Here is a 57,671-nt window from a genome sequence, read left to right on the forward strand (position 1 = left end):
AACTCAATTGGACGGCTTTTTCTTTGAAAGCTTTGTCATAAACTTTGCGGAATTGTTTCATAGGTTAAAATTAAGATTATTTCTTAACTTTCTGTGATGGCTAAGTTAGCATGTCCAAAAAGAAAAAGGTATTATACAAAGTATGTCAAGAAAAGGAAATTGTTTAGACAATGCTATTATCGAAAACTTCTTTGGAATATTAAAATCTGAAATGTTTTATACTCAAAAATTCAAATCTATAAAACAATTAAAACAAGAAATCAATAAGTACATTATTTATTTATAACAACGAAAGAATTAAATCAAATTTAAACAAAATGAGCCCGATAAAATATCGAGCTCATTATTATCAAAATTAATTATAAATTTGTCTAAACTTTTGGGTGCAGTCTATTTTTCAAGAAGGCTTTCACATTTTTATAATAATAATTTAGAATATATATCTAATTCCAAATTGCGCTTGCCATCTTGAAGCTAAACTAGCATCATAGTTGAAAGTTTTTGTTTGGGTACCATTAAATGTATAGGTTGGTATATTTGTAGTTTGATTTACTGAAACACCTATTGGTTGTACACTTGTAGGAACTTGAACCAATCCCCAATCAGAATTTAATAAATTCCCTACGTTCAATACATCAACACTAAATTGAATAGTATTCTTTTTATCTGAAGCGGAAGAGATTTTAAAGTTATAATCTTGCATTAATTTAAGATCCCATTTTCCTCTCCAAGGCGATAACGCTCCATAACGCTCTGCATACTGTCCCCTTCTACCATTTAAGTAATCATCCTGACTGATGAATTTATCAAAAGCGACACCTTGTCCAGCTCCAGAAAAAATCATAGTATTGATTTGAGCAGTTGTAGGAATAAAAATTAAATCATTGGCGCGAGAACCATCATTGTTAATGTCACCTCCATACGTATAATTAAAACGAGCACCCTGCGCATATTCAAAGAAAGTAGAAACAGTAGTTGCCCACTTATCGTTTGAACCATATTTCCATTTTTTAGAACCCACACCGATAAAACGATGTGTATCCCCATATTTCGAATTTGAAAGAACATCGTTGTTTACATTCCCTAACGCAGGATTGAAATTAAAAGCATCACCCGTAATCTCTGCCTCTATAGAATTGACGTCTTTAGATATCAAATAATTATAGGCCAAACTAGCATATAAACCATTGTCAAAAGTCTTTTGCACTTTTATAGAACCATTGAATGCACTACCTTTCTTTGAATTAGTCAATACATAAGCGTGTGCTCTTGCAGGAAAACCGTATTCATTCCAAGTACCGTAGTCATTAGATCCATAAATTGGCCTATTGTCTGCCCCTACTAATTGGCTTGTTGGTTTTTTAAGTCCCCAATCTTGAACATGAACAGCATTTAAATCCTTATTGTAAGACATATCTACTGTAAATATGTAATTGTTTTCGAATTTATGATCGATACCTAAACTTGTTCTCCAAACTTGAGGAAATTTAAAATCATTATTAACCACTTCATAGAAAAATGGATCTGTACCTCCTACTTGATTTCCAACCCAAACAAACGGAAGTTTTCCTGTAAAAATACCAGAACCTCCACGTAATTGTGTCACCTTATTTCCGTTTACATCCCAGTTGAAACCAACTCTAGGCGACCATAGTAATGCGTTTCCAGGTAATTTTGTAGAATCAAAATTTACAACACTGCCATCTTTTGGATTATAATAATTAATTGTAGGAACGTATCCTTCAGAATTATCTGTGTCAATAAATTTCTGAATTAACTCAGAAGTATTGAAATACAAAGGCTTATCAGCTCTTAATCCATATATTAATTTAAAATTATCATTGATATTCCACTCGTCCTGAGCATAAAATGCTAATTGACCCACAGTAGTTTCAGCTAAATTCCAACCACCATCAGTACCATCTTTTAATTTATTTTTTGCATCAAAAGTAGTTTGTGCTGCGGCAATTGCTGAAGCATAATACCCATTTGCGATATTTGCATCGAAGCCGGCCATATCTACACTACCAAAAACATCAAAACCATATCCTTTTAAATTAAATGAATTTTTGAAAATGAATTTTTCAAAAGAGAAGCCTGCTGTGTAAGTATGATTTCCTTTTACAAAATTTAAGTTGTCTGTTATTTGAATTACTTTTTGATCTAACTTATTGTTAATTGAAAATGGCTCATGACCTGCAATAATATAAGGAGAACCATCTTTTGTTATCGTAATAACTGGAGCTGGTGCAGAAAATGGTTTTCTAAAATCATTAAAATGTGTGTATCCTGCCTGCAATTTATTTGTTACCGTTTCACTAAATTTAGAGTTCAATTCAACTAAAAAAGATTGAATTTGGTTATTAATTTGGTAGCCTGATTTTTCGAACTGCATTGTATTTACGTCAGGCCCTCTGCGGAAAATTGCGGTAGGATGCGCTGGCTTATCTTTTGAAGCATCGAGAAAATTATAAATAACAGCTAACTTATTATTATCATTTATATTCCAATCAAATTTGATAATTCCTTTATTCGAATCTGAGTTATGAGTAAAACCTTGATAAGCACCAGTATTATATCCTAACTTACCTAATTCTGTAGAAACATGCATTAAATCAGTAGCTGAAACTCTCGACTCATTTACCCCGGTTGTACTGTTCCCATCATTAGCAACAACACTTGATCCTAAATCACTTCTTTTATCAATTTCATAATTGGCAAAAAAGAATAATTTATCTTTCACAATTGGACCTCCTATACTGAAACCGGCTTGCGTTTGTTCTAATGAAGGAACAAATATTTTTTCTCCTTTAACTTTACTTCCGGTTAAATCCTGGTTTCTGTAAAACGAGTAAGCTGTTCCGTGAAACTCATTAGTTCCAGATTTTGTAACTGCATTAACAGAAGCTCCTGTAAACCCAGATAAAGTTACATCATAAGGAGCAGTAGCAACCTGAATTTGATCAATAGCGTCTAATGAAATAGGTTGTGAATTTGTTTGCCCTCCAGGAGTAGCTGCATCTAATCCGAAAGGATTATTAAATACCGCACCATTCAAAGAATAACTGTTATATTGGTCATTTCTACCACCAAACGAACCCCCACTTGCTGACGGTTCTAAACGTGTAAAATCCTCAGCAGATCTTGAGATAGATGGCAAAGCTGCTAATTCTCTTCGACCAATTGTAGTTTCAGCACCTGTTCTTCCACTTGCAAAAACTTTATTTTTAGCACTAATAACTTTTACTTCCTCAAGCTTTTGACTTTCATCTTGCAAGACGATATCCATACTAAATGCTTTACCTAATTCAAGATATACATCACTAAATTCTTGATTTTGAAATCCTACATAAGTAACTGTAATTTTATACGGTCCGCCAATTCTCATATTCAACAAGTTGAACCTTCCGTCTGCGTTTGACAATGCAGAGTATTTAGATCCTGAAGGGGTGTGAATCGCTAAAATTGTTGTCCCTGGGAGTAATTCAGCAGCTGCACTTCTTACCGTTCCCTTAATACTAGATGTAGTCGTTTGCGCAATCATCGAATGAAGAGAAAGCACAAAAACTAATAAACTAATAACTTTTTTCATATTTTTTGCTTGATTTATTTTCTGCAAAATTAGGCAAAAAAAAACCACTCTTAAGAGTGGTTTTTATAATTTATTAACAAATTATTAACTAAATGTTATTTTTCAGCAACAATTTCATAAGGTAATTCAACTATTACATCTCTGTGTAACCTAACGTTAGCAGCATATTTTCCTGTACGTTTAACAATTCCACTAGTAATAAATTTTCTGTCAATTACTTGACCACCTTTTGCTAATGCTTCAGCGATATCAATATTCGTGATTGAACCGAATAATTTCTCACCACCTGCTTTTGCGAAAATTTTAATCTCAATAGCTTTCAAAGCCTCAGCCAATGCTTTTGCATCGTTTACTACTTTTTCTTCTTTATGAGCTCTTTGCTTTAGGTTTTCAGCTAACACCTTCTTTGCAGAAGAAGTTGCTAAATGCGCGTGACCTTGTGGAATTAAAAAGTTACGACCGTAACCATTTTTTACCGTTACAATATCATCTTTAAAGCCTAAATTTTGAACGTCTTGTCTTAATATAAGTTCCATGTTGTTGTCCTTTGTTATAGAAGTTAGGTTTCATGTTTCAGAAAACCAACAACTGAGTTAATTTATTATTTTAGTAAATCAGCCACATATGGCATTAATGCTATGTGACGTGCTCTTTTTACAGCTACCGACACTTTTCTTTGGTACTTTAATGAAGTTCCAGTTAAACGACGAGGAAGAATTTTTCCTTGTTCGTTTACGAATTTTAATAAGAAATCAGCATCTTTGTAATCAATATATTTGATACCTGATTTTTTGAAACGACAATATTTTTTTTGTTTGTTTGTTTCTATGTTCAAAGGCGTAAGATATCTGATATCTCCGTCTTTTTTTCCTGAAGCCGATTGTTGTAATGTTGCCATGATAATTAAGCTTTTGTAGATTTTAATTTAGTTCTTCTTCTTTCAGCCCAAGAAATAGCGTGTTTGTCTAAACTTACAGTTAAGAAACGCATTACTCTTTCGTCACGTCTAAATTCAGTTTCAAAAGCAATTAGAACTTCTCCTGCTATTTTAAATTCAAACAGATGGTAGAAACCACTTTTTTTGTTTTGAATTTCGTACGCCATCTTTTTAAGACCCCAGTCTTCTTTCGATACCATTTCAGCTCCACGACTAGTAAGAAAATCTTCAAATTTGCTTACTGTTTCCTTTACCTGAACTTCAGATAAAACGGGATTTAAAATGAAAACAGTTTCATAATGATTCATAAATATGTATTTATTTGTTAAATTGGGTGCAAAAGTAGCGAATTAATTGATATAAACAAGTACTTTTTTGCTTTATTCGTTAAACGACAAAAATAAAAACATTGTCGGTAGTTCTTTTAATAATTTAATGTTAAATTTACTAATCCAAATCTAAAATAAAAAATTATGAAACTTAATTGCGTAGTAGTTGATGATAGCTCCATTCAAAGAATGATTATTGCAAAGTTAGTAAATAATCACACGAACTTACATTTAATTGGGGATTTTTCGAATGCGATTGAAGCTAGAAGCTGTATGTCTGTGCACAATGTAGATTTAATATTTCTAGATATTGAAATGCCTGTAATTAGCGGTTTTGATTTTTTAGACGGTCTAAAAATTAAGCCTCAAATTATTTTCATTACTTCTAAAGCAGAGTATGCAATGAAAGCATTTGATTATGACGCCACTGACTATTTACAAAAACCAATTGCCATCGATCGATTCAATGCATCGGTGAGAAGGGCAATAGATCTACATTCACTCAAAAAAGAAAATAAAGAAGAAGAAGGCGATCACATTTTCATTAAAAGCAATCTAAAAAAACTAAAAATTTATACTTCAAAAATAAAGTGGATTGAAGCTTTTGGCGATTACGTTAGGGTGGTTACTGAGGAAGATAGTAATTTGGTTCTTTCTACCATGAAATCTTTTGAAAACGATTTGTCTAAAGAAAAATTCATCAGAGTACATAAATCATATATTATAAATATTGACAAAGTAGAGCGCTTTAACAGCAAGTTTGCCGAGATTGGAATTACAAAAATACCTTTAAGCAGAAACAAAAAAGAAGATTTAATTAAAGCCTTATCATTTGCATAAAAAATTACTTTCTAATAAAAATCGACGTTTAAGGCAACCTTTATAGCTCTGTATTGAGCAACAGCTTCAAAACTATTCAATATCTTTTGAATTGTCTTTTTAGTGCTTATCATTGACGACTCTTGTGGAATTTTGATAATTATCGTTCGAATAAACTCATTCCTGATTCTGCTTATTGCCGGTTCTTCAGGACCAAATACAGGTATGTTCAAATTTTGTTTCATAACGTGATACAACCACATTGACCCTTCCTTCAATTTATCGAAATCACGCTGTTTTAAAGTTAGTTTAATGATTTTAAAGTAAGGAGGGTATTTATAAATTTGCCTGTCATACAACTGCTCCTTGTACATTCCCAAATAGTCGTTATTTGTAACTTGTTGTATTGTATTGTGATTGGGATTATAGGTTTGTATAATTACTTTGCCTTGTTTCTCAGAACGTCCTGCGCGGCCCGCTACTTGCGTCATCATTTGAAAACTCCTCTCAAAAGCTCTAAAATCAGGATGATACAACATATTATCCGCATTCATGATTCCTACCAAACTCACATTATCAAAATCCAATCCTTTGGCAAGCATTTGTGTTCCTACTAGAATATCAATTTCTCTATTCTTGAAACTATCGATAATTTTTTCGAATCCAAATTTCCCTCGTGTAGTATCCTGATCCATTCTTCCCGTTTTTGCATTTGGAAAAATGGAGATTAACTCGTGTTCAATTTGTTCTGTACCAAAACCTTTCGTAGCCAAATCAACACTGGAGCAGGAATGACAATGCGTAGGCTTCGCCATCGCATAACCGCAATAATGGCATCGCAATTGGTTTTTATGTTTATGATAGGTCAAACTTACATCACATTGTTGACATTGCGGAACATTACCACACGTTATACATTCTATTATGGGAGAGTAACCTCTTCGATTTTGAAATAAAATTACTTGTTCTCCTAAGGCTAAGGCATTGGTAATTTCCTCAATTAAAACATCGCTAAAATGTCCTGTCATTTTCTTGCGAAAATATTTATCCTTTAAATCGACCAACTTAATATTGGGCATCATCACATTTCCAAATCGTTCCGAAATTTCGACCAGCCCAAATTTTCCAGACTTGGCATTGTAATACGTTTCTAAGCTTGGAGTTGCAGAACCTAATAAAACCTTTGATTTATGCGAACTTGCCAAAACTATGGCTGCATCTCGTGCATGATATCGCGGCGCCGGATCTACTTGCTTGAATGTTTGTTCATGTTCCTCGTCTACAATTATAAATCCAAGATTACAAAACGGCAAAAATAGGGCTGACCTCGCTCCTATCACGACTTGGGCTTTTTCGGAATTTTGTAAAACCTGATTCCAAACTTCGACACGCTCATTATTATTATATTTCGAATGAAAAACAGCTACTTTATTTCCAAAATAAGTTCTCAACCTTCCCACTAATTGAGTCGTCAAAGCAATTTCAGGAAGTAAATATAGTATTTGCTGTCCAGAATCGAGATATTCTTCGATGAGTTTGATGTAAATCTCCGTTTTACCGCTGGAAGTTACCCCGTGTAAAAGACAAACGTCTTTTTGAGTAAAATTTTCTTTTATTCCATCAAATGCTTTTTTTTGCGCAGTGCTTAATTGAAGTAGTTCATCCGTTATTTTACCTTTGAAATTTACGCGGTCTTCTTGAATAAAATAATCCTCAAATATTTCCTTCTCAATTAATGCCTTAACAATCGTAGCCGAAGATTTAGTAGCTTCGACCAGTCTTTTTACCGTTAATGGCTTCTTTTCAGTAGCACTCAATTGAAAATAGCTCAAAACAATTTCCTTTTGTTTATTGGCGTTTTTAAGTGTTTCAAGCAATTCACTTAATCCGGCATTGGAATCGTATTTCGAATGCAAGCGCACGTACCGAACTAATTTGGGCTTATAGCTTTCCAGTAGTTCTTCCTGAAGCACCAATATGTTTTTATCTATCAATTTTTGAATAACAGGAAAGATATTTTTCTTGTTTAAAATTGATATAATATCTTGAACTTTTAGTGAATTTTGTTGTTGCAAGGCTTGGTACACCAGATATTCATCATCAGAAAGGAGGCTTTCATCAACAAATAAATCTTGCTTTTGAGAAATTACAGTTTCACTTTCCAGCAAAAGCGCACTTGGCATTGCACCACGATAGACATCACCAATGGCACACATATAATAGGATGCAATCCATTGCCAATGTCCAATTTGGATTTCAGTCACAATGGGCTTTTCGTCAAGAATCTGGTGAATTTCTTTAGCGTCGTATAATTCGGGTTTGTTTTGGTGAATTTCGATAACTAAAGCTGTGTAGATTTTACTTTTTCCAAAAGGTACCGCAACACGCATTCCTTTTTTTATAAAATGGAATTCCGCTTTAGAGATGCTATAAGTAAAGGTTTTGGCAAGGTAAAGCGGTAAAATTACTTCTACGAAATACATGTTTTTTAGTTTAATAGTTTAAAGTTTCAGGTTTAAAGATTCCGATTACTAAACCTGAAACTTTAAATAAACAATACTAATTTTTAACTCTGTACCAGTATTGTGTTCGTCCAAATAATGAAATCCCAATGAATCCGCGCACTTTAAGTTTGTCTTTTGATTCTAAAGTGATGAAACATTTATACGTTTTTCCATTTTTAGGGTCCAAGATTTTTCCATTCGTATATTCATCCCCTTCTTTTGTCAAACCTTTTATGACAATCATCCCAAGAATAGGTTTATTTTTATCGCTTCCCGAACATTCGCTACACACGTTATTTTTGTGTTCCAAATCTAGAATTTCAACCACTTTTCCATAGATTTTTCCAGATTTCTCGTAGATCTCTACTATTGATTTTGCTTTACCCGTTTCGTCATCGATGGTTTTCCATTTTCCGATAACGGTTTGATTTTGAGCATAAAAAACCGTAGTGAAAAATAATGCTGCAATAATTAAAATGTTGTTTTTCATAATGTTGTTTTTTTTAGCCCTGATGGAAGCGGAAATCCTTTTTATTCGCCTTTTTTGGCGAATAATAAAGATTGAAGCGAACAGCAGGAAATAGCTCCTAAAAACTATTCTTCTTTTTTAATTTTTAATTTGTTTACTGTAGCGTTTAATTCGAAACCCAGAAGTAATATCATACAGTTGATCCAAATGTAAAACATTAGGATTAATAATGTACCTATTGACCCGTACAATTCATTATATTTTGAAAATCGTATTACCCAAATTCCAAAAATATAGGAATCCAAAAGAATCAGAATCGTTGTAAAAACCGAACCAATTGAGATAAAAGCTCTGTTTTTGTCATGTTTTGTACCAAATTTAAACAGTATGGAGGTGGTGGCCAGTATCATGAGAATTACGAATGCATATCTCCCTAAAATAATCAATTGATTGACATCGCTAAAAACCGTTTTTTGAATAAATACCTCGAAAACTACAATTGTTGAAATGGTTACTATCAGCAACAATGACAATAATAAGGACATGCCTAAAGCGACTATGTATTGATGTATAAATCCTCTTTTGACAAGGACATGTCGAGAGGATTCAAAGCCTCCAAGAATTCCATTCAATCCATTTGCCATCAAGAAAATAGATAATATAAAACCAGACGATAATAAACCCGAATGACTGTTGTGAAGAATATCATTGATGATTTTATAAATGGCATCATAGGTATTTGGCGGAACTCCTTGCCGCACAAATTGAAGAAAGTCATTTTGAAAACCTTCGATGGGAATGTATGGAATTAGATTTAATATGAACAAAGCAAAGGGAAATAATGCCATAAAAAAACTAAATGCAATGGCACTCGCGTGATAGGTCAAGGCACTTTCTACGATTCCCAATCCGTACAATTCTAATAAATCATATAATGACAATCCTTGCAGCCAGGGGAGTTTTATCTTTTTTAACCCTTGGGCAAGATTCCGTATTACGGGAATTTTCTGCAATCTATTTTCTATTTCTGCTGACATAAACTAAATTGCTTTTAAACTCAAATCCATGTTATATACAGAATGTGTTAATGCTCCGGATGAAATATAATTCACACCACATTCCGCGTAATGACGGATCGTTTCTTCATTGATATTTCCTGAAGATTCCGTTAAGCATCGATCTCCGATTAAGGCCACTGCTTTTTTAGTATCTTCATAATTAAAATTGTCTATCAAGATTCTATAAACACCTTCACTTTCCAAAATCTCTTTGATTTCTTTCAGGTTTCTGGCTTCGACAATGATTTTTAAATCTAAATTATTCTCTTTGAGATACCCTTTGGTTTTGGCTATTGCCAAAGTAATTCCACCTGCAAAATCATTGTGATTATCTTTCAACATTACCATGTCATACAAAGCAAAACGGTGGTTTTCGCCTCCGCCAATTTTCACTGCCCATTTCTCACAAGCTCGGAAACCAGGTGTCGTTTTGCGTGTATCAAGAATTTTAGTTTGTGTTCCTTCCAAAAGCTTTACATATGTTTTCGTTTTAGTAGCGATAGCAGACATTCTTTGCATCGAATTGAGAACTACCCGTTCCGATTTCAAAATGGATTGTGAACTTCCCGAAACATAAAAAACAATGTCACCTTTTTTTACTGGCATCCCATCCTCAATGAAAGTTTCTATTTGCAAATTCGGATCCACAAATTGAAAAACCATTTTGGCAAAAGCCACACCTGCAATTATACCATCCTCTTTTACAAGCAACTTGGCTTTCCCTGTTGCTATCGCTGGAATACAAGCCAAAGAGCTATAATCGCCAGGACCAATATCTTCCCGAATGGCATTCTTTATTAGTATTTGTAACTCGTTTTCGAACTGTGCTTCGCTAATCATTTTATAAGAAATTTATTGGAAGGCTAAAGTAAGATATATTTTGTGGATTTGAAAATATGTGCGCTTGGTTCTTAACAAAAGAAACAAATAAATCTATTTTTAACAAAGCATCGTCCAGTGCGAAAGATGAATCTGAAACGGAATATTGAATTAGCGATTCTGCATATCAACATTCCACATAAAATAAATAGATTAAAACGAATTAATCAGAGCTATTACTTTGGAATAAATTTTTAAAATCTTATATTTGAGTTGTAAATATCAAAAAAAAACTGACTATGAAATCTTTTTTAATCCTCCTTTTTGTATCCACACTACTATTAATTTCTTGCAAAAAAGAAATCGAACCACAAAATAGCACTACTCCAACAAATATGGTTCCATTTACGGAGGTTGGTAAACAGATGCGAAATGAAGCAGCAATGACGTCCCAGGCCAAGCAAAACTCAAATGTAGTCAATCAAAATCAAGCAGTAACAGCTCCGATTTCTGTTGCCAAAGGGATGAATCCTGCGCATGGTCAACCTTTACATCGTTGCGATATAGCCGTTGGAGCACCATTAAGTTCTCCTGTATCCACTGCTAAAAACACTGCTGTAACGCAGCAAATATCGCCCCAAAAAAGTCAATCGGCTGCAACTGACCCGGCAAATACTACTATAAATCCAGTAGTTACAACACCCACTGCTGAGGGAATGAACCCACCACATGGTCAAACAAACCACCGATGTGATATTGCCGTTGGTGCACCATTGCCAAAATCTTAAAGCGCCAGAGAAATTTTAAAATTTATATTCACTACAATTGATTTCAGACAAAATAAAACTGGAGCTTTCGCTTAAAGCATAATTTTAAAAAATAACCACGATGGAACCTCTTTTGATTTTCGAATTTAATTTAAATAATGACATCAGTAGTTGGAAAATTGTAAATGACGTAGTAATGGGTGGTAAATCAGAAAGTAAATTCTACCTTAATCAATACGGAAATGGAACTTTTGAAGGCAAAGTAACCTTAGATAATAACGGGGGATTTTGTTCTGTGAAATATAATTTTGAACCAATTACCCTAAACAAAAACAAACGTATTTGTATCCGTCATAAAGGAGATGGCAAAAAGTACCAATTTAGAGTAAAGACCAATCTTGGTGATTCCCAATCTTATGTATATTCGTTCCAAACTTCGACCGAATGGCAAACCACTGATATATCGATTTCTGAATTGCATCCCACTTTTAGAGGTCGTAAATTAGATCTGCCGAATTACGATGGCTCAAATTTAGAAGAAATTGCTTTTTTGATTGGAAATAAAAAAGAAGAGAATTTTCAATTACTTATTGATAGAATTGAGGTCTTATAATTTAAAAACTTCAAGAGATCCAATTGATCCTCTGTAAAAGTTAAATCACCATTCAGAATATTAAAAAAAATTAAGAAATCTATTATTTAAATGTTCCTTCCAGAGATACTATTTATAAAACCTCATAATTCTCTATCTTTGCGGCTTAGAAATTCCACAAAATGAACATTAAATTAATTGCTATTGGTAAAACCGATAACAAAGCTTTACAGTCCTTAATAGACGATTATACCAAGCGTTTGTCGTTTTATATTAAGTTTGATTTGGATATTATTCCTGATATCAAGAACGTAAAAAACTTATCTGAAAGTCAACAGAAAGAAAAAGAAGGTGAACTGATTTTGGCAAAAATAACGCCGACAGATCAACTTATTTTATTGGACGAAAACGGAAAAAACTTTTCCAGCGTTGGATTTTCAGAGGAATTACAAAAAAAAATGAACTCCGGCGTAAAGACTTTAGTTTTTGTAATTGGCGGTCCATATGGATTTTCGGAAACGGTATATGCCAAAGCTCAAGGAAAAATATCGTTGTCTTTAATGACTTTTTCACACCAAATGGTTCGATTGTTTTTTATTGAACAGTTGTATCGCGGATTTACAATTGTGAGAAACGAACCGTATCATCATCAGTAATAAGTATTCAGTCCCGTTTTAAGTTAATTTAGTTTAAAAATAAATCACAGTTCTTTCAACATTTAAAAAGTGGAAGGTCTAAAAACCAAAACAAATGCAATGTTTTGCATTGTTGTAAAAATTGAGATTTAAACAAACTCAAAATTTACAATAAAAATGTATTGAATTTTAGAAATAAAAGACTAAATTTATGTGATTAAAAATCAGCACTATACGTTAAGAAAAATATGTAAATTATATATTAAAAACTTTCTAGCAGAGGTGATAATTATTATTTTTTTAATTTTTAAAAAACTTTATCATGAAACACTTATTTAGATTTTTAGCTATTTTAATTATTTTTTTTGGCATTACCTCGTGCAGTAATGATTACAACAAGCCAAATCCAAACCCAACTCCAAGCATTACAACTTTTAATGCGACATTAGATGGAGCTAGTGAGGCGCCTGCTAATAGTTCAACAGCGACTGGGACGGCTACACTTTCATTTAATAATACTACCAAAACATTTTCAATTTCTGTAATCCACTCTATTGCTTCTCCTACTGGCGGACATATACACATGGGTGCGATAGGAGTAAGCGGAGGTGTTGTATTTCCATTTACAACTTTAGTTTCTCCAATTAACTTCACAAGCCCTGCTTTAACTGCCGCACAAGAAGCAGACCTTAAAGCAAATCTTTACTATGTAAACATTCATACTGCAGCATTTCCAAACGGAGAAATAAGAGGTCAACTTATTAAAGGCACCACCTCAGGAGGTGGATATTAAACAATATTTTTAACAAATAAAGCCTTTTTTTCAAAAAGAAAGGCATATAAAAACATAATACTTATAGAGAATTATAATTAAAGAATTAATTTTTAATAAATGAATTCCTGGTTTTCAAAATTTATTTTTGATGCTGATAGTTTAAGTTCTTGTATAAAAATTTCATATTGCAAATACCCTCCATAACTCAATTCTTTATCAAAGCAAAGTACATATTTTTTAGGTACTTTGCTCGGTAATCTATTTAAATACTCCTGCAACTCATCTTTTTTTACGGTCACATTATTAGCTAAAATCTCATTGTTTTTGTTAACAAAGACAACTATCCCCGACTTTGGTTTTTCCAGTTTATAAAACACATTCGTAAAAGTAACAAAGGCTAAATTTTTGCCAATCGTATCGGCATACGAATAATAATTTTTGGCTTTTTCATTTTTATGCGCTTTTTCTTCACGCTTTTTATTTTGCAATTTCATTACTTCAGGAATTACCAATCGCAACGGCAAACGCTTGTCAATATTAAAAATCCAATTGGTTGAAATAATTTCGTTTTTCCTATTTACTTCTGCCAAAGTATCCTTTTCTTTTGTTCTAAAAAAAATATAGATTGGCGAATGATCTTCTACATTTTTGACAATAGTTGTATTCGATTTCGGCAATAGAATATCTTCTTTCTTTCCACAAGAAAAAAATATAAAAAGTACAATCAGAGTAAGGTATTTCATATTTATGAATTGATTTTATTAAATAAAGTAACGCATTCCATTGCTTCTTTTACATCGTGAACACGAAGGATTTTTGCTCCTTTTGATAATGCTAAAGTATTTAATATTGTTGTTCCGTTTAAAGCTTGTTCGATACTGGTATTTAACGCTTTATAAATCATTGATTTTCTGGAAATTCCAACTAAAAGTGGCAACTCAAGCATGTTAAACAATTGCATTTTTTGAAACACTTCATAATTTTGGTCCAGTTTTTTGGCAAAGCCAAAACCAGGATCGATAATTAAATCATTAATTCCAAAACTCCTTGCTTTTGCAATTCGTTCCGAAAAATAGAACAACATTTCTTTTATAATATCATCGTAAACAGTTAACGTTTGCATGGTTTGAGGTGTTCCTCTCATATGCATCATAATGTAAGGAACACTACATTTTCCAATTACCTCCAACATTTTATCATCTAAATGTCCTGCCGAAATATCGTTAATGATTGCAGCACCATTTTCTATACTTGCTTTCGCCACTTCGCTCCTAAAAGTGTCAATAGACAGGATCGTTTCTGGAAAATGTTTCAGAATTAAATTAATAGCTGGAACAATTCTTGAAATTTCTTCCACCTCAGATACAAACTCGGCATTTGGTTTACTGGAATAGGCGCCAATATCGATAAAGGTAGCACCATCGGTTACCATCTTTTCGACTTGAGATAGCATTTCATTATCATTTTTATACTTTCCGCCGTCAAAAAAGGAGTTGGGAGTTACATTCAAAATCCCCATTACTTTGGGAGTAGATAAGTCGATAAGTTGTCCTTTGCAATTAATAGTCATTATTTTAGTGTTCAGTTGCAGTAATCCGTTATAAAAAATTCAAGCCCCAAAAATCATTAATCCTCATTCAACATTATTTCTCGTTCATTCTTAATTTAAAAAAAATATGCTATTTTTGAGGAAATTTTAGACAAATATACATCAATAATGAAGAATACTTCAAAGGAATACGATAACGTAATTGCGATTTGTCGTTCACTATTTATCAATAAAATGAAAGATTACGGATGTGCTTGGCGTATTTTAAGATTACCTTCATTGACCGATCAAATTTATATAAAAGCACAAAGAATCAGAAGTTTACAAGAAAATGAGGTTCGTAAAATTGATGAAGATGAAACAGGCGAATTCATCGGAATCATCAACTATTCCATTATGGCTTTAATTCAATTGGAATTAGGCGTTGTTGATCAGCCTGATTTAGATGTTGAAAAAGCAACTGAATTGTACAATGCAAAAGTAAAATCAACTAAAAATTTAATGGAAGACAAAAATCATGATTATGGTGAAGCTTGGCGTGACATGCGTGTCAGTTCGCTCACTGATCTGATTTTGCAAAAACTACTTCGTGTCAAACAAATTGAAGATAATAAAGGAAAAACGCTGGTCTCAGAAGGAATTGATGCCAATTATCAGGATATGATTAATTATGCTGTTTTTGCACTTATTCTAATGGGATTTGGAAATAAAAATTAAAATAAAACTATGAAAAATATAATTACTCAGTTCTCGCGGATTTTCGTTGGATTATTATTTATTATTTCAGGATTAATAAAACTGAATGATCCTATTGGTTTTTCTTATAAACTGGCAGAGTATTTTGGCGAACCAGTTTTCAACTTACCTTTCTTAGTGCCATTTTCATTAGCAATAGCTTTGTTTTTAGTTATCCTTGAAGTGGTTTTGGGCTTCCTGTTACTCATAGGCCACAAATCAAAATTTACGATCAACAGTTTGTTATTATTGATTGTGTTTTTTACATTCTTAACTTTTTATTCTGCTTATTATGATGTCGTAAAAGATTGCGGCTGTTTTGGTGATGCACTGCATTTAACACCTTGGCAATCCTTTACTAAAGATGTGGTTTTATTATTTTTTATATTGATTCTATTTTTTAATAAAAAATTGGTTAAACCATTATTTGGGAATACCGTTCTAAATACTTTGGCTTTCACGAGTATTGCTTTATGTGCATTTATGGGATATTGGGTTATAAACCATTTGCCATTGAAAGATTTTCGTCCGTATAAAGTGGGAATCAATATCCAAAAAGGAATGAGAATTCCAGACGACGCCCCAAAAAGCGTAGTCGAAATGGTGTTTGTCTATAAAGTAAATGGTGTTGACACCGAATTTACCGAAAAGGATTTAATGAAGATTCCAGCTGGAGCAACATTTGTAGATAGAAAAGACAAAGTAATTACAGAAGGTTACGTTCCTCCTATTCATGATTTTGTAATGGAAAAAGACGGATCTGACTACAAAGATGAATTTTTACAAGAACCAAAATTAGTTATGATTGTGTCATACGATTTACTTCATGCTGATAAAACTGGTTTGATGAAACTCGAAAAATTAAACTTGGAGGCAAAAGCAAAAGGCTATAAAGTAATAGGTATGACAGCTTCAACTCAGGAGGATATCGAAAAGGTAAAAAAACAATTCGGATTCACTTTTGATTTTTATTTCTGTGATGCAATCGCTTTGAAAACTATCGAAAGAGCGAATCCAAGCATTGTAGTTCTAGAGCACGGAACTATTCTTCAAAAAGTACATTATAATGACATTTCGGATTTGAAATTATAATATTATTTAAAGTTTAAAGCTTTACACTTTTTCTTGTTTAGATACAAAAAATAAATTATGGAATAATTGCTTTTTGAGTTTTAAATAAAAAAGATATTTACAAATTACATTTTAAATTGATAGAAGTCAAATTTTTATTAACTATAACGATATTATATTTAGATTTTTGAATTCTGCTTTCAAAAATTGTAATTCTATATATCTCTTTCCATTTCTTTGTTTAACTTTACTAAAATTATAAAAAAATGAAAAAAATATTCGCTTTATTAATAGCTTTCGTTGCAATTTCTTGCACAAACGCACAACAAAAAACAACATTTTCAAAAGAAGCTTTATCGGAAACATTATTATCAACTAATGATAGCCAAGTTGCATTTAAGGATATCTTAAAAAAATACAAAGGCAAAACTTTGGTAGTGGAAGTTTGGGCTTCTTGGTGTGGCGACTGTGTAAAAGCAATGCCGAAAATTAAAGAATTACAGGCTAATAATCCTGATGTTGCTTATGTGTTTATTTCGATGGACAAAGCTGCAGATAAATGGAAGACAGGTATTGAAAAACACGAATTAAAAGGAGAACATTTCATGGCGAATGATCAAATGAAAGGTGTTTTTGGAAAAGCTATTGATTTAGATTGGATTCCTAGATATATAATTATTGACAAAACAGGTAAAATTGTTCTGTATCGTGCGATCGAAACTGATTTTGACAAAATAAATGAAACTTTAAAAAAATTAAAATAAAAGTAATTAGGATTTCGTGAATCTAAATTTAAGGTATAAATAAACTAAATAAAAAACACTAACTAAAATGAGAAAGAAGATTGTAGCAGGAAACTGGAAAATGCATAAAAATGCAGAACAAACTGAAGATCTATTGAATGAGCTAATCGCTAAAATACCAACCGATACAAACGCACAAGTTATAGTAGCCCCTACTTTTGTGAATTTAGCTTCTGCAGTTGATCATTTAGAATTTACAAATATTAAAGTTGCTGCACAAAATATGCATGAAGCAGAAAGTGGCGCTTTTACAGGTGAGATTTCTGCAGATATGTTACAAAGTGTAGGTGTAAAAACAGTTATTCTTGGACATTCTGAACGCAGAGCCATTTTTAATGAAACTGATGCTTTAATCGCAGGTAAAGTAAATACAGCTTTGGAGCATGATATGACTGTTATTTTCTGTTTTGGAGAAGAATTGAAAGACCGTCAATCTAAAAATCATTTTAATATTGTTGAGAATCAATTGAAAGATGGTTTATTCAATATTGAAGCTTCAAATTGGAAAAATATTGTTTTAGCATATGAACCAGTATGGGCAATTGGAACAGGTGAAACTGCTTCACCGGAGCAAGCGCAGGAAATGCACGAATTCATCAGAGAAACAGTTCGTAAAGCTTTTGGAAGTGATATTGCAGAAGATGTATCTATTCTTTATGGAGGAAGCGTAAAACCTGAAAATGCAAAAGAAATTTTCTCTAAACCAGATGTTGATGGGGGTCTTATTGGTGGAGCTGCACTAAAAGCCGATGATTTCGTTTCGATAATAAATGCCATTTAAAAAAAAACTACAACGTTAAAAAAAGAGGTTCGAAAGCATTGAGGGGACTGAAAAACATCGCTTATTTGGATTAGAGTTCTTTTTAGACAATAAAAAAACGCTTATAGCAGGATTTTTAAAGATCCGTTATAAGCGTTTTCGTTTTATAACTGTTTTTTATTTGAAGCTGCATAAGTCTATTTTAGAATTCTATAGGTTCATTTTGCATAAAGCTCATTTAGGTTCTGATTTCCTATATTAATTTCAGTATTCCTTTTAAGTTGACCGCGAAAATTGCTATTGCACCTTGCATTTACATATTGGTAATACCATTCGATATCGCTCTATCATAACCATATACATTTTTTAACTCACTATTTTTCACTTCTATTTTATATCGGTGTTTTGCTTTTTCTTTGTAATAGCCAGTTTCTTGAAAGCTGATTTGTTCTTGATGTAAGTCCGATTTTATCGACACCGAATATGTTTTTGTCTTGGTTCTTTCATTATAACAACCTTCTTTTAAAGGGCAAGACTTACACTTTTCTACATCAAAATAGTAGGTTTGTACTTGATTTTTTCCAACATTTTTTTTACCCTGAACAACCTTGCGTATAGCCATAAGACCTGCAGGACAAACAAATCTATCGGCATCTTTATTGTAATCAAATTTATCTTCGTCTTTTCTAGCCCCTTGTGCTATTGTAACATTTAGCCTGGCTACCACTTTAATATTTTGCTCTCTTATGAGTTTGAGATTTTCTTTTCCTGCATAAGCTCCATCGCCAATGATAATATCAACATCGATTCCGTTTTCCTGACTAATTTCTAAGAGTTTAGGCAATTCTGGTCCATCTCTTTTTTCGCCTGATGTGACTTCAGCCGCTGTAATGATGCACTCTTGGGTCATCGCTAAATGAGTCTTATATCCAAAGAAGGAACTATCAGCGGATTTATGACCTGTTTTGGCATCTGTATCTTTTGATAACGTAAAATTTTCCTGAGTATCTTCTATTGTTTATTTAAGCAAGTTTAATTTTTCCTTTACAGCAGGTATAGCGCTTAAAGATTGCTCTTTTTCAATTACTCTCTCCAACTCTTTACAATAGGTCAATTCCTTTTCCAATTCATCGGTATTGTTCTTCTTTGGCATGCGTTCTTTCCATTGGTCATCAAATAAATAAACCGTTTTTCGTAGTAGTTTGGAACGCTCTCTCAATACTTCAATCGCCGAAAATGGATTCGATCTTGATGAAGTATGTGTGGCGTCAACTATAATAGACTTGGAGCGGATGATACCCTTTTCAACGGCTATAGATACTGTTTTGCCAATCAATAGATTTAATAAGTCGGTGTCCTTCAAACGTAATTTTCGGAATTTCGTCAATGAACTAGGATTTAAAACATCTACCTCTGGTGCCATTTCCAAAAAATACTTAAACGACATATCGAAACGAGAGCGCTCCACTACATCAACATCTGACACGGTATAAATTGTTTTCACAAGTAAACATTTGAACATACGCACTGGACTTTCTGCTGTGCGACCATTATTTATACAATATTTATTTAGCAACTCATCGTAGATAAATGAAAAATCGATCAAGTCATTTATTTTCCTTAGCAAATTATCCTAGGGAACGATTAAATCATATAACGAAGAATACGGACTGAATTGAATTTTTTGTTGCTGAACTAACATCTAAAAGGTCTTATGATTACATTTAATCCTTAAAAAAGACTTTTTCAGTGGCCTCAAAGCATTCAAACCTCTTTTTTTTTAGTTTTCATTATTCAATGGAATTAGATAATACTACCTTTGCAAAAAAAATAAACATGTCAAACATTTATATAGGCTATCATTTCGCTATAGAGCCAAAAGAATTAGGTTCGGAAATATTAATTGCAGAACTGGGAGAAAAAGCATTTGAAAGTTTTACAGAAACTGAAACAGGAATATCTGCTTTTGTTCAAAAGGATTTATGGGATGAAAATATTCTAGATAATATCTATATTTTGCAATCGGAAGAATTTAAAATCGAATATACTTTTGAAGAAATCGAACAAGTAAATTGGAATGAGGAATGGGAAAAGAATTTTGAAGCAATTGATGTGCAAGGAAACTGTCACATCCGTGCGCCTTTTCATCCAAAAACGGATGCTGAATTTGATATTGTAATTGAACCAAAAATGAGTTTTGGAACGGGTCATCACGAGACCACTCATATGATGGTCCAACATTTATTAGAAATCGATGTAACGGGAATGAAAACACTTGATATGGGCTGTGGAACGGCAATTTTGGCTATTCTTGCTGAAATGAAAGGAGCACAACCAATTGATGCAATCGATATTGACAACTGGTGTTATTTGAATTCAATCGAAAATGCAGAACGCAATAAATGTAAACATATTACAGTTTATGAAGGAGATGCTTCATTATTGAAAGGTAAAAAATACGATTTGATTATCGCCAATATCAATCGAAATATTTTGTTGAATGACATGCAAAGCTATGTGGATTGTTTAAATGATAAAGGAACCTTGCTTTTAAGCGGTTTCTACGTTGAAGACATCCCATTTATCGATGCTTCTTGTACGGAAAAAGGTTTAAGTTATGTTAAAAAATTCGAAAAAAACAACTGGGTTTCATTAAAATACGTAATTTAGTATCAATTATTATGGAAACTAACAGAAGAAATCATTGGGACACGGTTTATGAAACGAAACAACCCAACGAAGTAAGCTGGACACAAGAAAATCCTAAGACCTCCCTTGATTTTATCCGAGAAACTGATTTGGATAAATCATCAAAAATTATTGATATCGGAGGTGGCGACAGTAAACTCATTGATTATTTATTGGAAGATGGTTACGAAAACTTAACGGTTTTAGACATTTCATCAAAAGCATTAGAACGAGCAAAAATTCGTTTGGGAGATAAAGCTGACAGAGTTACTTGGATCGTTTCAGATATCACTGAATTTGTTCCAGATACCGCTTATGATATTTGGCATGACAGAGCCACGTTTCACTTTTTGACCACGGAAGGTCAAATAAATAAATATCTTGCAATTGCTCAAAAGTGGATTACCGGATTTTTAATTGTAGGAACCTTTTCTGACAAAGGACCTACTAAATGTAGCGGTCTTGAGATAAAACAATATACAGAAACAGCTCTTGAGAAGCAATTTAACAGCAATTTTGAAAAGCTAAAATGTATTAATGAAGACCATGAAACGCCCTTTGAAACAATACAAAATTTTATATTTTGTATGTTTAGGAAAAAATAAATCAACTGTATTTTTATTTAAACCCAAATTATGTAAAAATGAGTACTAAAGAAAAAATAAGAGAAAAAGTAAGCAAAAAAGAAGTTACATCTATTAACAACGAAATAGTGGTGTATAATGATGATGTAAATACTTTTGATCACGTAATAGACACACTAATACGTATTTGTCAACATACCGCAGAACAGGCGGAACAATGTTCATTAATAGTACATTATAATGGGAAATGCACCGTAAAAACTGGTCCCTATGATAAGCTGAAACCGCAATGCACACAACTACTTGAAGCAGGATTGAGTGCTGAAATAGTTTAATTACTGGTGTAAATGCCCTATGAAAATTATTAATTCAAAATTCCAAGTTTAAAATTCGTTGAAAACATCGAAAATTAAGTTTGGAATTTTCGATTTTGACCATTAAACTTCAGTAATTTTTTTGATTACTGTGAAAAATACAATTTTGAAACTATTTTTTCACACCAAAAACCAATTTATTAAAAAAAGGCAGCTTCGATTATTTTTATTAAAATCTAATTGCTCAATATTATACCACATAAATAAATTATCATCAATACCTTAAAAAATTTACAGTTTTATTATATATTTGAAAAAATAATAAGAGTAAATGGAAGAATACGGTAAAATATTAGTTTTTGTGATGCCCATTTTTTTAATATTAATCTTGTTAGAAAAACTATACGGGTACTACAAGGGAGAAAATACAGCTCCTAATATGGATTCTATTTCTAGCATAAGTTCAGGAATGGTAAATTCCGTGAAAGACGTTTTGGGTCTAAGTATTACGCTAATATCGTATGATTGGATTGCCTCAAAAATTGCCATATTCCATTTAGAGGCTACTAATATCGCTTATATTGTTGGCTTTATAGCTATTGATTTTTACGGATATTGGAGCCATCGTTTGTCCCATCAAATTAATTTTTTGTGGAATAAACATGCCATTCATCATAGCAGTGAAGAGTTTAACTTAGCTTGTGCTTTACGGCAGCCTGTATCAAGTTTCGTCAACCTATTCACCTTTTTATTGATTCCCGCAGCACTTTTGGGCGTTCCATCAAAAGTCATTGCCATTATGCTTCCTATTCATTTATTTCTCCAATTTTGGTATCATACAAAACACATAAAAAAAATTGGTTTTCTTGAAAACATTCTTGTTTCACCCTCTCATCACAGGGTACATCACGCTATAAATCCAGAATATATGGATAAAAACCACTCTCAAATATTTATAATCTGGGATAAGTTATTTGGAACTTTTCAAGAAGAATTAGAAGCGGTTCCTCCTGTCTTTGGCATAACAAGGCCTGCAAAAACATGGAATCCAATTCGGATTAACTTTCAACATTTGTGGTTATTGATTACAGATGCGTGGCGGGCGGAAAATTGGAAAGATAAATTAACCATTTGGTTTAAACCAACTGGGTGGCGTCCTAAAAATTTTGAAGAAAAATATCCCGTACACAAAATTACAAATGTTTATGATTTTGCAAAATATGGAACTAATCATTCCACAAAATTGATGATTTGGTCCATGATCCAAACCTTAATAACCTTATTATTTATTACGTATCTCTATAATTCTATTGCTATTATTGGTTTGCCAAATGTATTTGTATATGGCGCTTTCATCTTTGTTACTGTTTATAGTTATACGGAATTGATGGACACGAGAAAGGTCTCAATATTCTGTGAAAGCATACGATTTATTTTTGGCATTGGGATTATTTCATTTTTTGGTGATTGGTTTGGCATGAATCAACTATTCCCTTATGCCAATTATATCATTATCGTGTATCTTACGTTATCCTTAATAGCCTCCGTCTACTTTGTCAGTGTGAATTTTGAAAAAGAAACAGTAGTTGTCGCATAATCTTAAAAACATTTCATGAGAAGTACCTTATCATTCAAAGCCTTCATTGCAATTAGTTTTGCTTATCTTTTATTAATTATTTTGGGTAGAGAGGACATATCTTGGTTTATAAAACCATTTTTGGTTCCTTTTCTCTTTCTTGCTGTTTATTCTTGCAGCGACTTTCCTTCTAAAAAATTCCTACTAACAGCTTTACTATTTTCTTGGATAGGCGATGTTGTTTTACTTTTTGCTGATAAAGATGAATTGTATTTTATAATCGGATTGGTTTCTTTTTTATTATCTCACATTGCTTATATCTTATTATTCAGCAAACAATTACGAATATATTCAAATAAAAATAAGGCCATATTTTGGGTAGGCATCACTGCAATTGTAGTCTACCTAATGGTAATGCTTGCTGTTTTATTACCAAGGCTGGGTGATTTAAAAATTCCTGTTATTGTGTATGCAATCGTTTTATCTACGATGCTTTTGGTTGCTTTTAAAGGGTATTTAAAATGGAACGCTCCCGCAAATATCTATATTTTATTAGGAGCAGTTATTTTTGTTTGTTCCGATAGCATACTGGCTTTTAATAAGTTTTACGAACCTCTTAAATTCAGTTCTCTACTAATTATGTCCACTTATATCACCGCTCAATATTTAATCGTTGTTGGTATTTTAAAATTAAACAAAAAAAAATAGCACTCTCTTTTTTGAAAGTGCTATTTTGAATAACGCTTTAGGATGATTAATGAGGCAGTTTATCTCTGAATAATCCGTATATAAAAGTTCCTAATAAAGCGCCGAAAAAGATGATTAGAACACTCCAAAAACCAGCGCCAAGAAGAATGAATATGGGCCCGGGACAAGAACCTACAAGTGCCCAACCCAGTCCGAAAAATATTCCGCCAATCCAATAACGGGTAGAACCTTTTTCTTTGTCCTGAATTTCTATTGGTTGCCCTTTTATGTCCTTTATATTGTTTCTTTTTATAAGTTGAATACCAATGACTCCTGTAGCAATTGCCACAGAAATAATTCCGTACATGTGAAACGATTGAAATTGAAACATTTCATAAATTCGATACCACGAAACTGCCTCCGATTTGGTGAGTACAATTCCAAAAACAAATCCTACAAGTAAATATTTTAATACGTTCATATTCTAAAAAATTAATGGTAATAAAAAATGCGCCATAATTAACCCCCCAATAAAAAATCCGATAACCGCCTTCAAGGATGGAAGCTGCAAATTACTCAATCCTGATATGGCATGACCTGAAGTACAACCACCTGCATAACGGGTTCCAAATCCAATTAGAATGCCTCCTGTTAGTAGAATAAGAATGCATTTTGGAGATTGCCAAATTTGGGTTCCAAAGAGTGCATCCGGCATCAGCTTTCCGTTTGGAGCATCTATTCCTAATTGTGCTAACTGGGCAATCGTTTTTGGGTTTATATCAACATTTGAAGGATCGCTCATAAAATAAACTGCTACAAAACCACCCAACATTGCACCTACAACGACCACTAAATTCCAGCGTTGTGATTTCCAGTCAAAATTAAAAAAAGAAACATATTTCCCCGCTCCTGCCATAGAACACAACGAACGCAAATTAGATGACATTCCGAAAGCCTTTCCGAAATAAATCAGACAGAGCATAATCATGCCTATTAAAAACCCAGAAACATACCAAGGCCAAGTTTGAAAAATAATATTCATATTGTTTATTTTTTTTACAAAAATAAGGATTCTCCTTTTTAAAAATATCACAATTAAGTTACAATTCTTGTTTGAAGTAGCGAAACCGTTTGAAGTTCTGTTTATATTTGTGGTTAAATTAGTATTTTCTATTTTTAATAGGAATAAAAAATGAAATATACCTTGCTTCAAAAAGTAAGTAAACAAATAAATTTATGAAAAAAACGGTCCTTTTTATCGCTTTGTTAATTGTCACTGCATCTTGTGTAAGCAGTAAATCTACTTTGAAAAATGTAGATGATAACGCCCCTGTTCTCACATTATCTCAAAACAATACTTTCATAATTACGGAATACAGCAAGGACAAAAAATATGGTTATGATCAAGATTACCCCATCAATATTTTTTACCGAACCACTATAGATGACTCCATTAATCAAGAACGGTTTTTAAATGCTTTAGCAGGGCCAAAAGGCGAAATAATCAATTATACAAAATTAGAAAGCTGTTGTCCTTTCCCAACCAAAAGAACCGATTTGGGTGCTGGTTTTCTAGACGTTTATGAATTAAAATGGGATGGTCAAAAAAAACCTGTAAAACTCTATTTGAACATTTACGAAAAAGGAATTTTAATGGTGCCGGTTGGTCTTATTTTAAAGAAAAATTAAATTGTAAACGAGCCCCCTAGCCCTGATAGAAGGGAAAATCCTTTAATTTTTTTCTTTAAAAAAATAAAAGATTGTAACGGATAGCAGGAAATAGCTTCAAAAAAATACTAAATCATATTTTCTAATTACCTTTGCACTTTCAAAAAACAACTACTATGAACATACATACTATTCCACAAATCAAGCATACTAAAAGTGGTAATTTCTTCCTTCTGGCTGGACCTTGTGCCATAGAAGGAGAAGAAATGGCAATGCGTATTGCCGAAAAATTAATTGGTATCACTGATAAATTAGAAATTCCTTTTGTTTTTAAAGGTTCATTTAAGAAAGCGAATCGTTCCAGAATTGACAGTTTTTCTGGAATTGGAGATGAGAAAGCATTGAAAATCTTGGAAAAAGTATCAAAAACTTTTGGGGTTCCTACTGTAACGGATATTCATACCAATGAAGATGCCGAAATGGCTGCGCAATACGTTGATGTGCTTCAAATTCCAGCATTTCTTGTTCGTCAAACTGATTTAGTGGTGGCTGCTGCCAATACTGGAAAAGTGGTAAACCTGAAAAAAGGGCAGTTTATGAGTCCTGAAAGCATGAAACATGCGGTACAGAAAGTATTGGATTGTAACAATCAAAATGTAATGGTTACGGATCGTGGAACTATGTTTGGGTACCAAGATATGATTGTTGATTTTAGAGGTATCCCTACCATGCAGCAATATGCGACTACAGTTCTGGATGTAACACATTCGCTACAACAACCCAACCAAACGGCTGGGGTAACAGGAGGAAGACCAGATATGATCGAGACTATTGCCAAAGCAGGAATTGCTGTTGGCGTTGATGGGATTTTTATAGAAACACATTTTGATCCCGCTAATGCAAAAAGTGACGGGGCTAATATGCTGCATTTAGACTATTTCGAAAATTTAATGACCAAATTAGTGGCTATAAGAAAAACTGTAAATCAGTTTTAGATTAATTACACAAGGTGGTGAACCGTTTAATAACAAATTGTAATAAAGAAGAGGCTGTCTGTAAAATGACAGCCTCTTTTTGTTTAAACCATTTTTTATTTAAATGATAGCGATCCATTTTACTTTAATTATAAATTTGTGTATACCATTGCTTTATTATAAATAATTATTAGCTAAATTTGAGATTATGTTTTCATTTACAAGTAAACATTTCATAAAATTTGTATTTATCTAAAATCCCAATAAAAACAACTTTTAAATTCAATGGCTATAAAAAAAGCAAATCCTGATTCAGACGGGACCTATCACTTTGATAATTTCTTTGATATATCAGCTGATTTAATTTGTATTGCAGGTTTTGATGGCTATTTCAAGCGAATAAATCCGGCTGTTTCAAAATTATTAGGGTATTCAGATGCGGAATTGTATGCTAAACCCATAAGTAGTTTTGTTTATGCGCCAGACCTTAAAATTACATTAGAAACGAGGGAACAAGTATATAAAAACAAGCCGCTTTTAAATTTTGAAAATAGATATTTAACTAAAAATGGAGCCATTGTTTGGTTATCATGGACCTCAATGCCTGTCGAGTCGGAAAAATTAGTTTATGCGATTGCCAAGAACATCACCCATAAAAAAAGAATTGAAGAAGAGCGCAACTTACTTCTTACCAATCTTACGCAAATTAATAAGGAACTTACCGTTTTATCACACAAAACCTCACACGATTTAAAATCTCCCATTAACAATATGCTTTCCGTTTTTAGTCTCATCGATGTTTCTAAAATCAATGATCCGGAAACATTGGAATTAATTAATATTCTTAAATTAACCAGTGAAAATTTAAAACAAACTTTAAACAGCTCAATCGATGAACTTGTTGAAAATGAGAGCATAAATACTCATATAGAAGAATTGAATTTAAGTGAATCGCTCAATGAAGTACTTATGTCCGTAAATTCATTGGTACAGGATTCAAAAGCAATTATTAATGTTGATTTTTTAGATTTTGAGAACATTAATTTCAACAAAGCATATATGAAAAGTATTTTTTTGAATTTATTAACCAATTCGATTAAATATGTAAAACCACAGCATACACCCGTTATAACGATCCAATCTAAAAAAGTCAATGGGGTTAAACAATTAATTTTCTCAGATGAGGGACTTGGTTTCGATATGGATAAAGTGAAAGATAAGATTTTTGGATTGTATGAAAAATTCCACAGTAACATTGATAGTAACGGTATAGGACTGTATCTAGTTTACAATCACATCACCCGTTTAGGTGGCCGAATTGCAGTTGAAAGTAAAATAAATGAAGGTGCTAAATTCACAATATCCTTTAGATGTTGAGAATTTAGCATTCATAATGGACGTTATAGCTTCTACTGTTAAATTTTAGACTTAACAACCTCGATCCCACTTTGATCTATTAAGTACATTAGCGAAGCCATTGTTGCCGCTCCTAATTCTAATTCTCTTTTATTGACAGCATCAAATGTATCATTCAAGGCGTGGTGATAATCAAAATAACGTTGGGAATCTGGCTTTAAACCTGCTTTCACAAGCGCTTTAGAAGTCAATGGTCCAATATCTGAACCGGCATGTCCTTTTACAAAACTATGGATTAAATACGGCTCAAAAAGATCTTTCCATCCTAGAATTTTATTAAAATTAGCATCATCACTTTCTAAAGAAAAACCTCTGGGACTGAATCCGCCGGAGTCACTTTCTAAAGCAAAAATGTGGTTTTCTTTGTTGGCTTGAGCCAATTCTTCGTATTTTTTTCCGCCTTTACCCCCGTTTTCTTCATTCATAAAAAGTACAACACGGATTGTGTTTTTCGGTTTATATCCCAAGTTTTTAAAAATATTTACGACCTCCATACTTTGAACCACTCCTGCTCCATCATCATGAGAACCATCGGCTAAATCCCAAGAATCAAGATGCCCACCAACAACCATAATGTTTTCTGGATGTTCACTTCCTTTTATCTCTCCTATGACATTATAGGATAAAACATCATCCATTTGTTTACAGGATTGTTTAAAATAGAATTTTAATTTGGGATTACTTTTTAATTTTTTGCTCAATAATTCCGCTCCGTTTGTACTAATAGCGGCAACCGGAATGTATTGTAATTTTTTAATATCGCCATAACTCTGTGCTCCTGTATGAGGAAAATCATCCAATCGAAGATTCATAGATCGTACAATCGTACCCAAAGCACCAAATTTTGAAGCTTCTTTGGCTCCTGTAAATCTTTGATCTACACATCCACTATAAGCATTAAATGTTTCAATTTGTTCCTTTTCCATCGGTCGGTTGAAAAAAACTATTTTCCCTTTAATTTTAGCTCCTAAAGCTTCTAATTCTGTTATGCTGTGCACTTCAATTACTTCAGCTGTAAGTCCGTTTTTTGCGGTAGCAACAGAACCTCCCAATGCACAAATAGGCACATTTATTTTAGTATTATTGTCTTGAATGAAAGCAGTTTCTTTTTCGCCGCGAACCCATTTTGGCACCATCACTTCCTGAAGATAAACCCGGTCAAGCCCTAATGTTTCCAATTGTGTTTTGGTATACTGAACCGCTTTCTCTGCGCTGGCCGAACCTGATAAACGAGAACCTATTTTATTGGATAAGTAATCCAACCAAGAATAGCATTTTGAGTTGGTTAATGATGATTTGTAAATTTCTTTTAACGTTTGCTCCTCTTTAGTTTGTGCAAAAAGAGTAATTCCATTCAAAAATAATACTGCCAGAAATGTTGTTTTTCTCATACGGTGATAGATTGTGATTCAAAAATTTTGCTAACTTTTAATTATTTATTTGCATCGCAAGTTCGACATTCCTGCATAATTATATATTAAAAAATCAAAAAAAATCCTGCAAGATTTTAGATACTTGCAGGATTTGATAATTTAGTTAATTGGCTCAAAACTTATTGCTGTCCCTCCGCCTGGTGCCAAATTCAAATTAATTTTCGATTTGCTTGTTACAACCATCGTTTTAATTTTGTAAGCGATTGGGTTATTCTTCCAATCAGCATCTTTTGCATCTTCATAAATAATCGCTTTATACTTTTTTCCTTTGGTAAGAAAATCTAATTTTACTTCCGATTTTCTAGCATTTTCATCTGTGATTGCTCCTAGAAACCAAGATTCTTTACCTTTTGCTTTTCTCGCAATTGTTAAATAATCCCCTGGCTCCGCCTGTAAATATGTACTGTCATCCCAATCTACTGCTACGTCTTTTATAAATTGAAAAGCATCTGGATATTTTTCATAATTTTCAAGTAAATCAGCTGCCATTTGAATTGGAGAATACATTGTTACGTACAAAGCCAGCTGTTTTGCTAATGTTGTATGAACTTGCTCTGTTTTATTTTTGTCATAATAACTCATTTTTATTTCAAAAATTCCAGGCGTATAATCCATTGGCCCACCCAAAAGTCTTGTAAATGGTAAAATTGTTTCGTGCATCGGTGGATTTCCTATACTCCACGCATTAAATTCAGTCCCACGAGCGGCTTCGGCAGCAACATAATTTGGATACGTTCTTCCGTAACCTGTGGGATGTGATGATTCATGTGAGTTAACCATTAATTTATAATCGGCTGCACGTCTGGCAACAAAATTAAAGTGATTTACCATAGTTTGTCCATCATGAAATTCTCCTCGCGGAATAATTTTACCCACATATCCTGTTTTAACTGCGGGATAATTATATTTAACCATATTCTCGAAAGCACGATCCAAATGGCGCTCATAATTAGCAACAGAACCTGATGTTTCATGATGCATAATCATTTTCACGTTTTTTGCTTTGGCGTAAGCCGAAAGAGCCGCAATATCAAAATCCGGATAAGGTGTCGTGAAATCAAAAACTTCTTCCTTCCAGTTTCCGTTCCAATCTTCCCAACCTACATTCCAACCTTCTACCAATACGCCGTCAAAACCATTTTTGGCTGCAAAATCGATATATCTTTTGGTATTCTCCGTCGTTGCGCCATGCTTTCCTGAAGCTTTTGGTGCGTCTGCAAAATTAGTTGCATTTTGTGACCCTGCATAATCCCAAGTTGATTTTCCTACGTGCATTTCCCACCAGATTCCAACATATTTCATTGGTTTTATCCATGAAGTGTCATCAATTTTAGAAGGTTCATTTAAGTTTAAAATCATTTTAGACCCTACGATATCTCGGGCATCATTACTTATCATAATAGTTCGCCAAGGTGATACGCAAGGCGTTTGCAAATAAGCTTTGTCTCCAATGGCGTTAGGTACCAATTGAGCTGTTAATTTGTAATTGTTTACATCTACATTCAGATGCATTACAGGATAGTTCACAACTGCAGCCTCAAAAATATTAACATACAAACCCGTCGGAGATTTCATCATCAAAGGTGTTTGTACCATATATTTTCCAGGAATGGATTTTACACCAATGCCATTATTCATGTTTATTTTAGAGTTGTCTATTTCGGAAAGCTTTGTTTCATTATATTCATATTCATTGCTGTCAAAATCTCCTGGAATCCAGAACACTTTGTTATTTTCTGTCAAATTAAATTGAGTAACTTCATCGGAAATAATGAAATAATTCAAATCCGCTTGTTTTGGAAAATCATATCTGAACGCTACTCCCTCATCAAAAGCTCTGAAAATGATATTCATTTTTACATGTGTTTCTTTTTGAACAAGAGAAACAGTAAGCTCATTGTAATGATTAACAATATTAGATTGCTCTCCTAAAACTGGTTTCCAAGATTCATTGAAAGTGGCTGTTTTTGAACCAACAATTTCAAATTTAACATTTAAAGCCGGTTTATCCTTTAATTTTATTCCCAAAGCACTTTCCAAAACTACCGCTTTGCTTTTGTAATTTACCGAATAAGTTGGCTGGCCATCTCCTGCTAATTTAAAATCAACCGAAATTTTACCGGAAGGAGATTGAACGCTCTGGGCACTCAACATACTCATGGCAAAGGCAAGTAAAACTGATAATAATTGTTTCATTTTGAATGTTTTTTTGAACGTACGAATATAGCAAAAATCTAGGTTTTCTAATCGCTTAACATATCACAAATCTACCTTTTTTGTTAAAAAAAACCCTCCAGTAAAAATACTGAAGGGTCGTCATTAAATAAACAAACCAAATTTATTTAATCAACTCCAAACTAACTTTCTTCTCTGCATTTGAATTAGTGCCAACAAAAATTTGAAAGGCACCCGGCTCAGCAATAAATTGTAAATCTGAATTATAAAACTTTAACTCTTCAACAGAAATTTCAAAAGTTACCGTTTGTTTTTCTCCTTTTTTAAGAGCGATTTTTTGAAATCCTTTCAGCTCTTTTATAGGTCTTGTAACAGAACCTATAAGATCCCTTATGTACAATTGAACTACTTCTTTACCATCATAATTTCCTGTATTTGTAACCTCAACAGTAACGTTTACTTTTTCGTTAAAATTCATTTTATCCGATGAAATCTTCAGGTTCGAATAGTCGAATGCGGTATAACTCAATCCAAATCCAAAAGGAAATAAAGGTTCATTTCTTTCATCGATATAATTAGATCTGAATTTTTCAAACTTTCCTTCTTTGTTCCCTAGTGGTCTTCCTGTATTTTTTTGATTGTAATAAATAGGCACCTGCCCTACACTTCTAGGAAAAGTAGCTGTCAATTTTCCCGAAGGATTTTCATTTCCAAACAAAACGTCAGCAATAGCACTTCCTGCTTCACTACCTGCAAACCAGGTATTCAATATTGCAGGAACGGTTTCACTTTCTTGAACTAAAACCAAAGGACGACCTGTGAATAAAACTAAAACTACTGGTTTTCCTGTTTTCAATAATGCCTGTAATAAATCTTTTTGAGCCTGCGGAATTTCTAAATTGGTACGGCTGCTACTTTCTCCACTCATTTCCGCAGATTCACCAAGAGCTGCAATAATCACATCGGATTGATTGGCAATTTTCAAAGCTTCCGCCAATAATTCTGCTGCCGTTCTGCTATCACGATGCAAGGTTTTACCAAACATGGTTGCTTTTTCTTCGAAAGCTGCATCATAATCCAGATTACTTCCTTTGGCGTAAAGCACTTTTGTAGCATTTCCTCCTACTTCTTTGATTCCGGCTACTAATGAAATTGATGTTTGCATATTAGTAGCCACACTCCAGGTACCCGCCATATTTTCTTTGGCATCAGCCAGCGGTCCAATCACGGCGACAGTTCCTGATTTTTTCAAAGGCAGCAATTGGTTCAGGTTTTTAAGTAAAACCAAAGATTGAGCAGCAATTTTTCTAGCTTCAGCTCTATTACTGCTTGTAAAAATTTCTGTTTTTGCTCTTTTTACATCACAATATTTGTAAGGATCTTCAAACAATCCTAAATCATATTTGGCATTCAAAATAAGTCGAACCGCACTATCAATTTGTTCGATATTAACTTTTGCTTCATCCAATGACTTTTTTAAAGTCTTTAGGAAACCTTCGCCTACCATATCCATTTCGATTCCGGCATTTAACGCCAAAGCAGATACCGTTTGTAAATCTCCCATACCGTGTTCTATCATTTCAGGAATTCCTGTGAAATCAGTAACCACAAAACCTTTAAAACCCCATTGCTTTCTTAAAACATCAGTCATTAACCATTTGTTCCCTGTTGCCGGAATTCCGTCAATTTCATTGAAAGATGCCATCACTGAACCAACACCCGCATCAACAGCCGCTTTGTATGGAGGAAAATAATCATTGTACATTTTTATTCTGCTCATATCTACCGTGTTGTAATCACGTCCCGCTTCCGGGGCACCATACAAAGCAAAATGTTTCACACAAGATAAAATGGTATTATTTTTTGACAAATCATCTCCTTGGTATCCATGAACCATTGCTTTGGCAATTTGGCTTCCCAAATACGGATCTTCACCCGAGCCTTCAGAAACTCTACCCCAACGAGGATCACGAGAAATATCAACCATAGGCGAAAAAGTCCAGTTGATTCCATCGGCACTGGCTTCTTGTGCAGCAATTTGAGCACTTCTTTCAATCAATTTCATGTCCCACGTACAAGATAATCCAAGCGGAATAGGAAAAGTAGTTTCATAACCATGAATAACATCCATTCCAAAAAGCAACGGGATTTTCAATCGGCTTTTTTCGACTGCAATCTTTTGTACTTCTCTAATCTTCTGAACGGACTTTATATTGAATAAACCACCAACTTTACCTTCTTCAATATTTTTAGCCACATTAGAGCTATTGGCAGCTCCGGTTGTAATATCTCCCGAAGTTGGCAAGTTTAATTGCCCAATTTTCTCGTCCAAAGTCATCTTAGAAAGTAACTCTGCTACAAATTCAGTCTTTGGTTTAATTTTAACTGTTTTTTTGGTAGTCTTTTTTTGGCTGTAGCCAAAAAGTGAAAAACCTACCAGAAGTATAATTAGTTTAATTTTCATTTTATATCTGTTTTTATCTGTTTAAACATCCAATCGTAAATTTCTTGGTTGTCATATACTTTAGACCAACTATCGTGTCCCGCATCATCGAAGATGGTTAGTTCAACATTGGCATTACAGGATTTTAATTTTTTATAGATCGTGATCGCATAATCGACATTGACAACATCATCTAGCAGACCATGAAAAATTCGGGTAGGTATGTTCTTGATTTTACAATCTTCTATCATTGGAACTCTATCTACAAAACCAGCAATTGGAACCAATGCAGCAAAAGTTTCGGGATGTGCAAAAGCAAGATTCCAAGCTCCCCATCCCCCCATACTCAAACCCGTTAAGTAAATCCTATTGGCATCTATATTATTTTCTTTTTGAATTTTTAAAATCAATCGATACAATACTTCTTCATTCCAATATTCATTCTCCGGACATTGTGGCGCTAATATATACGCGTCGAGCTCGTGATTTTTGATGTATTTAAAAGGACCGTGAACTTTTACTTTTTCGATATCTGTTCCTTTTTCACCAGAACCATGAAGAAAAATAATCAGTGGTTTTTTCCCTTTGGTATTTGCCGGAATGTGCAATGCATAACCTAATTCGTGTTTCTCAACGATTTCGGTTTTTATTTTCCCATTAACATCTGATTGAGAAAAGGAATTCAATGAAAATAAAAAGGCAATTATTATAATTTTATACTTCATAATTTCTTAAAAATTATATTTTCCGGAATGAAAACCAAGTTTTACTAAACCTTGTTTCACCTCTGGCGAATTCATAAATAATTTCCATAATAAGCCGGTACGATAATTTTCAATCATTGGCGCTATTGTACCCTGATCGATTGCTAAATATCTTGGTGTTACCCAATTATAATGCGGTGAAAAGGCATCATAAGGTCCCGCGATTCCAACTAAAGAACTCTTTTTCTCATCATATAGATAATGCAGGAATTTCATTGATTCTGTTGGCGTATACGGAAAAGAGGATAAGGCTGCTGTTGGTGAAATTACTCCTAAATCATTATTGGGCTGATGCGCTGAATATCCTGTCGATCCGTCACTATTTCGAGAATAACTTGCAGTCAATCCCCAACATTTATCCGAATATCCATTCCATTGTTTTGGATTGGCTATGCAGTATTGGTTAATGATTTTAGAATGATTTTGCGTAAGTACCCAGTAATCTGCATATTGATCCGTCAAGTTAGTAGGATCTAAACCTAAATAGGAGTATTGAGCCCAGAACAAAGGTCCTACATTACCGGTTGCTCCATTATAATTGAAAATGACTGGAATTCCGTATTGCGAACCACCATTTACTATTGCACCATTTCTTGCCCAAGCTTGATGATATGCTGCAGCAGGAATAGGATGTGTAGGAGACGCGGCACCCATTATGTAGGTAATCAAACATTCGTTGTATCCTTCCAGTTTAAAATTCATTTCCCAACCGTAAGTAGGTGACCAATGCCAGTATAACGCATTTTCGCCTTTAGTATACCAATCCCACTCTACACCTTTCCATAAATTATCTGCTTTAGTGGCTAAAGCCTGTTCTGCAGCAGTTCCGTTTTTGAAATATTCTCTAACGGTTAACAAACCCTGACATAAAAAAGAGGTTTCTACCAAATCCCCTCCATTATCTTTTGTTCCAAAAGGAATTACCTTACCTGTAGTTCCATTTATCCAATGTGACCACGCACCATGAAAACGATCCGCATTTTCTAGAAAAGTCAAAGCAGTTGTAAGTCGGGAAACAGCTTCAGTTCGATTAACAAATCCCCGCTCTACACCAACGACTATTGACATTAACCCAAAACCTGAACCTCCAGTTGTAACTATATTAGCTTCAAAACTTGGATCATCAGTTAGGTAACGCTCTCTTGCTAATTTTGAATTGGTTTCAGCATAATCCCAAAAATATTTGATAGCATCTTTTTGAACCTGATCCATAGCTTCAGTATCTGTTAAAACAGGTATAGGAGTAGTAGGAGTCGTTGGTAATGGCGTTCCAGTACCATTATTTCCTCCAGGTGATGAAGACGAACAAGAATTTAAAAAAATTAAAAAAAACATTATGTGTAAACCGTTTTTCATCTTTATAAAATAATAGGATTAATAGTTAAAAAATACACACCTAGTTTTATGCAAACCAGGTGTGTCAATAAATCTTTATCTGTTATCTTTTTCTAATTTATATAAAGCAACAACTTCATTGTCAGAAAGTGCCGTTTTATAAATTCTGAACTCGTCCATTAAACCTGTATAATTAAGCATCCAACCATCAGCAGCACCCCAAGGAGCTCCTAAATGTTGTTGAAATCCACCAATAATGAATTTTGAAACATTCGAATTAGCGAGTTCGCCATAACCAACTCCACCAGTAAGAGGATCACTTGCATATCGTTTTGCAATTGAAGCAGGCAAATCAAGCTTCTTTCCATCAATGTACATACTGTAAGATGAACTAGTTCCACTATACGTCCATACTACATGTTTCCAAGTTCCAAACATATTAGCCAAAACATTAGCACCACTGTGCTCTATAAACTGACCTGACCAAGCAATACTGGGTGTCACATCTTTTTGAAGATGATTTTTCATTAACATACTATTTGCTGGACCTGTACCTTCAATCAAGGAGAAAATATTTCCCCAAAAATCTGTGGTTTTTGGTAGCATAAATAACGATTGTGCTCCTCCTGTATGCGGATTTGTATTAATCCACATAGAAACTGTAATACTTTTTATATCTACCAAAGAACTGGCTACAGTACTGTAGGCTATAAAAGAATTTGAAGAACCTTTATATGCCTGTCCTTTGATTCCAGCGCCGTAACTTACATTTGTTCCAACTCCACCAGTGACACTATTTTTTGAATCAGAAATAGTATTCTCAAAACTAAATTTAGCGATCAAACTACTGGCAGCAACAGCATCTGAGTTTTCATACCCACCAATTGCCTCATAAGGAATTGGACTGTTTACTTTATCTATACTATCCTCATTACAGCTCACAAAAAATTGAGAAGCCAGAACAGAAGCAAATAAGAAAATATATTTATTTTTTTTCATTTTTACTGTTTTTTTAAATTAATAACCAGGATTTTGTGCTGATAATCCGTTTGATTGCGTAATGAATGCTTGTGGTAATGGAAACAATTCATGTTTACCGGCAACAAATGTTTTCCCATCAATTGCAAACGCAGCAACTGCTTGACCCGTTCTGACTAGATCAAAAAATCTATCATGTTCGAATGCCATTTCAACTCTTCTTTCTTTCCAGATTGCTGTTCTAACAGCAGCTTGAGATGCTGCAGTTGTATTCCCTAATCCTGCTCTTGCTCTAATTTGGTTTAACAAAGGAATAGCCGCAGGAGTTTGGTTTAATTCATTTAATGCTTCCGCTTTCATTAGAATTACTTCAGCATATCTCAAATATTTGATATTCACATCAGTTTCCCAAGCATCTGTAAAAGCAGAAGAATACGCTTTGTAGTTGTATCTTTCATTTTCAACAGTAACTGGAACAACTCTGCCATCGTATAAAGTGGTACCTCTAAAAATGATTGTTGCATTTTTTCTAACATCGCCAGTTTCATAAGCATTTACTAAACTTTGCGATGGAGTATTGAAACCCCAGCCCCATCCACCATTACCACGAGCACCTTGTGTATTGGAATATCCTGAGATTCCTTTAGCAGGAACTGAACCTGTACCTTGAATTTCAAAAATGGATTCGGCATCATTTTCTCCAGCTAATCTAAACATAGAAGCATAATTTGGAACAATAGAATATCCGGTAACCAAATTACAGTTGTCCACTACTTTCTGCCAGTTTTTTTGGTACAAATTTACTTTTGCTAACAATGCGTAAGCAGCTCCTTTTGAAGCTCTTCCTTTTTCAGCAGCAGCGTATTCCGATTTGTTTGGCAATGCGGCGATCGCTTCTGTCAAATCAATTGCGATAAAAGCATACACTTCGGCACTTGTTTTGCGTGTTAGTTGCATGATTCTATCTGCATCCGAAGATGGATTTGGCAAATGATCTATAATTGGAACACCACCGTACGTTTTTACCAAAGTAAAATACATAAAAGCTCGTAAAAATTTAGCTTCTCCTAATAATCTGGCACGTAAAGCAGGATTGGCCTGATCTAATTGTGGAATTATGCTTAATGCTTGATTGCATCTGTTAATCCCTTCATAATTAGCTCCGAAAATTTCACTTGTAGATGGCGTTGACGCATTGTAAGTTAACGCATCCATCAAATCTTTATCTGAACCCGTATCTCCCGGAGAAGAACCTTTATCAGCATCATCAGAAGCAATACTTGACAACCCAATCCAAGAAAATGAAGTCATATTCCAATCTAAAAACTTACTGTAGATTGCCGTTACAAAAGTAGCTGCCCCTGCATCATTATTGAATAATGCAATATCTTTCGTAGAAATAGACTCGGTTTGATCTACATCTAAATAATCGTTTGAACATCCAGAGAAAAAGTATGCGGATAGCACAAACATTGATATATATATCTTTTTCATTGTATTAAAATTTTAAATTAGCACCAATAACGAATGATCTTAATGTTGGGTATGCATCCAACTCAATACCTTGAGTTCCATAAGGATCCCCATTACCATTTAATTCTGGAGAAAAACCTGAGAATTTTTGCGTAATAAATGGATTAATTGCATTTACATATATTCTGCAAGCATTTAAAAATTCCCCTTTAAATGGAATTTTGTATCCAAGGGTAATATTATTGATTCTAAAGAAATCTCCAGATTCTAAATAATAAGTAGAGGCTACCGGAACTAAATTAAATGGTCCAGGATTCATTGCCGTCGTATTGTTTGGTGTCCAAAAATCTGTCGCTAGTGATTCCTCAATATTTTCTCCGCTAAAGCGTTGTGCTTTTTTACCGTTGTACACTTTTGCTCCAGAGGTGCCATATCCGTCAACGGATAAATCAAAGTTCTTGTAGTTTAAACCTAGAGTAACACCGTAGGTGGAAGTTGGTAAAATAGAACCTACATACTTTTTATCTTTATTAGCATCTAAAGCATCTTGAGTCACTTTTGCACCTGCTGCTGTGTAATACAACATTTTACCATTACTAGCATCAAAACCAGCATAGTCATACATATAAAAACTACCTAATGGCTGACCAATTGAGGTATTATCTAATAATTTTGTCCATTGACCATTTGCTAAATCTCCTCCAGTAATTGGAGCTAGCGTAGCATCTTTCAGCCCTGTCAATTTATTTTTGTTATTAGAATAATTACCGCCAATCCAGTAACTCAAATTGTCATTTATTTTATCATCCCAACGTAAAGCAACTTCATATCCTTTATTAGATACTTCCCCAACATGTGCTGGTGAGGAATTACTTATTCCCGAAGTCAGATAAGGTCTTGTATTCAAAATAACATTAGTTGTTGTTTTATTATACAAATCAAATGAACCTTTCAATCTGTTGTTCAATAATTCAAAATCGATACCTCCAGAAGTTTCCTCGGTAATTTCCCATGATAAACTTGGATCTACTTGAGAATTAACCGTAGTACCTTCGTTCAATATTGAACCTCCTAAATAATAGCTAAGACCAGAAGAATAAGCTTGATTATTAAGTGGTACATTTTGATTTCCTAGTCTACCCCAACCTCCTCTTAATTTCAATAAGTTGATTCCTTTCACATCAGCCATAAAGTCCTCTTTAGTAACAATCCAACCTAAACCAAAAGCTGGAAAAGTTCCCCAACGATAGTCTTTACCAAAATTAGATGAACCATCACGTCTAATTGTACCAGTAAATAAATATCTGTCCATTAATTTATATTGGAAACGACCAAAATAAGAAGCTATTTTATTTTCATTAAAAATTTCATCTCTATAACTTGTAACCGTTCCAACGTAATCAACACCTGCCAATGACCAATAATTAGCATCTGCATTTACATTTTTTCTGGCAACAGTCAATTGTTCTCTTGCTCCTCTTACTGAAGTCTCAATACCTGCTGTCAATTCGATATCATGAATATCTGCAAAAACTTTATTGTAAGTCAAGTAATTAGATAGGTTCCAATTAAAATACTGATTTCTTCCTTTTGTCAATAAATTAATATTCTTATCAGCTGGGTAGATAATTGTAGCTAACTGACCTGGATTATTATTGGATTCCCAAATGGTTTTAGTGTCTTCAAAATTGTAATTTTTCCAAGAATAATATTCCCCGTTAAACTGAGAAGTAAATTTTAATGATTTTACAATTTCATAATCTAATTTCAAACCACCTTGTAATGTTATGCTTCGTTGTTGCTCATTAAAATAATCTAACTGAGCCACAGGATTCCCAACATTATTAAAAGAAGAACCTGATGTTCCTGCAAAACCATCGTTTCCTACATAAGAAACACCATATTGCCCATTTGAAAATCGTACAGGAACTATTGGAGATTGTTTGTACGCATTGGTAAATGCACTTAAAGGTTTTGGAGTTGAATTCGTTGAACCAAAACTTAAATTTTGATTTAACGTCAATTTTTTAGAAAGCTTAAATTCGTTGTTGTTTCTAAAAGTGGTACGGCTGTAATCTAATCCATTAAGAATTGCTTTTTCTTGGTAATTTCCTAAACTGAAAAAGTATTTAATATTTTCCGTCGATCCAGAAACCGAAGCGTTATTTTGAGTATACGTTCCTGTTCTAGTAATAGCATCAAACCAATCTGTATTAACCGGTTGATCTTGAGAAAAAGTAGTCGTCTGCAAAGCGGCATTCGAATAATGAGCATATTTATTGCTTCCTGCCATTTTTACTTTTTTCAAAGGCTCTCTAAAACCAGCATAGCTTTCAAATTCAACAGAAACCTTATCACCCTTTCCTTTTTTGGTAGTAATAATGATTACTCCGTTTGCAGCTCTGGTTCCATATATTGCCAATGAAGAAGCATCTTTCAATATTTCATAAGAGGTAATATCATTGGTATTGATATTATTGATATTTTCAGTAGGCATTCCATCTACAATGTACAAAGGTGTTCTTCCTCCCAATGCTGTACCTAAACCTCTGATAATAACTGAAGGAGCACTGCCTGGCAAATCAGAAGAAATTACTTGAACACCAGCAGCCTTTCCTTGTATTGCTTGAGAAGCATTCAACACTTTAGTCTTAGATATTTCCTCCGCTTTTATTGAAGTGATAGAAGTCGTATTATCAATCTTTTTTCTGGTTCCATATCCAATTACTACAACCTCTTTCAATTCAGTATCCTTAGATTCTTTCATCGTTATAGACATAGAACTTGAAGTTACAGGTATTGATAAAGCATCAAAACCTACCATACTGACTTTTAACATCTCACCTACTTTGGCAATAATATTAAAATTTCCGTCAAAATCAGTATCAGCTGAAGTTTTAGAATCAGTAGCTACAATCATTGCACCTGGAATTCCAATTCCGTTTTTATCTAATACTTTTCCCTTGATTACCTGACCAGACATGTAGGCCGGAAGTAAAATGAGCGCTAAAAAGCTAAAAATAAAATTTCTCATATATTAATAATTTGTTAAAGTTAGTGGGACCAAATTAAATAATTACAACGTTATAGTAAGCTAAATGAAGTTACTACATGAATACATCAAAATGTAAAGTTAAAACAAGAAATCAATGTTATATAGGTGCTATAGGAGGAAATCTGAACGATACTACATCTTAATGATGTAGTAATGATGTACTGTGATTTAATAAAAAATTCGCTTTAATAGCATAATGTCGATAAAAAATAATATTTTTTTACAAATTTAATAAAAACTTAGATAGATTTTCATCCTGAACAAGGTTCAATTTTTTTCTTAATCGGTAGCGGTGAAGCTCCACTCCACGGAAAGAAATATTCATCATGGGTGCAATTTCCTTCGAGGAAAGGTTCATTTTTAAATATATACAAAGTTTAATATCCTTAGAAGTAAGGTTTGGATATTTCTTAGACAGATTAATTATAAATTCATTGTGAATTTGATTTAGATTTGCTTCAAATGTTTCCCATTCGTGCTTATTCACTGCATTGATTTTAATTGCTTTTTTGATTTCACTTTTTAATTTATTGAAATCTATTTCAGAATCTAATATTCCTTGAATATTCTCAATCATTTCACTTTGCTTGGCAATCGAAAGCGATTTCCCTGCAACTTCAGATGATTTTGATTGCAATTCTAATTCTAAAATATGTTTTTCATATTCCTGTAAGTTAAGCTCATTTTCTGCTTTTAATTCCATCTCCAGAATTTTCTTTTGATGTTTTAATTCTTCCTCCTGAAATTTTAGTTTCTGAATATATTTTATCTTGTTCCATTTGTAATACAAATATAATATCAATCCCATAAAAATAAGATATGCTAAAATCATCCAAAATGAAAAGTACCATGCTTGAGCGACGATGAATTGAAAATCTGCCGCTTTATTATAATGTAATCCATCATTACCGAAAATCGTTACATCGTGGGAACCGCTGCTAAGGTTATTCAAAATAATTAAACCCTCTTTAATAGGAATGAATTCTTTAGTTCCATTTACTTTATAAAACAAATCAGGTCTTCTCGCTCCATAAATCCCTGAAATCACATGTATTCTAAGCTCCGAATTATGCTTGATTTTTGATGTGTTTTCTACCAATATATTATCATTGAAAGCCTCTATTTTTATATTAGTCGCTTTCTTATTTTTATTTTTTAATTGAAGTGAAATAAAACCATCATCCAGATTCAAAAGATAACGATCGTTATTCTTGAATACTTTCAAGTTGCCATTAATAAGTTTTCCTTTATAATATTTCTCCTGAATACTATTTTTGATGAATTTATTACCATTTGCATAAATATGATATAAAAGTCCGTCTTGAAGCACCATGAAGTTATTTTCATCAATTGCAACAATATCGGAGGCATTTTTGAAATTCGTATTAAACAATTCATTCCCTTCTAATTGATTGGTAATTGAATTATAGGTATACCAAGAATTATCGATTAGAAACAGTATTTCGTTTCGAAACTCAAAAATTTTCACACCAAAATCATTTGTAATTTTGCTACGTTGAGTAACGTTTTCAACTTTGATGGTTTCATAGGCATCATCATAAAGAATTCTGTATAATCCTCTATTATTATCCGCAGCCCATATTTCATTTTTTCTATTTTGTGCCACATATTTTATCGGCTTTTGCACTCCTTTTATGACTGTTTTTTGATTCAAATCATTAGCATCGTTATATATGATTACACCGCTGTAAGTAGCTTGCAGATAGGAGTTATTGATACTACTTTTTACCAAATTCCAGCCTCCATTTATAGTGCTTAATTTGTAGAACAATCCGTTCTCGTAAATAAAGGTCCCCTCATTGTGACCTACGAGATATTTACTATTTATTTTACTGATATTCCAGGCTTGTCCTTGCGTATTTGGAATAAGTGAGAATTGCTTGTCCTCATATTTAAAGACACCATGATTAGAAGCCATCAAATAACCTTTTGAAGTGCTGGCAACAGAATAAACAGAACCCAAAATCCCAGAACTGTCATAAAAAATAGAAATCGGTGAATTGACTTCAATGTGTGCAATACCATTATCCAGTCCCAGCCACAAATCGCTCTCTTTGTCCTGACCAATACTTAAAATAGAATTGTTCATTAAAACATTATTCCTATTGATGTTCTTATATGAACCGTCATTCAAATCTAGAACATAGACTCCCTTATTTGCAGTCCCTATAATCAGTTTATTATTTTTGATAAACTGAGCAACATTAATATTTGCCGTTTTCAAAATAGCATTCAAGGGATTTTTCCAGGGACTTAAAAAACCTTTTTCCAGGATATATACACCATTTTTCTTCGTGAAAAAATACGTTTTATTTTGATATTTTTGGATACCATGAATTACATTATTTTCTAAAACAGCTAGGCCGTTTACTTTTTCAATATGACCATTATTCATTTTATAAATTCCTTTTTCTACGGAAGCAATCAAAAGCTGATTGTCTACGAGAAAACAATAAGAAACTAGAAAAGGAAACTTTACTTCCCTGATGGCTCTTCCATCAAACATAAAAATTCCGTTAAAGGACTGAAAGTATATAGTGTTGTTGAATTTAAATATCTTCCAAATTTCTTCGTTGTTATTGTCATCAAAAACCTTCTTGTCTTTGGAAATTGAAACGTAATGCATCTTTCCTTTTTTTCGAAACCAATACCCAAATTCTTTGTACGAACCAGAATAAATCTTATCGCCATCAACCATAATGGAACGAATGATTGTTTTGTTCGGTAAAGTGTTTTTCTCCCATTTAACGCCATCATATCGCAACAAATAGTAATTATTTGCAAAGTACATAGCATCATCATTTCCTTGCGCTACATTCCAGATCTGATTATCGCCCCGATAATTTGATTTGCTGTAATTTTCAACAAAAGGGAGCAACTCTTGAGAATAAAGTTGGAACGAAAAAATATACAATAGAGATATTATGGCGATTCTTGCTTTCAAAATGTGGCGTTTTATCTTCAAATATAAAGAGATTTCTTAAATAACGGGCATAAAAAAAGCTTCTGAATTCAGAAGCCATTTTCGAATATGAAATTTTTTAATTCGTAAGTAATTCAAATACCTGATTTGCAATTTCAATTTCTTCATTAGTTGGAACAACCAATATTTTAGTTTTAGAATCAGGAGTGTTAATTTCTCGGATTTCCTTCGACCGAATTTCATTTTTGAATTCATCCAGTTTAATTCCGAAATAATCCATATCTGTACAAACCAATTTTCTAATGTAGGAGGAATTTTCTCCAATTCCTGCAGTAAAAACAATAGCATCCAATCCATTCAAAACAGCAGTGTAGGAACCAATATATTTTTTAATTCTGTACGCATTCATAGCTAATGCCAATTGACAGTCAGCATTTCCGTTTTCAGCATTCGCTTCTATATCTCTCAAATCGCTGTAACCGGTAAGCCCTAACATACCGCTTTGTTTTTGCAACATCGTATTAACCGCTTCCAGCGAATAACCCAATGAATTTACCAAGTAAAAAATCACGGATTGATCTACATTTCCACTTCTGGTTCCCATAATCAAGCCATTCATTGGACCAAAACCAAGTGTATGATCGATACTTTTCCCGTCTTTTATGGCAGTCATGCTACAGCCATTACCTAGATGAATGGTAATAATATTAACATTTTTATCTAAATGCGCAATTGCCTTTTCCGAAACATATTTGTGACTGGTTCCATGAAAACCGTAAACGCGTATTTTATTTTCCGTCAAAAGGTAATTTGGCAATGCATATTTGTGAGCCACCACAGGTATTGTTTGATGAAAAGCAGTGTCAAAAACGGCTACTTGTTGCGCATTTTTAAAGATTTCTTCGGCTACATTTATTCCTTCTAAATTAGCAGGATTATGCAACGGAGCTAAATCAAAAAGTTGTTTGATTTTATCTTTTACTTCGGTATTAATTACTACGGTATTTGAGAAAGCGCTTCCACCGTGAACCACCCGATGCCCTACAGCTTCAATCTCATTTGTGCTCTTAATCACTCCAACTGTTTCATCCATCAACAACTTTGCAATTTTCTCCAACCCTATTTTATGGTTGCGAATTGGTAACGTTTCTTCTAACTTAGTCGTATTGGTTACATAACTTAGGTTGGAAGTCTCTAATCCTATTCTGTCAATCATACCGGAACAAATGACTTCTTTTGCCGGCATGTCTATCAATTGGTATTTTATGGAGGAACTGCCCGAGTTTATAATTACTATTTTCATTTAAATTTTATTAAAAGATTAAAAAATTGAAGTATTAAAAGATTAATTTTTAAATACTTCAATCTTTAATTTAAAAAGCTACAATCCTTGTGCTTGAATAGCCGTAATCACTACCGTATTTATAATATCATCAACCGTGCACCCGCGGCTTAAATCATTTACGGGCTTATTTAAACCCTGCAACATAGGACCAATGGCTAATGCTCCCGTTTCCCTTTGCACCGCTTTATAGGTGTTATTTCCAGTGTTTAAATCCGGAAAAATCAAAACGCTGGCTTGTCCTGCCACTTCTGAATTTGGCATTTTACTTTTCCCCACTTCCATATCTACAGCAGCATCATATTGAATAGGTCCTTCAATTTTTAAGTCGGGACGTTTTTTTCGCACTATTTCGGTTGCAGTTCTTACTTTATCAACTTCATCGCCTTTTCCGGATGAACCGGATGAATAAGAAAGCATAGCTATTTTTGGTTCGATTCCAAAAGCTAAACTGGAATCCGCTGAAGAAATAGCAATTTCTGCCAATTGCTCTGCAGTAGGATTTGGATTAATGGCGCAATCTCCAAAAATAGAAACACGGTCTTCTAAACACATGAAAAATATTGAGGAAACTACAGTGGAATTTGGTTTAGTTTTAATGAATTGCAAAGCGGGTAAAATGGTGTGTTGCGTAGTATGTGCAGCACCGGAAACCATACCGTCGGCGTGCCCTTTGTACACCATCATCGTCCCAAAATAGGAAACATCTTCCATCAAATCTTTAGCCATTCCTAATGTCACGTTCTTGCCTTTTCGCAACTCAAAATACGTGTTTACATAATCATCATAATTTTCAGATTCTATTGGATTTATAATATCAACTGTCGAAAAATCAAATTCTAAACCCAACTCAGCTACTTTATTTTCTATTTGTTTTTTGTTTCCAATAATTGAAATATCAACGACATCCATCGCTAATAATCGAGAAGCGGCAATAATTATTCTTTCGTCATTTCCTTCAGGTAAAACAATGTGTTTTCTGTGTTGTCTGGCTCTTTTTACTAAGTTGTATTGAAACATTTTTGGTGTCATACCCTCCGCTTCAAAAGTAATTAGCTTTTCAGCCAAGTTATCTAAGTCAACATATTTTTCAAACGTACTGATCGAAATTTCAATTTTTTGCTTGTTATTTGCGTAAATTTTAGATTTTATTGATCCAATTTTATTGGTGATATAGTAAGTCCCTTCCTCAACGGCTATAATTGGAACAACAGTAGAAAGACCCTCAATTAATTTCAGAATACTGATCTCCGGCAAGATATTCCCTGTCAATACTATTCCGGAAATAGAAGGATAATTTACGGATTCATTCGCTTGCAGCGCACCAAGAATAATATCCGCTCTGTCGCCTGGAGTTATCACCAGACTATTTTCTTTCAAATGCAATAAATAATTGCACAGTTGCATTGCTCCTACACTGAAATTTCCGGTTTGATTGTTTAGGTGTGCTGCACCAAATAAAACTTTAGCATCCAACTCATTTACAATTTCCTGAAGTGTGGGATTATTCAAATTATGGATTAAAGGAATTGAATTAACCAACACACTCTCCGGCAGGCTTTTTTTCAATCCATTAGTTACCAATTCTATATTCTTAGGTTCTACTTTATTAGCAATTACAGCCAATACTTCGACATCTTTTACCTTAAATGAATCATAAGCAAGATAAAGGCTATCAATTAACTCTTCTAATGTTTTACCCACGCCTGAACCCACAATAATCGTTGGAATACCAAGGTTTTTGGCAATCAAAACATTCATATCTAATTCGATAACAGTCCCTTCACCAGTAAAACTGGTTCCTTCTACTAATACAAAATCAAAGCGCTCCTCTAATTTTTTATATTTTTCAATAATCAAATCCAGAACCTCCCCTATTTTACCTTTGTTCTTTTTTTTGATTAGTTTACTTTTTGTAATCGCGTAAGCATCTTCAAACTGAATATCCAAACCAAAATGACCAATCACGGTTTCAATATGATTATCAAATCCGCCTTCTTCGGTATCTTCTATAATTGGTCTAAAGTACCCCACTTTGGCAGTCTTACCAATTAGCATACTCATCAATCCCAAAGTGACAATTGACTTACCGCTATTTTCTTCGCTTGTTGCTATATATATGGCCTTGTTCATTTTTTTATTTTTATATTACTTCCAAAATAAATTGGATACAACGCATTTAATTACTAAAACCAACGACGTTTCTTAAAATAAATAATCATACCTATTACTACCAAAAACATGAACCCTACAACAATGTAATACCCATTCCGGTAATGGAGTTCAGGCATAAACTCAAAATTCATTCCATAAACACCTACAATAAAGGTAAGCGGAATAAAAATAGCCGAAACAATAGTCAGCGTTTTCATAATCTCATTCATCTTGTGCGTTTGTGCCGAGAAAAAGAAATTAGAAGCACTTTCCAATGAACCCATATCCGATTCTATTTGTTCGAGAAGCTCCAAACTTTTTTGATGTAATCGAGTAAAAAAACTGAAATTTTCTGCTTCTATGGAATTAAATACATTATCGTCTTTTATGCTTTTAATGTCGTACAAAGAATCTCGTAACGGAATAATAGACCGCTTCAGAAAATTAAAATTATCGCGATGTTTTTCAATCCTTTCCAAAATTATTGGGTCAGCACTATTTTTAGACAGGTTAATCAGTTCTTCTACTTTATCTTCTTCATTCTCTATCGTGATATAGAAATTTTGCATAATGGCATCCAGAAGAATATACAAAAGATAGTCCGCCTTTTTTGTCCTTACAATTCCAGTATGCGTTCTGATCCGTTCTCGAATATGAATGAAAAAATCACTACTTTTTTCCTGAAAAGAAATCAAAACACCATCCTTAATAAGAAAACTAATTTGTTCCACGCTAATATTATCTGAATCTCCCACTGGCAAAAGTGATTTTATATTAAAAAATAACGTATCTGACAATTCTTCTAGTTTTGTTCTCTTAGTGGTATTCAAAATATCAGCAAGCATGAAATTATCAATATTAAAATAGACTCCAATGGACTTTATTAATTCAATATTATTTAAACCATGAATATTTAACCAATTGTTTTTTTGAGTATTGATATATTTATCCAGATCCGAAACTTTAAAATCCTCATATTCTGTCAAATCAAAATTGTCAAAAACAAACAACTGCATTTCTGATTCTTGGGTGTTATGAACCCCGGTATATTCCAGATTATAAGGTTGCAGTTTTCTTCCTTTCTTGTACTTAATTTTTCTCATCCAAAATTGTTTAGCTCGTAATATTACGAAAAACTTTTATCAATGAATGACTACTCTAGCAATTTGCCACTGATAAAAACAAAGATATGCAGAAATAACAATTCCTTATATGAGATTAATCATGTATGACTTATTAAAAATATTTATTTCTCTATAAAAAACAAACCCGACTCATTTTTGAAACGGGTCGGGTAAAATCGTAAAAACTAAATTTATTATTTTTTCTTCGATGGTCCGGCAGAAACAAAAACAAACTTTTTATCCGCAGGATGGTAAACCATTTTATTTTCCATCGCTTTGTTTTTCAATACCACGTCTCCTTGCTTGTTTACTATACATTCAAAACCTTCATTTCTAATTCGGTCTATCGTTTCAGAAACCGTTTGTTTGTCATCTAAAAAATGTATTTCAGTTATTTTTATGGTAGTTTGTTCATTGGACAAGACTTTTGTTTTTGAAGCTAATTCACAAATTATAGAAACGGTTGTCACTGCAACCTCTGTTTTTAATTTGGTTTGAAGTGTCTTTTTTTCCAGCCAAGTTATTTTATGCAAAGTAGTTCCTTTGGTCGTAAAAGCTTCAATTTTACATTCTAATGGCAACCTGTCTACATCAAAACTTTTCAGTAAAATCGTATCTTTTTTTGCTCCTTTATTAGTGAGAAACAAATAAAAATTATTCTTAATCATTTCTGCCGAAACATTATCTGATTTTGCAAAAACGGAGGAAGTTGTTGCTTTTTTGCTCTGGCTAAATATAGCGGTATAAAAAAAGAACAGGACTAGTAGTAAGATTGTTTTTTTCATAACTCTTTCGATTTCAAAAGTATCGAAAGTACAATAATATTTAATACAAAAGGAGCGCATATCGTTTTAAACAAAAAATAAATTCCATAAAAAAACCGAACTATCCCTAGTTCGGTTCTTAAAAATAAAGAAAATTAAAATTATGTGGTTTGTGATTTCAATGCTAAATTGTAAACTACTAGTCCAAAGCCAATTTTATTGATGGCATCTGCAATGTTATAAACGACATCAATATTAAGACCTAATCCATGTATACCATTGTACCAGCCGTCAGTTCCTAACATATATCCCAATGGATATATTGACCATCCAACTAACACGAACCAACATAATATTTTATGAGCGGCCAAAACATTTCCGCCCGCTGCTGCTGCTATTTTAGAAGCATTCCCAAGCCAGATTTCATAGACAATTACGAAATAGGCAATACCTGAGATTAGTCCCCATAACCATGCATTAGGACGATCTACTGCTTCTCCGAAATAGCCTGTAAGCAGCATAACTAGTGATAGAATTATCATTTTCCACATCAATGATTGCTTCGCACCCGCAACTTTTAAAATTAAGAAAAACTCAACACACATCAACGGAACGGTTAACGTCCAATCGACATAACGAAAAAATGTAGGCGATTCCTGGAACGTAGCCCAGTAGTCTCTCATGTAAAAATAATGTACGGCAGCAATGAAAGTAATCAAACCTGAAACTAATATTGAAGTGCGCCATTTTTTATCAAATTGATTTAATGATAAAAAGAAAAAAGCCGAAGCAGCCATCATAGCCATGCAGCCAACAAAAAACGTAAATCCTACATAATCAGTAGGTGATAATCTTGCAAGTAATCCCGGAATAAACATAAAATTTGTCATAAATAATTAAGGTTAAATGATTTGTCAATTCAAATATATAAAAAAGGTAAACAATAAAAACATACTTTGTTTAATTTTTTTATATTAATTTTAAACAAAATATAAATTTAAATGTCTAAATATTCAAATATCTCAATTGTTGTAAGCTTTTTTGGATTATGGCTTGATTCTTTTTTTTCACATCAGGTTCAAATTATTATTGGATTTTTATTGATATTTTCCTTTGGAATTTTACACGGGGCAAATGACTTGCTACTAATCGAAAATATCAGCACTAGAAAACAGGCTTTTCCTTTCTTTAAAATAGTAGGATATTATATACTAGTAGTTTTGGTCGGTGCGCTTTTATTTTATTTAATACCTTGGTTAGCATTACTTCTGTTTCTTATTGTAAGTGCTTATCATTTTGGAGAACAGCAATGGCAGAATTTAAAGCCGCTAGTATCAAAACCGTTTTCATTACTATTTCAACTCATTTATGGCGCTACGATCTTGTTTTTGCTATTTGCTTTTCATCTTATTGAAGTCCAAAAAATTGTATTTCAGATAATAAAAATTTTAATAGATAGCTATTATATTGTAACAGTTCTGAAAATAATTAGTGTTATTTTAATTGTATTAGGGACTTATTTATATTGTAAATTTGAAATAGTACATAAACAGCTTTTAACAGAAACTTTATATTTACTGCTATTTATCATTATTTTTAAATCTTCTAGTTTGATATGGGGATTTGCTTTATACTTTGTCTTATGGCATAGTATCCCCTCCATAATTGATCAAATAAAATTCCTTTATGGAAATTACTCTTTCCCGTTTTTTATTACCTATTGCAGGTCGGCATTGTTGTATTGGGGAATATCCATTTTGGGGATTTCAGTTCTCTATTTTGTATTCCGGCAAGAACAATTATTCAATGCATTGTTTTTTTCCTTTTTAGCTGCGATAACATTTCCGCATGCCTTAGTCATTACAAGAATGTTTAGTGGCAAAGAACAAGAATAAAAATCGAAATCAACACCATAAAAAAAACCGTTCACCAAAGGCAAACGGTTTTCTAAATCAACAATAAAGATGCACCGCAGTGCATCTTTACGGGAAATTATTATTTTACTTCTTCGAATTCAACGTCTTCAACATTGTCACCTTGTGCAGCATCCCCTTGAGGTTGTGCTTCAGATTGACCTTGTTCTCCTTGAGCATACATCGCTTCAGTTGCTTTTTTCCAAGCAGCGTTGATGTTGTCAAGAGCCGTTTGAATTGCAGGAATGTCTTGAGATTGGTGTGCCATTCTCAATTCAGTTAATGCATATTCTACAGCAACTTTGTTTTCATCAGATAATTTAGCACCTAATTCTTTCAACTGAGTCTCAGTTTGGAAGATCATTCCATCTGCTTCGTTCAATTTTTCAGCTCTCTCTCTTGCAATTTTGTCAGATTCAGCATTAGCTTCTGCATCTTTTTTCATTCTTTCGATTTCTTCAGCAGTTAATCCAGAAGAAGCTTCGATACGAATATCGTGAGATTTACCAGTTCCTTTGTCAGTTGCAGAAACTTTGATGATACCATTAGCATCAATATCAAAAGTTACTTCAATTTGTGGAACACCTCTTGGTGCTGGTGGAATACCATCTAAATGGAAACGACCAATAGTCTTGTTATCTGCAGCCATTGCTCTAGCTCCTTGCAAAACGTGGATTTCAACTGTTGGTTGAGAATCTGCCGCTGTAGAGAAAACTTGAGATTTTTTAGTTGGAATGGTTGTGTTAGGCTCAATAAGAGTTGTCATAACACCACCCATAGTTTCGATACCTAAAGATAAAGGCGTAACGTCAAGTAACAATACATCTTTTACATCTCCAGAAAGAACTCCACCTTGAATAGCTGCTCCAATTGCAACAACCTCATCAGGGTTAACTCCTTTAGACGCTTTTTTACCAAAGAATTTCTCTACTTCTTCAGCAATTCTTGGCATACGAGTAGAACCTCCTACAAGAATAACTTCGTCAATATCAGAAACAGATAAACCAGCATCTTTCAACGCTTTAGCAACTGGTGCCATAGAACGTTTTACTAAAGAATCAGTTAATTTTTCAAATTGTGCTCTAGTTAATTTTTTAACTAAGTGTTTTGGTCCTGAAGCTGTAGCAGTTACGTAAGGTAAGTTGATTTCAGTTTCAGCAGAAGAAGACAATTCAATTTTTGCTTTCTCAGCAGCTTCTTTCAAACGTTGCAAAGACATTGGATCTAAACGTAAATCAATACCTTCTTCAGTCAAAAATTCAGCAGCTAACCAGTCAATAATTTCGTGGTCAAAATCATCCCCACCTAAGTGAGTATCTCCGTTTGTAGACAATACTTCAAAAACTCCGTCTCCTAATTCAAGAACAGAAATATCAAATGTACCTCCACCTAAATCGTAAACAGCAATTTTTTGATCTTTACCTTTTTTATCAAGACCGTAAGCAAGCGCTGCTGCTGTTGGCTCGTTGATAATACGCATTACTTTAAGACCTGCAATTTCACCAGCTTCTTTTGTAGCTTGACGTTGTGCATCATTAAAGTAAGCAGGAACAGTAATAACCGCTTCAGTTACTGTTTGACCTAAATAGTCTTCAGCAGTTTTTTTCATTTTTTGAAGTGTCATAGCTGACAATTCTTGTGCAGAGTATAAACGTCCATCAATATCAACACGTGGTGTATTGTTGTCCCCTTTTACTACTTTGTAAGAAACTCTTTTTGCTTCAGCCGAAACTTCAGAAAAAGAATGACCCATAAAACGTTTGATAGAAGCAATAGTCTTAGTTGGATTAGTTACCGCTTGTCTCTTAGCAGGATCTCCTACTTTAATTTCTCCACCTTCAACAAAAGCGATGATAGATGGTGTTGTTCTTTTTCCTTCTGCGTTAGGAATAACAACTGCTTCATTACCTTCCATTACAGAAACACAAGAGTTTGTCGTACCTAAATCAATTCCGATTATTTTACCCATTTTTAATATATTTAATTTTATTGTATACTAGTTTTAATGACTCGAAGTCGATAAGTCAATCTTTGTGCCAATGCAATACACCTTCTCAAATTGTCAGTTTCTGTTATAATTGGCGTGAAAAAATCTGACAAGATGACATTTTAGGTCCGCTGTCATTATTCTAGAACTTGTCATCCTTACTGTGACACTCACCATAACCGAAGCTTCAATTTATTTTAGGAGCTATTTCCCGCTATTCGCTGTATCTTTTCTTTTTTAAAGAAAAAAAGAAAAGGATGCCGCTGTTATCGGGGCTTGGGATTCTGATTCTTAATTTCTAGTTGTTTTTTTAAATTACTTTTGCATATCGGCAATAATAACTCGTAAAATTTTTGTTTTCGCCTGGTCACTTCTTTATCCAACTTGTTGAATAAGATTATCTGCTTTGCAAATCTAAATGCAAAAGCAAGCGTCCCACTGGGTCCCTAAAGCAGTCACTTCCAAAAAATTTAACATATTAACTAAAATAGCTTTACAACTGCATTTTGAGCAACTTTAACAAACATTTAAAATCAATCTTGTTTGTCTTTCTATTTTATAATAAATAAACATTGATGAAAAATATATTTTTATTGTTTTTCAATAAATTATAATTATATTTACTGAATACTCATAAACCAAAAAAAAAATGTCAATAAAAAAAGACACTTTCCTTAAAGCTTTACAAGTAGTTTTATGCATACTTTTCATAGACATCTGTATAGAAGCAGGAGGCTTTATATTCAATACTTTCTTTATATTAGTCATTAACCCTGTTGATGCAAACAAATTTTGGGCGGAGGTAAATTTGTCTGAATTATACAATTACAATCAAAGTTATTTTATCACGGTAACATCGCTTATGATTATTGTAGCACTAATGAGACCGGTAATGTTTTATATTATCGCGAAAATTTTTCACCATAAAATACTTAATCTATTACAACCATTCAACGAAACAGTACGCCATTTTATTTTAAAGACTGCTTATTTGGCATTAGGTATTGGCTTTTTGTCTTTCTGGGGTGCAAAATATATCCAAGATTTAGTAAACCAAGGAATGCAAATGCCCGACTTACAACACTTAAGATTAGGAGGAGCCGATGTCTGGTTGTTTATGGCGGTTATACTTTTTGGAATTGCTCAAATTTTTAAAAAAGGAATCGAGATACAAAATGAAAACGACTTAACCGTATAAGCCATGCCTATAATCGTAAACTTAGATGTAATGATGGCAAAGCGAAAAATGTCACTAAACGAACTTTCTAAAAAAGTGGATTTAACACTTTCCAATCTTTCTATTTTAAAAACCGGAAAAGCAAAAGCAATCCGTTTTACCACTTTAGAAGCTATTTGTAATGCACTAGACTGTCAGCCTGGAGACATTCTAGAATACAGTGATAGGGCGAGAAAAACAACAAACCAATAACGGCGATTTAGTTGAATTTGAGTAATAGTTTTTAATTTAAAGTTGGTCTTTAACTCGATTCAAACAGTAAGAATCCGAAAAATAAATCTTATTTTAGTCTTCCCAAGTCTAGAATTTGTCGAGCTATCACAAAAAAAATATACACAAATTAAAAATTAAAATCTAAAAAATGCAGTATAAAGCTAAATCAATCAGACCTTTCATCGGAGCCAAAGATTATGAACTATCGCGTAATTTTTACCGTGATCTTGGATTTCAGGAAATCACTTTATCTTATGAGATGAGTTATTTCGATAAGGGTGACTTAGGCTTTTATTTGCAAAATGCGTATGTCAAGGATTGGATAGACAATACAATGGTTTTTATGGAAGTAGAAAATGTGAAACAATTTTGGAAGGAATTAGTAGCATTAGAACTTACATCAAAATATGAAAATATTAAATTAGTACCTATCCGTGAACTCGATTGGGGAAAAGAATGTTTCTTGCACGATCCTTCAGGAATTCTATGGCATTTTGGAGAATTTACTACGAAATAGAACACAAAAGACGATGGTATTTTGAGCTTTCCACAATACTAACAATCCCGCATCCATTAAACACGTAAAATGTTGCGAAACCCATAAAAATATAATTGCAAAAACAGATAACAATTTTCCATGAAAGAAATCGACAAACTTGATAATCCAGTTTGGCATTCCTTATCCGAGAGCCATCATAGTTTTGCTATTGACTACAATACTGTAAAGTTCTACCAACCGGATTATTGTCCGTTTGGAGGTTTTACAGCCGTTGATACCACCTACACCGCTTTTACTGAATATTCTAAATTAGTAGCTAATTTCTTCATTGTTGGAGAAAAACCAAAAATTCCAAATTCTTTAAAATTGAACAAGGAATTAGTTTGCCTGCAGATGGTAGTTACTGATAAAATAGACATGGAAATTAAAGACGAAATTGTGGAGCTTGGTCCTGAACATTACGAGGAGCTTTATGAATTAATTTGTTTAGTACAACCCGCTTATTTCAAAAGGAAAACATCTTTATTAGGAAGGTATTATGGAATTTTCAAAAACAACAAACTCATAGCGGTAACAGGAGAAAGGATGAAAATGAATCACTATATTGAAGTAAGTGCAGTAGTTACGCATCCTAATCATACTGGAATGGGATATGCAAAACAACTTACGACCCATACTGTAAATGCCATTTTTGATCAAAGCAAAAAACCTTACTTACATGTAGCCGAAACGAATAGCATCGCTATTGCATTATATAAAAAACTGGCTTTTACAACCAGAAGGAAAATTAGTTTTTGGAATATAGTAACATAAATTTTTATAATTTACTGATTTTCAGTTGCTAGATTCAAAACTTATTTATACATTAGCTATAGATGAGGAGCACTAATTGTGAAAATCCCACTATCCCCAAAATCTTATTACTATTGACAAGTTAGAAAGCATTTTAAAACTTAACTAACTTTTAGGTTACATCAACTGTTTCAATAATGATGATTAAATGCTTATAAAAGCAAATAATTATTCTTTTTTTCTTTAACATTTGTGTGATACTTTCATTCCAACCTACTTTAAATACAATAATTTTTAATTAATTTAAACTAAAACTTATGTGTTTTTCAGCTAGTGCCAGTTTTGGGGCGGGTATAATTCTTGCAGCGGTGAGTGTTATTTCAATAAAGGAGGTAAGAAAACCATCTGAGATTTATTTCGCCTGTATTCCTATTATTTTTTGTGTACAACAATTTGTAGAAGGCTTTTTATGGTTAGCATTGACTAAACCTTTTTTTGCACCGTTGCAACAAATCACAACGTATATCTTACTTTTTCTTAGTCAGGTTGTATGGCCGTTGTGGATTCCTTATGCAACATTAAAGCTAGAAAAAGAACACGAAAATATAATTTTCCAGCGAGCGCTGCTTGCAATTGGTGCTTCGATTGCTTTTTATTTAGGATATTGTTTGCTGAATTATTCTGTTGAAGCACAAATTAGCGGCTATACTATTTCCTTTGCACAAGACTATCCAATGCAATATAGTATTCCTGCTGGCCTATTATATATTATAGCAACTGTCGCTCCGCCTCTATTTTTAACCATTAGAAAAGGCTGGTTATTGAGCATCACAATTATTATTTCCTATAGTATCACTACCATTTATTACCAAGATTATATTGTCTCAGTTTGGAGTTTGTTTTCATTATTCATTGGTGTATCCGT

50 protein-coding genes and 2 pseudogenes (1 of these 52 running past the window's edge) are annotated in these 57,671 nt (G+C 33.3%); 24 read left to right on the forward strand and 28 right to left on the reverse strand.

The window, feature by feature from the left end:
• Window positions 1-118 precede the first annotated feature (118 nt).
• A pseudogene (locus tag ACFX5D_RS11355) lies at window positions 119-359 on the forward strand (transposase); the annotation flags it as partial.
• A gap of 71 nt (window positions 360-430) precedes the next feature.
• Here ACFX5D_RS11355 and ACFX5D_RS11360 read toward each other — a convergent pair.
• The 4 genes from ACFX5D_RS11360 to rpsF all read right to left on the reverse strand — a co-directional run bounded on the left by ACFX5D_RS11360 (window position 431) and on the right by rpsF (window position 4,837).
• Entirely contained in the window at window positions 431-3,592 is a 3,162-nt protein-coding gene (locus ACFX5D_RS11360; protein WP_379858310.1) for a TonB-dependent receptor, read from the reverse strand.
• Window positions 3,593-3,687: 95 nt separating this feature from the next.
• Window positions 3,688-4,128 carry a 50S ribosomal protein L9 gene (gene rplI / locus ACFX5D_RS11365; RefSeq protein WP_073206364.1) on the reverse strand — a complete coding sequence of 147 codons (441 nt, stop codon included), beginning with the start codon at window positions 4,126-4,128 and terminating at the stop codon, window positions 3,688-3,690.
• 65 nt (window positions 4,129-4,193) lie between these two features.
• Window positions 4,194-4,490: a 30S ribosomal protein S18 gene (rpsR, locus tag ACFX5D_RS11370; protein WP_073206367.1), complete on the reverse strand. Its 297-nt coding sequence runs from the start codon at window positions 4,488-4,490 to the stop codon at window positions 4,194-4,196.
• A 5-nt stretch (window positions 4,491-4,495) separates the two neighbouring features.
• Window positions 4,496-4,837 (reverse strand): 30S ribosomal protein S6, encoded by a 342-nt coding sequence (rpsF, locus tag ACFX5D_RS11375; RefSeq protein ID WP_291100202.1) that lies wholly within the window; start codon window positions 4,835-4,837, stop codon window positions 4,496-4,498.
• A gap of 165 nt (window positions 4,838-5,002) precedes the next feature.
• On the opposite strand from rpsF, the gene ACFX5D_RS11380 reads away from it, so the two are divergent.
• Entirely contained in the window at window positions 5,003-5,698 is a 696-nt protein-coding gene (locus ACFX5D_RS11380) for a LytR/AlgR family response regulator transcription factor (RefSeq protein WP_379858311.1), read from the forward strand.
• A gap of 11 nt (window positions 5,699-5,709) precedes the next feature.
• On the opposite strand, the gene priA is transcribed toward ACFX5D_RS11380, so the two are convergent.
• The 4 genes from priA to nadC form a co-directional block, all read right to left on the reverse strand.
• Window positions 5,710-8,160, reverse strand: coding sequence for a replication restart helicase PriA (gene priA / locus ACFX5D_RS11385; protein ID WP_379858312.1), 2,451 nt, complete (start codon window positions 8,158-8,160; stop codon window positions 5,710-5,712).
• 76 nt (window positions 8,161-8,236) lie between these two features.
• Window positions 8,237-8,671 carry a DUF2147 domain-containing protein gene (locus ACFX5D_RS11390; RefSeq protein WP_379858313.1) on the reverse strand — a complete coding sequence of 145 codons (435 nt, stop codon included), beginning with the start codon at window positions 8,669-8,671 and terminating at the stop codon, window positions 8,237-8,239.
• Between the two features lie 104 nt (window positions 8,672-8,775).
• On the reverse strand, window positions 8,776-9,687 hold the full coding sequence (locus ACFX5D_RS11395; protein WP_379850665.1) for a YihY/virulence factor BrkB family protein: 912 nt from the start codon (window positions 9,685-9,687) through the stop codon (window positions 8,776-8,778).
• Window positions 9,688-9,690: 3 nt separating this feature from the next.
• Complete coding sequence (gene nadC / locus ACFX5D_RS11400; protein WP_379858314.1) at window positions 9,691-10,548, reverse strand: carboxylating nicotinate-nucleotide diphosphorylase; 858 nt, start codon at window positions 10,546-10,548, stop codon at window positions 9,691-9,693.
• 278 nt (window positions 10,549-10,826) lie between these two features.
• On the opposite strand from nadC, the gene ACFX5D_RS11405 reads away from it, so the two are divergent.
• The 4 genes from ACFX5D_RS11405 (at window position 10,827) to ACFX5D_RS11420 (ending at window position 13,314) form a co-directional block, all read left to right on the forward strand.
• Window positions 10,827-11,315, forward strand: a complete 489-nt coding sequence (locus ACFX5D_RS11405; protein WP_379858315.1) for a hypothetical protein — start codon at window positions 10,827-10,829, stop codon at window positions 11,313-11,315.
• Window positions 11,316-11,415: 100 nt separating this feature from the next.
• Window positions 11,416-11,907, forward strand: coding sequence for a CIA30 family protein (locus ACFX5D_RS11410; RefSeq protein ID WP_379858316.1), 492 nt, complete (start codon window positions 11,416-11,418; stop codon window positions 11,905-11,907).
• A 161-nt stretch (window positions 11,908-12,068) separates the two neighbouring features.
• Window positions 12,069-12,542 carry a 23S rRNA (pseudouridine(1915)-N(3))-methyltransferase RlmH gene (gene rlmH / locus ACFX5D_RS11415; protein ID WP_379858317.1) on the forward strand — a complete coding sequence of 158 codons (474 nt, stop codon included), beginning with the start codon at window positions 12,069-12,071 and terminating at the stop codon, window positions 12,540-12,542.
• 301 nt (window positions 12,543-12,843) lie between these two features.
• Window positions 12,844-13,314: a CHRD domain-containing protein gene (locus ACFX5D_RS11420; RefSeq protein WP_379858318.1), complete on the forward strand. Its 471-nt coding sequence runs from the start codon at window positions 12,844-12,846 to the stop codon at window positions 13,312-13,314.
• A 92-nt stretch (window positions 13,315-13,406) separates the two neighbouring features.
• On the opposite strand, the gene ACFX5D_RS11425 is transcribed toward ACFX5D_RS11420, so the two are convergent.
• A complete protein-coding gene (locus ACFX5D_RS11425) occupies window positions 13,407-14,039 on the reverse strand; it encodes a hypothetical protein (RefSeq protein ID WP_379858319.1) in 633 nt (210 codons plus the stop codon).
• Between the two features lie 2 nt (window positions 14,040-14,041).
• A complete protein-coding gene (gene folP, locus ACFX5D_RS11430) occupies window positions 14,042-14,866 on the reverse strand; it encodes a dihydropteroate synthase (protein WP_379858320.1) in 825 nt (274 codons plus the stop codon).
• 147 nt (window positions 14,867-15,013) lie between these two features.
• On the opposite strand from folP, the gene ACFX5D_RS11435 reads away from it, so the two are divergent.
• From ACFX5D_RS11435 to tpiA, 4 genes are all read left to right on the forward strand, one after another.
• The gene (locus tag ACFX5D_RS11435) at window positions 15,014-15,562 is read left to right on the forward strand and encodes a DUF1599 domain-containing protein (protein ID WP_379858321.1); all 549 of its coding nucleotides are present in this window, start codon (window positions 15,014-15,016) and stop codon (window positions 15,560-15,562) included.
• Between the two features lie 9 nt (window positions 15,563-15,571).
• Window positions 15,572-16,672 (forward strand): BT_3928 family protein, encoded by a 1,101-nt coding sequence (locus tag ACFX5D_RS11440; protein ID WP_379858322.1) that lies wholly within the window; start codon window positions 15,572-15,574, stop codon window positions 16,670-16,672.
• Between the two features lie 245 nt (window positions 16,673-16,917).
• On the forward strand, window positions 16,918-17,415 hold the full coding sequence (locus ACFX5D_RS11445) for a TlpA family protein disulfide reductase (RefSeq protein ID WP_379858323.1): 498 nt from the start codon (window positions 16,918-16,920) through the stop codon (window positions 17,413-17,415).
• A gap of 67 nt (window positions 17,416-17,482) precedes the next feature.
• A complete protein-coding gene (gene tpiA / locus ACFX5D_RS11450; RefSeq protein WP_379858325.1) occupies window positions 17,483-18,235 on the forward strand; it encodes a triose-phosphate isomerase in 753 nt (250 codons plus the stop codon).
• Window positions 18,236-18,527: 292 nt separating this feature from the next.
• On the opposite strand, the pseudogene ACFX5D_RS11455 reads toward tpiA, so the two are convergent.
• Window positions 18,528-19,916, reverse strand: a pseudogene (locus tag ACFX5D_RS11455) (IS1182 family transposase).
• A 134-nt stretch (window positions 19,917-20,050) separates the two neighbouring features.
• On the opposite strand from ACFX5D_RS11455, the gene prmA reads away from it, so the two are divergent.
• From prmA to ACFX5D_RS11480, 5 genes are all read left to right on the forward strand, one after another.
• A complete protein-coding gene (prmA, locus tag ACFX5D_RS11460; protein WP_379858326.1) occupies window positions 20,051-20,884 on the forward strand; it encodes a 50S ribosomal protein L11 methyltransferase in 834 nt (277 codons plus the stop codon).
• 11 nt (window positions 20,885-20,895) lie between these two features.
• Window positions 20,896-21,507, forward strand: a complete 612-nt coding sequence (locus ACFX5D_RS11465; protein ID WP_379858327.1) for a class I SAM-dependent methyltransferase — start codon at window positions 20,896-20,898, stop codon at window positions 21,505-21,507.
• Between the two features lie 38 nt (window positions 21,508-21,545).
• Window positions 21,546-21,821 (forward strand): ATP-dependent Clp protease adaptor ClpS, encoded by a 276-nt coding sequence (locus tag ACFX5D_RS11470; protein ID WP_379858328.1) that lies wholly within the window; start codon window positions 21,546-21,548, stop codon window positions 21,819-21,821.
• 310 nt (window positions 21,822-22,131) lie between these two features.
• Window positions 22,132-23,397 carry a sterol desaturase family protein gene (locus ACFX5D_RS11475; protein WP_379858329.1) on the forward strand — a complete coding sequence of 422 codons (1,266 nt, stop codon included), beginning with the start codon at window positions 22,132-22,134 and terminating at the stop codon, window positions 23,395-23,397.
• A gap of 15 nt (window positions 23,398-23,412) precedes the next feature.
• Window positions 23,413-24,084, forward strand: coding sequence for a lysoplasmalogenase (locus ACFX5D_RS11480; protein WP_379858330.1), 672 nt, complete (start codon window positions 23,413-23,415; stop codon window positions 24,082-24,084).
• A gap of 46 nt (window positions 24,085-24,130) precedes the next feature.
• Here the strand turns inward: ACFX5D_RS11480 and ACFX5D_RS11485 are convergent, their stop codons facing one another.
• Complete coding sequence (locus ACFX5D_RS11485; protein ID WP_379858331.1) at window positions 24,131-24,544, reverse strand: DUF6691 family protein; 414 nt, start codon at window positions 24,542-24,544, stop codon at window positions 24,131-24,133.
• Between the two features lie 3 nt (window positions 24,545-24,547).
• Complete coding sequence (locus tag ACFX5D_RS11490; RefSeq protein WP_379858332.1) at window positions 24,548-25,105, reverse strand: YeeE/YedE family protein; 558 nt, start codon at window positions 25,103-25,105, stop codon at window positions 24,548-24,550.
• A 194-nt stretch (window positions 25,106-25,299) separates the two neighbouring features.
• On the opposite strand from ACFX5D_RS11490, the gene ACFX5D_RS11495 reads away from it, so the two are divergent.
• From ACFX5D_RS11495 to ACFX5D_RS11505, 3 genes are all read left to right on the forward strand, one after another.
• Window positions 25,300-25,752, forward strand: coding sequence for a 2-dehydro-3-deoxyphosphooctonate aldolase (locus tag ACFX5D_RS11495; protein WP_379858333.1), 453 nt, complete (start codon window positions 25,300-25,302; stop codon window positions 25,750-25,752).
• A 155-nt stretch (window positions 25,753-25,907) separates the two neighbouring features.
• The gene (gene kdsA / locus ACFX5D_RS11500) at window positions 25,908-26,726 is read left to right on the forward strand and encodes a 3-deoxy-8-phosphooctulonate synthase (RefSeq protein WP_379858334.1); all 819 of its coding nucleotides are present in this window, start codon (window positions 25,908-25,910) and stop codon (window positions 26,724-26,726) included.
• A 264-nt stretch (window positions 26,727-26,990) separates the two neighbouring features.
• Window positions 26,991-28,082, forward strand: a complete 1,092-nt coding sequence (locus tag ACFX5D_RS11505) for a PAS domain-containing sensor histidine kinase (RefSeq protein WP_379858335.1) — start codon at window positions 26,991-26,993, stop codon at window positions 28,080-28,082.
• 38 nt (window positions 28,083-28,120) lie between these two features.
• Here ACFX5D_RS11505 and ACFX5D_RS11510 read toward each other — a convergent pair whose 3' ends face one another.
• The 14 genes from ACFX5D_RS11510 to ACFX5D_RS11575 form a co-directional block, all read right to left on the reverse strand.
• Window positions 28,121-29,512, reverse strand: a complete 1,392-nt coding sequence (locus tag ACFX5D_RS11510; protein ID WP_379858336.1) for a M20/M25/M40 family metallo-hydrolase — start codon at window positions 29,510-29,512, stop codon at window positions 28,121-28,123.
• Between the two features lie 141 nt (window positions 29,513-29,653).
• Window positions 29,654-31,750, reverse strand: a complete 2,097-nt coding sequence (locus tag ACFX5D_RS11515; RefSeq protein ID WP_379858337.1) for a glycoside hydrolase family 97 protein — start codon at window positions 31,748-31,750, stop codon at window positions 29,654-29,656.
• Window positions 31,751-31,892: 142 nt separating this feature from the next.
• A complete protein-coding gene (gene bglX, locus ACFX5D_RS11520) occupies window positions 31,893-34,193 on the reverse strand; it encodes a beta-glucosidase BglX (protein WP_379858338.1) in 2,301 nt (766 codons plus the stop codon).
• Window positions 34,190-34,897: a carboxylesterase family protein gene (locus tag ACFX5D_RS11525; protein ID WP_379858339.1), complete on the reverse strand. Its 708-nt coding sequence runs from the start codon at window positions 34,895-34,897 to the stop codon at window positions 34,190-34,192. The genes bglX and ACFX5D_RS11525 overlap by 4 nt, the downstream gene beginning before the upstream one ends.
• A 6-nt stretch (window positions 34,898-34,903) precedes the next feature.
• Window positions 34,904-36,271 carry a glucoamylase family protein gene (locus ACFX5D_RS11530; protein ID WP_379858340.1) on the reverse strand — a complete coding sequence of 456 codons (1,368 nt, stop codon included), beginning with the start codon at window positions 36,269-36,271 and terminating at the stop codon, window positions 34,904-34,906.
• 96 nt (window positions 36,272-36,367) lie between these two features.
• Complete coding sequence (locus ACFX5D_RS11535) at window positions 36,368-37,270, reverse strand: LamG-like jellyroll fold domain-containing protein (RefSeq protein ID WP_379858341.1); 903 nt, start codon at window positions 37,268-37,270, stop codon at window positions 36,368-36,370.
• An 18-nt stretch (window positions 37,271-37,288) separates the two neighbouring features.
• Complete coding sequence (locus tag ACFX5D_RS11540; protein WP_379858342.1) at window positions 37,289-38,743, reverse strand: RagB/SusD family nutrient uptake outer membrane protein; 1,455 nt, start codon at window positions 38,741-38,743, stop codon at window positions 37,289-37,291.
• Between the two features lie 4 nt (window positions 38,744-38,747).
• Entirely contained in the window at window positions 38,748-41,756 is a 3,009-nt protein-coding gene (locus ACFX5D_RS11545) for a SusC/RagA family TonB-linked outer membrane protein (protein WP_379858343.1), read from the reverse strand.
• Window positions 41,757-41,997: 241 nt separating this feature from the next.
• Window positions 41,998-44,742 carry a helix-turn-helix and ligand-binding sensor domain-containing protein gene (locus tag ACFX5D_RS11550; RefSeq protein WP_379858344.1) on the reverse strand — a complete coding sequence of 915 codons (2,745 nt, stop codon included), beginning with the start codon at window positions 44,740-44,742 and terminating at the stop codon, window positions 41,998-42,000.
• Window positions 44,743-44,839: 97 nt separating this feature from the next.
• A complete protein-coding gene (locus tag ACFX5D_RS11555) occupies window positions 44,840-46,024 on the reverse strand; it encodes an acetate/propionate family kinase (RefSeq protein ID WP_379858345.1) in 1,185 nt (394 codons plus the stop codon).
• Window positions 46,025-46,102: 78 nt separating this feature from the next.
• A complete protein-coding gene (gene pta / locus ACFX5D_RS11560) occupies window positions 46,103-48,196 on the reverse strand; it encodes a phosphate acetyltransferase (RefSeq protein ID WP_379858346.1) in 2,094 nt (697 codons plus the stop codon).
• Between the two features lie 53 nt (window positions 48,197-48,249).
• The gene (corA, locus tag ACFX5D_RS11565) at window positions 48,250-49,320 is read right to left on the reverse strand and encodes a magnesium/cobalt transporter CorA (protein WP_379858347.1); all 1,071 of its coding nucleotides are present in this window, start codon (window positions 49,318-49,320) and stop codon (window positions 48,250-48,252) included.
• 215 nt (window positions 49,321-49,535) lie between these two features.
• Complete coding sequence (locus tag ACFX5D_RS11570) at window positions 49,536-50,126, reverse strand: hypothetical protein (protein ID WP_379858348.1); 591 nt, start codon at window positions 50,124-50,126, stop codon at window positions 49,536-49,538.
• Between the two features lie 140 nt (window positions 50,127-50,266).
• The gene (locus ACFX5D_RS11575; protein ID WP_379858349.1) at window positions 50,267-50,995 is read right to left on the reverse strand and encodes a bacteriorhodopsin-like; all 729 of its coding nucleotides are present in this window, start codon (window positions 50,993-50,995) and stop codon (window positions 50,267-50,269) included.
• A gap of 111 nt (window positions 50,996-51,106) precedes the next feature.
• Here ACFX5D_RS11575 and ACFX5D_RS11580 point away from each other — a divergent pair, with 111 nt between their 5' ends.
• Window positions 51,107-52,000: a Brp/Blh family beta-carotene 15,15'-dioxygenase gene (locus tag ACFX5D_RS11580; protein WP_379858350.1), complete on the forward strand. Its 894-nt coding sequence runs from the start codon at window positions 51,107-51,109 to the stop codon at window positions 51,998-52,000.
• Window positions 52,001-52,100: 100 nt separating this feature from the next.
• Here ACFX5D_RS11580 and dnaK read toward each other — a convergent pair whose 3' ends face one another.
• Complete coding sequence (dnaK, locus tag ACFX5D_RS11585) at window positions 52,101-53,987, reverse strand: molecular chaperone DnaK (RefSeq protein WP_379858351.1); 1,887 nt, start codon at window positions 53,985-53,987, stop codon at window positions 52,101-52,103.
• 667 nt (window positions 53,988-54,654) lie between these two features.
• Between dnaK and ACFX5D_RS11590 the strand changes: the two genes are divergently transcribed.
• The 5 genes from ACFX5D_RS11590 to ACFX5D_RS11610 all read left to right on the forward strand — a co-directional run.
• Entirely contained in the window at window positions 54,655-55,203 is a 549-nt protein-coding gene (locus ACFX5D_RS11590) for a DUF2975 domain-containing protein (protein WP_379858352.1), read from the forward strand.
• Window positions 55,204-55,206: 3 nt separating this feature from the next.
• Window positions 55,207-55,434, forward strand: coding sequence for a helix-turn-helix domain-containing protein (locus ACFX5D_RS11595; RefSeq protein ID WP_379858353.1), 228 nt, complete (start codon window positions 55,207-55,209; stop codon window positions 55,432-55,434).
• Between the two features lie 169 nt (window positions 55,435-55,603).
• A complete protein-coding gene (locus ACFX5D_RS11600) occupies window positions 55,604-55,972 on the forward strand; it encodes a VOC family protein (protein WP_379858354.1) in 369 nt (122 codons plus the stop codon).
• Window positions 55,973-56,092: 120 nt separating this feature from the next.
• Entirely contained in the window at window positions 56,093-56,767 is a 675-nt protein-coding gene (locus tag ACFX5D_RS11605; RefSeq protein WP_379858355.1) for a GNAT family N-acetyltransferase, read from the forward strand.
• 296 nt (window positions 56,768-57,063) lie between these two features.
• Window positions 57,064-57,671, forward strand: the 5' portion of a protein-coding gene (locus ACFX5D_RS11610) for a DUF6629 family protein (protein WP_379858356.1). The gene runs 118 nt beyond the window's last position; the window shows 608 of its 726 coding nt (coding positions 1-608); the start codon lies at window positions 57,064-57,066; its stop codon lies beyond the right edge, outside the window.

Source organism: Flavobacterium fructosi (assembly GCF_042787335.1).
Lineage (GTDB): Bacteria > Bacteroidota > Bacteroidia > Flavobacteriales > Flavobacteriaceae > Flavobacterium > Flavobacterium fructosi.

Coding starts and splice junctions, on each gene's coding strand:
- priA (WP_379858312.1), bottom strand. CDS start 8,160: ATGTATTTCGTAGAAGTAATTTTACCGCTTTACCTTGCCAAAACCTTT.
- ACFX5D_RS11440 (WP_379858322.1), top strand. CDS start 15,572: ATGAAAAATATAATTACTCAGTTCTCGCGGATTTTCGTTGGATTATTA.
- ACFX5D_RS11555 (WP_379858345.1), bottom strand. CDS start 46,024: ATGAAAATAGTAATTATAAACTCGGGCAGTTCCTCCATAAAATACCAA.
- ACFX5D_RS11465 (WP_379858327.1), top strand. CDS start 20,896: ATGGAAACTAACAGAAGAAATCATTGGGACACGGTTTATGAAACGAAA.
- ACFX5D_RS11525 (WP_379858339.1), bottom strand. CDS start 34,897: ATGAAGTATAAAATTATAATAATTGCCTTTTTATTTTCATTGAATTCC.
- ACFX5D_RS11380 (WP_379858311.1), top strand. CDS start 5,003: ATGAAACTTAATTGCGTAGTAGTTGATGATAGCTCCATTCAAAGAATG.
- prmA (WP_379858326.1), top strand. CDS start 20,051: ATGTCAAACATTTATATAGGCTATCATTTCGCTATAGAGCCAAAAGAA.
- ACFX5D_RS11505 (WP_379858335.1), top strand. CDS start 26,991: ATGGCTATAAAAAAAGCAAATCCTGATTCAGACGGGACCTATCACTTT.
- rpsF (WP_291100202.1), bottom strand. CDS start 4,837: ATGAATCATTATGAAACTGTTTTCATTTTAAATCCCGTTTTATCTGAA.
- ACFX5D_RS11485 (WP_379858331.1), bottom strand. CDS start 24,544: ATGAACGTATTAAAATATTTACTTGTAGGATTTGTTTTTGGAATTGTA.
- ACFX5D_RS11390 (WP_379858313.1), bottom strand. CDS start 8,671: ATGAAAAACAACATTTTAATTATTGCAGCATTATTTTTCACTACGGTT.
- corA (WP_379858347.1), bottom strand. CDS start 49,320: ATGAGAAAAATTAAGTACAAGAAAGGAAGAAAACTGCAACCTTATAAT.
- tpiA (WP_379858325.1), top strand. CDS start 17,483: ATGAGAAAGAAGATTGTAGCAGGAAACTGGAAAATGCATAAAAATGCA.
- ACFX5D_RS11480 (WP_379858330.1), top strand. CDS start 23,413: ATGAGAAGTACCTTATCATTCAAAGCCTTCATTGCAATTAGTTTTGCT.
- ACFX5D_RS11535 (WP_379858341.1), bottom strand. CDS start 37,270: ATGAAAAAAAATAAATATATTTTCTTATTTGCTTCTGTTCTGGCTTCT.
- ACFX5D_RS11595 (WP_379858353.1), top strand. CDS start 55,207: ATGCCTATAATCGTAAACTTAGATGTAATGATGGCAAAGCGAAAAATG.
- ACFX5D_RS11435 (WP_379858321.1), top strand. CDS start 15,014: ATGAAGAATACTTCAAAGGAATACGATAACGTAATTGCGATTTGTCGT.
- ACFX5D_RS11420 (WP_379858318.1), top strand. CDS start 12,844: ATGAAACACTTATTTAGATTTTTAGCTATTTTAATTATTTTTTTTGGC.
- ACFX5D_RS11540 (WP_379858342.1), bottom strand. CDS start 38,743: ATGAAAAAGATATATATATCAATGTTTGTGCTATCCGCATACTTTTTC.
- ACFX5D_RS11545 (WP_379858343.1), bottom strand. CDS start 41,756: ATGAGAAATTTTATTTTTAGCTTTTTAGCGCTCATTTTACTTCCGGCC.
- ACFX5D_RS11475 (WP_379858329.1), top strand. CDS start 22,132: ATGGAAGAATACGGTAAAATATTAGTTTTTGTGATGCCCATTTTTTTA.
- ACFX5D_RS11570 (WP_379858348.1), bottom strand. CDS start 50,126: ATGAAAAAAACAATCTTACTACTAGTCCTGTTCTTTTTTTATACCGCT.
- pta (WP_379858346.1), bottom strand. CDS start 48,196: ATGAACAAGGCCATATATATAGCAACAAGCGAAGAAAATAGCGGTAAG.
- rpsR (WP_073206367.1), bottom strand. CDS start 4,490: ATGGCAACATTACAACAATCGGCTTCAGGAAAAAAAGACGGAGATATC.
- ACFX5D_RS11600 (WP_379858354.1), top strand. CDS start 55,604: ATGCAGTATAAAGCTAAATCAATCAGACCTTTCATCGGAGCCAAAGAT.
- rplI (WP_073206364.1), bottom strand. CDS start 4,128: ATGGAACTTATATTAAGACAAGACGTTCAAAATTTAGGCTTTAAAGAT.
- ACFX5D_RS11405 (WP_379858315.1), top strand. CDS start 10,827: ATGAAATCTTTTTTAATCCTCCTTTTTGTATCCACACTACTATTAATT.
- ACFX5D_RS11605 (WP_379858355.1), top strand. CDS start 56,093: ATGAAAGAAATCGACAAACTTGATAATCCAGTTTGGCATTCCTTATCC.
- ACFX5D_RS11495 (WP_379858333.1), top strand. CDS start 25,300: ATGAAAAAAACGGTCCTTTTTATCGCTTTGTTAATTGTCACTGCATCT.
- ACFX5D_RS11445 (WP_379858323.1), top strand. CDS start 16,918: ATGAAAAAAATATTCGCTTTATTAATAGCTTTCGTTGCAATTTCTTGC.
- kdsA (WP_379858334.1), top strand. CDS start 25,908: ATGAACATACATACTATTCCACAAATCAAGCATACTAAAAGTGGTAAT.
- ACFX5D_RS11515 (WP_379858337.1), bottom strand. CDS start 31,750: ATGAAACAATTATTATCAGTTTTACTTGCCTTTGCCATGAGTATGTTG.
- bglX (WP_379858338.1), bottom strand. CDS start 34,193: ATGAAAATTAAACTAATTATACTTCTGGTAGGTTTTTCACTTTTTGGC.
- ACFX5D_RS11410 (WP_379858316.1), top strand. CDS start 11,416: ATGGAACCTCTTTTGATTTTCGAATTTAATTTAAATAATGACATCAGT.
- ACFX5D_RS11590 (WP_379858352.1), top strand. CDS start 54,655: ATGTCAATAAAAAAAGACACTTTCCTTAAAGCTTTACAAGTAGTTTTA.
- folP (WP_379858320.1), bottom strand. CDS start 14,866: ATGACTATTAATTGCAAAGGACAACTTATCGACTTATCTACTCCCAAA.
- ACFX5D_RS11470 (WP_379858328.1), top strand. CDS start 21,546: ATGAGTACTAAAGAAAAAATAAGAGAAAAAGTAAGCAAAAAAGAAGTT.
- ACFX5D_RS11575 (WP_379858349.1), bottom strand. CDS start 50,995: ATGACAAATTTTATGTTTATTCCGGGATTACTTGCAAGATTATCACCT.
- rlmH (WP_379858317.1), top strand. CDS start 12,069: ATGAACATTAAATTAATTGCTATTGGTAAAACCGATAACAAAGCTTTA.
- ACFX5D_RS11360 (WP_379858310.1), bottom strand. CDS start 3,592: ATGAAAAAAGTTATTAGTTTATTAGTTTTTGTGCTTTCTCTTCATTCG.
- ACFX5D_RS11580 (WP_379858350.1), top strand. CDS start 51,107: ATGTCTAAATATTCAAATATCTCAATTGTTGTAAGCTTTTTTGGATTA.
- ACFX5D_RS11510 (WP_379858336.1), bottom strand. CDS start 29,512: ATGAGAAAAACAACATTTCTGGCAGTATTATTTTTGAATGGAATTACT.
- ACFX5D_RS11425 (WP_379858319.1), bottom strand. CDS start 14,039: ATGAAATACCTTACTCTGATTGTACTTTTTATATTTTTTTCTTGTGGA.
- ACFX5D_RS11530 (WP_379858340.1), bottom strand. CDS start 36,271: ATGTTTTTTTTAATTTTTTTAAATTCTTGTTCGTCTTCATCACCTGGA.
- dnaK (WP_379858351.1), bottom strand. CDS start 53,987: ATGGGTAAAATAATCGGAATTGATTTAGGTACGACAAACTCTTGTGTT.
- nadC (WP_379858314.1), bottom strand. CDS start 10,548: ATGATTAGCGAAGCACAGTTCGAAAACGAGTTACAAATACTAATAAAG.
- ACFX5D_RS11490 (WP_379858332.1), bottom strand. CDS start 25,105: ATGAATATTATTTTTCAAACTTGGCCTTGGTATGTTTCTGGGTTTTTA.
- ACFX5D_RS11395 (WP_379850665.1), bottom strand. CDS start 9,687: ATGTCAGCAGAAATAGAAAATAGATTGCAGAAAATTCCCGTAATACGG.